The 47,109-nt window shown below is 42.9% G+C and carries 47 protein-coding genes (1 of these 47 cut by a window edge); 30 read left to right on the forward strand and 17 right to left on the reverse strand.

The features are described 5' to 3' along the window. The 8 genes in view from CWC18_RS04005 to CWC18_RS04040 are tightly spaced (at most 24 nt apart) and all read left to right on the forward strand, a layout consistent with a single transcriptional unit that may run on beyond the window. Window positions 1-1,397, forward strand: partial view of a class I adenylate-forming enzyme family protein gene (locus tag CWC18_RS04005; protein ID WP_138674765.1) — the 3' portion only. 205 nt of this gene lie to the left of the window's left edge; 1,397 of the gene's 1,602 nt are visible here — the last part of the coding sequence; its start codon lies beyond the left edge, outside the window; its stop codon occupies window positions 1,395-1,397. Next, window positions 1,394-2,110: a glutathione S-transferase family protein gene (locus CWC18_RS04010; RefSeq protein WP_138589442.1), complete on the forward strand. Its 717-nt coding sequence runs from the start codon at window positions 1,394-1,396 to the stop codon at window positions 2,108-2,110. Before CWC18_RS04005 ends, CWC18_RS04010 begins: the two co-directional genes overlap by 4 nt. After that, window positions 2,107-2,904, forward strand: a complete 798-nt coding sequence (locus CWC18_RS04015; RefSeq protein WP_138589443.1) for a hypothetical protein — start codon at window positions 2,107-2,109, stop codon at window positions 2,902-2,904. Before CWC18_RS04010 ends, CWC18_RS04015 begins: the two co-directional genes overlap by 4 nt. Beyond that, a complete protein-coding gene (locus CWC18_RS04020; protein WP_138674766.1) occupies window positions 2,901-4,001 on the forward strand; it encodes a 3-oxoacyl-ACP synthase III family protein in 1,101 nt (366 codons plus the stop codon). Before CWC18_RS04015 ends, CWC18_RS04020 begins: the two co-directional genes overlap by 4 nt. Next, window positions 3,998-5,002, forward strand: coding sequence for a 3-oxoacyl-ACP synthase III family protein (locus CWC18_RS04025; RefSeq protein ID WP_138589445.1), 1,005 nt, complete (start codon window positions 3,998-4,000; stop codon window positions 5,000-5,002). The genes CWC18_RS04020 and CWC18_RS04025 overlap by 4 nt, the downstream gene beginning before the upstream one ends. Before the next feature lie 8 nt (window positions 5,003-5,010). After that, window positions 5,011-5,955: an MBL fold metallo-hydrolase gene (locus tag CWC18_RS04030; RefSeq protein WP_138674767.1), complete on the forward strand. Its 945-nt coding sequence runs from the start codon at window positions 5,011-5,013 to the stop codon at window positions 5,953-5,955. A gap of 10 nt (window positions 5,956-5,965) precedes the next feature. Continuing rightward, a complete protein-coding gene (locus CWC18_RS04035; protein WP_138589447.1) occupies window positions 5,966-6,703 on the forward strand; it encodes an SDR family oxidoreductase in 738 nt (245 codons plus the stop codon). 24 nt (window positions 6,704-6,727) lie between these two features. Next, a complete protein-coding gene (locus CWC18_RS04040) occupies window positions 6,728-7,909 on the forward strand; it encodes a cupin domain-containing protein (RefSeq protein ID WP_138589448.1) in 1,182 nt (393 codons plus the stop codon). Between the two features lie 59 nt (window positions 7,910-7,968). Here CWC18_RS04040 and CWC18_RS04045 read toward each other — a convergent pair whose 3' ends face one another. From CWC18_RS04045 to rpmH, 7 genes are all read right to left on the reverse strand, one after another. Continuing rightward, on the reverse strand, window positions 7,969-8,760 hold the full coding sequence (locus CWC18_RS04045) for a hypothetical protein (RefSeq protein ID WP_138674768.1): 792 nt from the start codon (window positions 8,758-8,760) through the stop codon (window positions 7,969-7,971). Window positions 8,761-8,770: 10 nt separating this feature from the next. Further along, the gene (locus tag CWC18_RS04050; protein WP_138674769.1) at window positions 8,771-9,235 is read right to left on the reverse strand and encodes a TlpA family protein disulfide reductase; all 465 of its coding nucleotides are present in this window, start codon (window positions 9,233-9,235) and stop codon (window positions 8,771-8,773) included. An 11-nt stretch (window positions 9,236-9,246) separates the two neighbouring features. Then, window positions 9,247-9,981, reverse strand: a complete 735-nt coding sequence (locus CWC18_RS04055) for a cytochrome c biogenesis protein CcdA (protein ID WP_138589451.1) — start codon at window positions 9,979-9,981, stop codon at window positions 9,247-9,249. A 316-nt stretch (window positions 9,982-10,297) separates the two neighbouring features. Further along, entirely contained in the window at window positions 10,298-11,938 is a 1,641-nt protein-coding gene (yidC, locus tag CWC18_RS04060; protein WP_138589452.1) for a membrane protein insertase YidC, read from the reverse strand. Between the two features lie 8 nt (window positions 11,939-11,946). Beyond that, entirely contained in the window at window positions 11,947-12,234 is a 288-nt protein-coding gene (yidD, locus tag CWC18_RS04065) for a membrane protein insertion efficiency factor YidD (protein WP_138589480.1), read from the reverse strand. 64 nt (window positions 12,235-12,298) lie between these two features. Then, entirely contained in the window at window positions 12,299-12,748 is a 450-nt protein-coding gene (rnpA, locus tag CWC18_RS04070; protein ID WP_138589453.1) for a ribonuclease P protein component, read from the reverse strand. Window positions 12,749-12,753: 5 nt separating this feature from the next. Continuing rightward, complete coding sequence (gene rpmH / locus CWC18_RS04075) at window positions 12,754-12,888, reverse strand: 50S ribosomal protein L34 (protein WP_004335215.1); 135 nt, start codon at window positions 12,886-12,888, stop codon at window positions 12,754-12,756. Between the two features lie 578 nt (window positions 12,889-13,466). Here rpmH and dnaA point away from each other — a divergent pair. The 7 genes from dnaA (at window position 13,467) to CWC18_RS04110 (ending at window position 23,214) form a co-directional block, all read left to right on the forward strand. Then, window positions 13,467-14,861, forward strand: a complete 1,395-nt coding sequence (gene dnaA / locus CWC18_RS04080; RefSeq protein WP_138589454.1) for a chromosomal replication initiator protein DnaA — start codon at window positions 13,467-13,469, stop codon at window positions 14,859-14,861. Between the two features lie 15 nt (window positions 14,862-14,876). Further along, a complete protein-coding gene (dnaN, locus tag CWC18_RS04085; protein WP_138589455.1) occupies window positions 14,877-15,980 on the forward strand; it encodes a DNA polymerase III subunit beta in 1,104 nt (367 codons plus the stop codon). 1 nt (window position 15,981) lies between these two features. Next, entirely contained in the window at window positions 15,982-17,070 is a 1,089-nt protein-coding gene (gene recF / locus CWC18_RS04090) for a DNA replication/repair protein RecF (RefSeq protein WP_138589456.1), read from the forward strand. Between the two features lie 12 nt (window positions 17,071-17,082). Then, window positions 17,083-19,506: a DNA topoisomerase (ATP-hydrolyzing) subunit B gene (gyrB, locus tag CWC18_RS04095; protein ID WP_138674770.1), complete on the forward strand. Its 2,424-nt coding sequence runs from the start codon at window positions 17,083-17,085 to the stop codon at window positions 19,504-19,506. Window positions 19,507-19,693: 187 nt separating this feature from the next. Beyond that, window positions 19,694-20,593, forward strand: coding sequence for a glycine--tRNA ligase subunit alpha (glyQ, locus tag CWC18_RS04100; protein ID WP_138589458.1), 900 nt, complete (start codon window positions 19,694-19,696; stop codon window positions 20,591-20,593). Between the two features lie 3 nt (window positions 20,594-20,596). Beyond that, window positions 20,597-22,666, forward strand: coding sequence for a glycine--tRNA ligase subunit beta (gene glyS, locus CWC18_RS04105; RefSeq protein ID WP_138589459.1), 2,070 nt, complete (start codon window positions 20,597-20,599; stop codon window positions 22,664-22,666). Window positions 22,667-22,770: 104 nt separating this feature from the next. Next, the gene (locus CWC18_RS04110; protein WP_171041034.1) at window positions 22,771-23,214 is read left to right on the forward strand and encodes a hypothetical protein; all 444 of its coding nucleotides are present in this window, start codon (window positions 22,771-22,773) and stop codon (window positions 23,212-23,214) included. Between the two features lie 3 nt (window positions 23,215-23,217). Here CWC18_RS04110 and tusA read toward each other — a convergent pair whose 3' ends face one another. The 3 genes from tusA to fadB form a co-directional block, all read right to left on the reverse strand. Beyond that, entirely contained in the window at window positions 23,218-23,457 is a 240-nt protein-coding gene (gene tusA / locus CWC18_RS04115; protein ID WP_010366287.1) for a sulfurtransferase TusA, read from the reverse strand. A 188-nt stretch (window positions 23,458-23,645) separates the two neighbouring features. Continuing rightward, entirely contained in the window at window positions 23,646-24,812 is a 1,167-nt protein-coding gene (fadA, locus tag CWC18_RS04120; protein ID WP_138589481.1) for an acetyl-CoA C-acyltransferase FadA, read from the reverse strand. A 10-nt stretch (window positions 24,813-24,822) separates the two neighbouring features. Further along, a complete protein-coding gene (gene fadB / locus CWC18_RS04125; protein ID WP_138589461.1) occupies window positions 24,823-26,985 on the reverse strand; it encodes a fatty acid oxidation complex subunit alpha FadB in 2,163 nt (720 codons plus the stop codon). A gap of 275 nt (window positions 26,986-27,260) precedes the next feature. Between fadB and CWC18_RS04130 the strand changes: the two genes are divergently transcribed. From CWC18_RS04130 to CWC18_RS21395, 7 genes are all read left to right on the forward strand, one after another. Next, window positions 27,261-29,147, forward strand: coding sequence for a transglycosylase SLT domain-containing protein (locus CWC18_RS04130; RefSeq protein WP_138674771.1), 1,887 nt, complete (start codon window positions 27,261-27,263; stop codon window positions 29,145-29,147). Window positions 29,148-29,254: 107 nt separating this feature from the next. Further along, a complete protein-coding gene (gene pepQ, locus CWC18_RS04135) occupies window positions 29,255-30,577 on the forward strand; it encodes a Xaa-Pro dipeptidase (RefSeq protein ID WP_138674772.1) in 1,323 nt (440 codons plus the stop codon). A gap of 70 nt (window positions 30,578-30,647) precedes the next feature. Next, window positions 30,648-31,262, forward strand: coding sequence for a YigZ family protein (locus CWC18_RS04140; RefSeq protein WP_138589464.1), 615 nt, complete (start codon window positions 30,648-30,650; stop codon window positions 31,260-31,262). Window positions 31,263-31,312: 50 nt separating this feature from the next. Next, a complete protein-coding gene (locus CWC18_RS04145; RefSeq protein WP_138589465.1) occupies window positions 31,313-32,764 on the forward strand; it encodes a TrkH family potassium uptake protein in 1,452 nt (483 codons plus the stop codon). A 326-nt stretch (window positions 32,765-33,090) separates the two neighbouring features. Continuing rightward, window positions 33,091-33,228, forward strand: coding sequence for a hypothetical protein (locus tag CWC18_RS21385; protein WP_249348284.1), 138 nt, complete (start codon window positions 33,091-33,093; stop codon window positions 33,226-33,228). A 6-nt stretch (window positions 33,229-33,234) separates the two neighbouring features. Beyond that, the gene (locus tag CWC18_RS21390; protein ID WP_249348285.1) at window positions 33,235-33,444 is read left to right on the forward strand and encodes a flagellar brake domain-containing protein; all 210 of its coding nucleotides are present in this window, start codon (window positions 33,235-33,237) and stop codon (window positions 33,442-33,444) included. A gap of 128 nt (window positions 33,445-33,572) precedes the next feature. Beyond that, window positions 33,573-33,773 (forward strand): hypothetical protein, encoded by a 201-nt coding sequence (locus CWC18_RS21395; RefSeq protein WP_249348286.1) that lies wholly within the window; start codon window positions 33,573-33,575, stop codon window positions 33,771-33,773. Between the two features lie 44 nt (window positions 33,774-33,817). Here the strand turns inward: CWC18_RS21395 and trkA are convergent, their stop codons facing one another. The 4 genes from trkA to def are packed head-to-tail and all read right to left on the reverse strand — an operon-like array spanning window position 33,818 to window position 37,984. Then, window positions 33,818-35,194, reverse strand: coding sequence for a Trk system potassium transporter TrkA (gene trkA, locus CWC18_RS04155; RefSeq protein WP_138589466.1), 1,377 nt, complete (start codon window positions 35,192-35,194; stop codon window positions 33,818-33,820). 16 nt (window positions 35,195-35,210) lie between these two features. Beyond that, window positions 35,211-36,497 (reverse strand): 16S rRNA (cytosine(967)-C(5))-methyltransferase RsmB, encoded by a 1,287-nt coding sequence (gene rsmB, locus CWC18_RS04160; protein ID WP_138674773.1) that lies wholly within the window; start codon window positions 36,495-36,497, stop codon window positions 35,211-35,213. Then, window positions 36,497-37,441 (reverse strand): methionyl-tRNA formyltransferase, encoded by a 945-nt coding sequence (gene fmt, locus CWC18_RS04165; RefSeq protein ID WP_138674774.1) that lies wholly within the window; start codon window positions 37,439-37,441, stop codon window positions 36,497-36,499. Before fmt ends, rsmB begins: the two co-directional genes overlap by 1 nt. Window positions 37,442-37,474: 33 nt before the next feature. Continuing rightward, window positions 37,475-37,984 carry a peptide deformylase gene (gene def / locus CWC18_RS04170; RefSeq protein WP_138674775.1) on the reverse strand — a complete coding sequence of 170 codons (510 nt, stop codon included), beginning with the start codon at window positions 37,982-37,984 and terminating at the stop codon, window positions 37,475-37,477. A gap of 118 nt (window positions 37,985-38,102) precedes the next feature. On the opposite strand from def, the gene CWC18_RS04175 reads away from it, so the two are divergent. The 6 genes from CWC18_RS04175 to hemF all read left to right on the forward strand — a co-directional run bounded on the left by CWC18_RS04175 (window position 38,103) and on the right by hemF (window position 42,991). Then, complete coding sequence (locus tag CWC18_RS04175) at window positions 38,103-39,224, forward strand: LysM peptidoglycan-binding domain-containing protein (protein WP_138674776.1); 1,122 nt, start codon at window positions 38,103-38,105, stop codon at window positions 39,222-39,224. 24 nt (window positions 39,225-39,248) lie between these two features. Then, window positions 39,249-40,340: a DNA-processing protein DprA gene (dprA, locus tag CWC18_RS04180; protein ID WP_138589470.1), complete on the forward strand. Its 1,092-nt coding sequence runs from the start codon at window positions 39,249-39,251 to the stop codon at window positions 40,338-40,340. Window positions 40,341-40,342: 2 nt separating this feature from the next. Continuing rightward, window positions 40,343-40,816: a DUF494 family protein gene (locus CWC18_RS04185; RefSeq protein WP_138589471.1), complete on the forward strand. Its 474-nt coding sequence runs from the start codon at window positions 40,343-40,345 to the stop codon at window positions 40,814-40,816. Between the two features lie 97 nt (window positions 40,817-40,913). Next, the gene (locus tag CWC18_RS04190; RefSeq protein ID WP_138674777.1) at window positions 40,914-41,483 is read left to right on the forward strand and encodes a DNA topoisomerase family protein; all 570 of its coding nucleotides are present in this window, start codon (window positions 40,914-40,916) and stop codon (window positions 41,481-41,483) included. Continuing rightward, window positions 41,438-42,064 carry an L-threonylcarbamoyladenylate synthase gene (locus CWC18_RS04195; protein ID WP_138589473.1) on the forward strand — a complete coding sequence of 209 codons (627 nt, stop codon included), beginning with the start codon at window positions 41,438-41,440 and terminating at the stop codon, window positions 42,062-42,064. The genes CWC18_RS04190 and CWC18_RS04195 overlap by 46 nt, the downstream gene beginning before the upstream one ends. Before the next feature lie 6 nt (window positions 42,065-42,070). Then, complete coding sequence (hemF, locus tag CWC18_RS04200; RefSeq protein ID WP_138589474.1) at window positions 42,071-42,991, forward strand: oxygen-dependent coproporphyrinogen oxidase; 921 nt, start codon at window positions 42,071-42,073, stop codon at window positions 42,989-42,991. Between the two features lie 72 nt (window positions 42,992-43,063). Here the strand turns inward: hemF and CWC18_RS04205 are convergent, their stop codons facing one another. Continuing rightward, entirely contained in the window at window positions 43,064-44,671 is a 1,608-nt protein-coding gene (locus CWC18_RS04205) for a methyl-accepting chemotaxis protein (protein ID WP_138674778.1), read from the reverse strand. 105 nt (window positions 44,672-44,776) lie between these two features. After that, window positions 44,777-45,226 carry a group II truncated hemoglobin gene (locus tag CWC18_RS04210; RefSeq protein WP_138674779.1) on the reverse strand — a complete coding sequence of 150 codons (450 nt, stop codon included), beginning with the start codon at window positions 45,224-45,226 and terminating at the stop codon, window positions 44,777-44,779. A 30-nt stretch (window positions 45,227-45,256) separates the two neighbouring features. Between CWC18_RS04210 and aroE the strand changes: the two genes are divergently transcribed. Both aroE and CWC18_RS04220 read left to right on the forward strand, forming a co-directional pair. Next, window positions 45,257-46,075, forward strand: coding sequence for a shikimate dehydrogenase (gene aroE / locus CWC18_RS04215; protein WP_138674780.1), 819 nt, complete (start codon window positions 45,257-45,259; stop codon window positions 46,073-46,075). Window positions 46,076-46,077: 2 nt separating this feature from the next. After that, on the forward strand, window positions 46,078-46,320 hold the full coding sequence (locus CWC18_RS04220; protein WP_138674781.1) for a DUF1488 domain-containing protein: 243 nt from the start codon (window positions 46,078-46,080) through the stop codon (window positions 46,318-46,320). Here CWC18_RS04220 and CWC18_RS04225 read toward each other — a convergent pair. Next, on the reverse strand, window positions 46,306-46,836 hold the full coding sequence (locus tag CWC18_RS04225; RefSeq protein WP_138674782.1) for a gamma carbonic anhydrase family protein: 531 nt from the start codon (window positions 46,834-46,836) through the stop codon (window positions 46,306-46,308). The genes CWC18_RS04220 and CWC18_RS04225 overlap by 15 nt on opposite strands. Between the last annotated feature and the right edge of the window lie 273 nt (window positions 46,837-47,109).

A 47,109-nucleotide genomic window follows, 5' to 3' on the forward strand; every position in this document is an offset into this window, starting at 1 on the left:
AATATTGTGCTTTGGGCGTGTCAGAGGGGGATTTGGTTGGGTTATATTTGGATGATGGTTTAAGTTATTTTTTGCATTATTTAGCGCTCAATCGTTTAGGTGCGATCCCGGTGTGTATTAACGATAAACTGCCTGCTGATACGGTGTTGGCATTTTGTAAAAGTAACAACGTCGGCGTGTTAATTCATGATGACGACAAAGAAGCAGCACTTAAAGCCAATGCTGAAGTCGATAGTCCGTTGGTAAATATAAATAAGTTGATGGTGCTATGCTCACAATCAGTTCCACCAGCAAAGTCGTTCACTGCTGATGACGTAGTATTGCTTGCCCACACATCTGGCACAACGGGCATACCAAAAGCGGTTATATTTACCCAGCATAGTTTCTTTTTTGGTGTGAAATCTCAGTTGCATAAGCAACAAGGAAGCAAGGTGCTCAGCGCCCTTCCTCATTCACATAGTTCTGCTATATCAGTATTGATGTCGAGCTTGTTACGGGGCGCAGAGATTTATTTACTCAGTGATAAGCGCCCTGATCCCCTAATACATAGCATTAAAAAGTATCAGCATGATCTGATCATTGCTTTTCCAAAGACTTATGTCGATTTATGTAAGCAGCCGCTAGTGGCAGAAGATTTTACATCGGTGAACTATTGGATTGCGACAGGTGATGCAAACCATGAATCGCATATTCGCAAACTGATCTCATTGGGCCAACATTACCTTAATAACCAGCCACAACCCGGTTCTGTTTTTATCGATAATTTAGGGTCGTCTGAATTTGGTTTTGCGATGTTTCGTAATATTCATAGCTTACAGACAAATCGATTCAATCGGTGTATTGGCAAACCTTTTTCTTGGGTTGAAGCGGCTATATTAAGCGAGAGTGGGCAAATCCTACCTGCAGGCAAAATCGGTAAACTAGGGGTTAAGTCTGCTACGGTCACTGCTGGTTATTGGAATAATAAGCAGCTCACAGAAGAAGCGCAATTGGCAGGTTACTGGTTAACAGGTGACTTAGCCTATTTCGATAGCTCTGGGCTATTTTACCATGTTGATAGGACATCAGATCCTATTAATACCTGTGATGGGACGATTTATAGCTGTCAAACCGAGGAGCTGATATTAAGGCACTTTACAGATGTGTTTGAATGCAGCATTTACTCAGGGCCTAGTATCGACAATGATGCATATAGCGTGGCGCATATTTGTGTGGAATTAATTGCTGACGCGGAATTGATCCTCGATTTTGAGTTGTTAAATCAAATTAATCATTTGCTGCGCTCACATCATATTCCAGCGATCACAAGTTTAGAATTTCAAGCATCGAATGCGCATACCGGTGTAACCGGGAAAAAGCTGAAGCGCCGCCTTCGTCAATTGCGGGAGGTCGCATGAACAAATCACATTTATTACCTCCTAATTTAACGCTTTTTGGCTATAAAATTTGCCCATATGTATTGCGTGTTCGCTATGTTTTATCGCTAATAGAGTTAGATCATCATTATATTGAGTTAGACGTTTACGCGAACAAACCTGCGCAATTATTACGATATTCACCTATAGGACGTGTACCAACGCTCATCATCGATAATGAAGCATTGTGTGATTCAACGGTGATCTCGCTGTGGCTAGCTCAGGTGTATGCTGAGCATCAATTATTACCCGCTAATGCATGGGAAAAAGCGAAAATGATGAATGATATGGCGGCTATCGATAGTGTGCACGATGCTATCAGCCAACTCATATCAGCGGATGATAAATCGTCGTTTAACGCTGCTTTAACGCGCTTTTCAAGCGTGTTCTCTGCGGTACTTACGTTACTACGTGCACCATGTTCATCCCCAAATTCATTGGTGGATGTATGGGCCATGGTGCTTGCACATTTGATCCGTAGCGTAGATACAATTTTACAAGGGATGCTTAGTCAACACGTTCCGCAGATCAGAAGTTTGCCTGATATTTATCGCAGCCGCGCGCGTGCGTCGCTGCGTTATCAAGCGCTACTCCCTCAAGATTATGTAACACGCCTGCACAACATGATGGCACATCGCAATGCGTATTGTGCACAGCTCAATAATATTGCATTAGCAGAAGAGGAATTCGCATGATCCAGTATGTTCAAAATAATGCGCAGGTTATGGCGTTATCGGCACAATTACTCCCACCAGAGGGGAGCCGTTTAACGTGCATTGACTATTTGTCAGATGTGTTGCCTGGATTACTTGCAGAGTGCCGTATTGATCCGAATAAGATTGATTTGATCTTAACGCTATCAACAAGTACCGATCATTTGGTTGAGAAAACACAGATCCACACTCCGCGATTAGGCTATCCAGTGCAACACTACATGATGGCCAGTAATGCCTTTGTGTTGGACTTGCAAGATACCGCTTGGTCACAGGCATTGGAAGTGGCAAATGGGTATTTGGCGGGCACCGATATGCAGTACGTGTTGGTGGTAGAAGCGAACTCCTTTCCAGTCGAGCAAGCAAATAGCCGCTTTCATGGTGCGCGTGCACTCATGGTGGCTAAATCCGCAGAGGTGAGTCAAGCCTCACTTGGTATACATGAATTGGTAGATTGCTCACCGATGACATTGGTTTATGAAGGAGAAAAAATCACATTATCAGCTTACAACCCGCTGTTATTCAGTAAGTTAATAGCGGGGTTCGAGCCATTAATCGATGGTTTTACGAATATTGATAAGCCGATGTTGCTTGATTTACCCCCTGATCTGCAGCCACAAGTCAGCGCTGAATTGACGGTGCAGTATCCACATATTCGTTGGTGGGATTGGAATGCCGCTAGACGCGGTGCGGAAGATGTCATTTGGGTGAGTTATGAGCCGTTCCGTCACCGTTTGGTGGCACGCGAAACATGTATACAAGGAGATAGGTTATGACATGCGGTGTAACTATTCGTGCCATTGCGACACGAGTGCCTACGATATCGGTTAGTAACTTTGATGAAAATTGGTTTCCTGACATCGATAAACAGAGCAAATTAGCTTGGCAAGAAAAGTGGGGCATTGAGCAACGTTTTTATACTGATCATTTAAGACATAGTCCTATGACATTGGCGTGTGATGCCGCGCGCGAAGCGATGAATCTGGCTGAGGTACCGAGTCATGACATTGACTTGCTGATAACCAGTTCAACTAATGCAATGCAACTGGCTGAAAATACACAGTGTGGTTTACCAGCAAATGTCTTTTATCCGCGGAACAGTTATGCCACTAAGCGCTTATTAGGCCTTGAGAACGCAATGGCATTTGACATTCAAAATGAGTGCTCAAGCATGATGGATGCAATGCAAATAGGCCATAACGCGATTAAAACGGGTCAAGCTAAACAGGTTCTGCTGATTGTTCAAGAGTCTAGTTATGAAGTGATGGATAGAACGAATGTGAATGGTATGAACTTTGGTGACGGTTACGCCGCTATTGTTCTTAGTCATGATGATGATCCGACGCTGGGTATTCAATCACAAGCTTATCAAAGCTTTTCAAACAATTACGAGCTCTCGACGGTCAGCTGGGATAAGCATGTCAATACGCCATCTCATATGAGTTTTCAAATGGCTGAGACTGGTGCCAGTGAAATGGGTAAATTTGTTCCAAAATACCTTCCTAAATTGGTGAAGCGTGCTTTGGCAAAAGCACAGTTGAGCAATGCCGATATTGATTTTTATGTATTCCACCAGCCTGCACGTAAGCTCATTGATGCGTGGTGTGCATTATTGGATGTATCTCATGAAAAGACGCTGAAAATTATGCAGCAGTATGGGTGTGCGGTCTCGGCTGCTATGCCAATTGCATTCAATTTGGCACTACAGCAGCAGCTAATCCCTGAAAACGGCAAAATTATCATCGCTAGCCCATCTGTTGGTTGGGGTTTTGGTGCCCAAGTGTGGCAGTTGGGTGAACTGCCCAAGTGCGCGCCAGAGATCCATCAAACGGTATTAGAAATGTGTAATCACACTAAAAAGGACGTGTTATGAGCCAAAGTTATATTGTTGGAACTGGCTATTATTTGCCAGAAAATAAAGTGGATAATCATGATATTGCAAAGCGGATCAATACATCTGATGACTTTATTCGTACTCGTATTGGTGTGAAAACCCGTTTTCATGCCCAGCCCACTCAATCGTGCAGTGATTTGATGTTAGCTGCGGCAAAAATGGCGATTTCTCAGGCAAATGTACAGCTTGAAGACATCGATATGTTAATTGTAAATACGTTGAGTCCTGATATCCACGACCCATCTCAGGCCTGTGTATTGGCCGATAAGCTCGGCTTGTCAGAAGTCGCGGCCTTTGATATTCGTGCACAATGCAGTGGTCTATTGTATGGCATTAATATCGCCAAAAATTTTATTGTGGCAAAAGAGAGGCGCTGCGTGTTAGTTGTTGCGGGAGAGCTCTTATCTAAACGCATAGATACCAGCGATGCGGGGCGCAACCTAGCGGTTATGCTCGGTGATGGCAGTGGCGCTGTTGTTGTTAGTGATACCGCAGATAGTGAAAGGCAATGTGGTGAGCTGGTGGATATGGTGATAAGTGCTGACGGGCGACAGTGGCAAAGTTTAGTAACACGGGTTCCTGGTAGCGCGCAGCGGCAATTTCACCAAGCTGATGACGGGGATGACGGCCATAGTTTTATGCGTATGAATGGGCCCAATGTCTTTGAACATGGGGTCACAAAGTTTTGTGAAATTGCCCACACCATATTGATGCGGAATCAGTTGAAAGTTGCTGATATAGATAAGTTTATAGTCCACCAGCCGAACCTAAGAATGTTGGAAGAAATTCAACATAAATTAGACATAGATCCACAGAAAATGCCAATCAATGTCACTGATTATGGAAACATGGCGTCGGCATCTACAGCGGTTACGCTGGCACAAAGCTGCCAGTCTGGTGTTATTCAAAAAGGGGATTGGGTACTGATCTTGTCTTATGGTGCTGGCGCTACTTGGGCTGGCGCATTGGTAAAGTTTTAGGTGTCGTGATGAGCAAAAGTAATTTATGGCAGCAGCATATGGGTGAACATGATAATAACTTGTTCTTATTAGGCATCATTGATGTACCTATGTATCTTATTAAAGTGTCTGGTGGTTGGGCTTTATTAGAAGGATCTGTTGAGCCATTGGCTCCACGTATTTTGCAGCAATTAAAACACATTGTTGGTGATCTGGCACAGATAAAGTACTGGTTTATAACTCACTCGCACTATGATCACATTGGTACATTGGCCTTACTGTATCCCTTATTACCCTGTGTGCGGGTGTTTACTTCAAAGCTAACCAAGCGGGCATTAAGTCATGAAAAAGCCAATGAAGTAACCCGTAAGCTTACCAACAGTTTATACAAGATCATGCCGCAAGCAGAGTATGCAGATCACACATTGCAAGCAACAAAAATCGCGTTTGCTGATATTCCGGTAGAAGTCTTAGAAGATGGACAGCAGATTGATTTTGATGAGTCACACTGTATGGTCGCGATTGCAACACCTGGTCATGCGAAATGCTTATTGAGCTTTTATGAGCCCAAGTTTAAGCGTTTATATGTGTCCGATGCCTTGGGGGAAATGGTATCACCTAATCAATGGGAACCTCTTATTTTTCAAGATTATCAGATGTATATCGCATCATTAAAACGGTTACAGCAGTTAGACATTGCACAACTTGTATTAGGTCATCATGGTATTTTGTATGGTGACTTAGCGCAGCAAGCCCCTGCGCTTGCTGAGCAAGGGGTCTATCAATTTATACGTAATGCGACACAAGTATTTAAGCATTGCTCACAAGACATCGCATACACTGCGCAGCAAATTTCTGAGTCAAGCCGAGCGTCTACGGCTACATTTGTATCTAAAAAGCTTCACTACAATGGCACGCTATTTATGCTCAAGTTAACGGGCGTTGTGCCAGAGAGTGAGCAGGTTCTGTCATAAAGGAGTGAATATGAAATACCAAGAAACACAATTAATAGCTGTGATCACTGGGGGTAATAAAGGTCTGGGGTTTGCGGTTGCACAGCAGTTAGCCCAACTGGGTTATCGCGTGGTGTTGACGGCGAGAAACGAACAGGCGGGTCAAGCTGCGGTGAAGGCACTTGCTGAAAAAGGATTAGAAGTAGACTTTTTACCTTTGGATATTAGCGAGACTGCCAGTATTACCGCTTTTACGTCGGCCATGGCTACTCGATATCAACGGTGTGATGTACTCATTAATAATGCTGGGGTCTTTTTTGACTGGGAAGTCTCAGCGTCAAAAGTACAGCTTGAGGAGCTGCACACAACGTTTCAAACCAATGTGTGGGGCACTATTAATGTGACTCAACATCTGATGCCATTACTGCACAAATCGCTGCGAGGTAAAATAATAAATGTGAGCAGTGACTTGGGATCTTTGAGTTTCGCCAGTGATAAAGAGAACGAATATTACTCGGTGTCTGGTGTGGCATATCGAATGTCTAAAGCTGCGTTGAATATGTATAGCATTGCTTTATCTAAAGAATGCGAGGCAAGCAATATAGTGGTGAGTGTTGTGTCTCCAGGGTGGTGTCAAACCGATATGGGAACCGATGCTGCACCTCGTTCACCTATACAGGGGGCAAAAAGTATTGTGGAAGTGGTTCAAGCGCCGTCAACTCAGTTTCACGGAAAGTTTGTGTTAGATGGCCAAATATTGGCTTGGTAATAGTGGGTAATTAAGGAAAATATTATGAGCATGAATAAGCAAAGTACTCAGCACAGTCAGCAACGCATTGGTGAACGATTTGCCTCGTTTGTTGAAAAACACCCGATTTGGCAAAACCCTTTACTACAGGGCTGCGCTAATAATGAGCTAGAAATTGATGATTATGGGTTTGTGATCAGTCAGCATTTTTATTACTCGCGTGGTTTTACGCGCTTACTGAGTGCGTTAATGATGCAATGTGATAATGACTACTACCGTGTAGAGCTGTCTCATAACTTATGGGAAGAAGCAGGAGAGGAAGAACAAGAGAATTGTCATTCTAACTTGCTACGACGTATGATCACAGAGACTTTCGGTTTAGAAAACCCTGATCAAACTCAGTTTAGAGATTATACCGTTCAATACTTCAACGATTGCTTAGATTATTTAAAAAATTGCGATTTAGTTAGGGCCGCAGCATTTCTTGGATGGGGAACGGAAGGGGTTGTTCCGCGGATCTATAGCTACTTATTTAATGGGTTAGTGGCTAAAGGAGTACCTGAAGACGAGTTGCTTTACCTGAGCTTACATATGGAATGTGACGATGAGCATTCAGAAGTGATTGAGGCCATTGCCTTAGATGCGTGTGGCGGTGATACAGAATCGCACTGGTTGGCCATTGAAGAAGCGATAGATCACTCGCTTACACTGCGAGATAGGTATTTTAAAAAGCTATATGCAGAGCTACAAAGTCAACCGCTTAATACGCTTGTTGGTCAAGTGACGAAAGCACAGCCTTATGCGGATCTCACGCAATTAAGTGGGTTGTATACACATGTAGATAGCCAGTCAGGTGTGCCACTGTATAAAAATAGTAATGATCAACGGGTCAGCTTTGAAGTGACACGCTTTAATGTGGCCAGTGAGGTGATTGATCCACGTTTATTGGAGATCCCCGTTGGTAAGTGCAATGAAAAACACCGACATGCCCATGAGTCGATCTTTTATGTGCTATCAGGGGAAGGTGTTGTGCATGTTGGTGATAAGGAAATTACCGTAAGACCCGGAGATTTAGCCTATGTACCACGATGGTATGATCATTATACTGCGAATACAGGTGACTCAGTGCTGAAGATATTGGCATTAACCGACTATGGGCTAACACGGTGTTTTGCCAGTAATACCGAGCGAAGCTACCGACAGCAGCCCAGTAACGTCGCAGTGTAACCCTGGGCGTTACCAAAATTATACATCAATAAAAGCCTCGCATTGCGAGGCTTTTTAATTTACAAACGTTTAGGTGGCTTTGCGCCTCGAAAGGCTACTTCATCTTGGTCATTTAATACTATCCAATAAGGTAAACTCGTTACCTGATATTTCTGAAATAGTTGGTTTTTTTGATCAAGTACCACAGGGTGAGTGAGTGAGAATCGCCTTTTATAGGCTCGCACGTCATCCATAGAAATATAGAATGGCTTGATAATCGTTGTCACCGGCAATGTGGTGATATTGGCTAATTGATTGTTTGCGGCTATTTTTTTCTCACACAATGGCAGGTGTTGAAAAGGGCACAAAGCGTCGCTAAAAAACAGCACTTGGGCGGGACTATTTTGACCAAACACGTGACTGTTTCCATCACTGTCGGTGAGCGTAACCGGTTTGCTTACAGGTAAAGCATCAATAATACCGTCATGGCTAATGGTGGTGTCTGATTTGTCGGTACCAAGATAGCTAATTTTTTTGGCTTTGCCATCAAATATAAACACCTGTGAGGGGGTTTTCCATACCCCTAGAGACAGGGCGAGACGTTGGTTTTTATCAATTTCCAGGCCTTTAAATTGGGGGTTGCTTTTGACAAATTGTGACACGACGTGCGCATCAATGTTGATGTCGGGTTGCACGTAAATTCGTGTAACGTCTGCTTTTACGGCGGGTAAAGTGGTGGGTGCATAGTATTCATCCCACAAATTAATGAATACCACTTCAACGGGACCTCGTTCGGGCAGCGTCAGTGCATATGCGGGTAAATGGGTTACAAATAAGAAAAAACACAGAGGTAAATAGTGAAAGCAAGTCATCGTAGGATCCTTATTTAAGTGCTTCAAGTCTTTGTTTGAGTTCATCGGTCAGTAGGGTGCTGCGATATACTTCGTTCCCATCGCTATCCAGCAATATATGTGTCGGTGTGCCCGTGACTTTAAATTGTTGAACGAGGTGACCTTGTGCATCGAAGATAGTCGGGATCGTATAACGATGTTTATTCATGTAGCGTCTGATCAGGCCGATATTCTGATTAAATCCCACATTAACGGCAATCACTTGTAGTTTGTTGTGTGTCTCTTGATAGGTTTCTTGTAAATGTGGCATTTCTTCTAAGCAGTAGCTGCACCATGTTGCCCAAAACTTTAAATAAATAGGCGCATCTCCTTCAGGTAATTGTTGCCCGGTTATCGACGTGGCCGAAAATGTCGTTGTGTTGGATGGGGTTGCATATGCCACAGTGTTGAGACTGCTGAGTACTAAAATAGCAGCGGAAAGCGTTGTATATGTCATGATATTTCCTTTTAGATATAAATAAGTTGTCCAGCCCGTAATAAGTAGTACTGACTCATTATGAGCAGCAGCACAAACATGAACCATTGAATGGTATTTAGCCAGCGGCCAGATTTTGGTATTTTTGCAATGAACCCACTAAAAATACCGGCAAGAAATAGAAGTAAGCACATACCAACTGCAAATGAGAAGAGTATTGCAATACCCCACGTTATATTTTGTTGCTCAGCGACGAACAGTAAAATCGCGGCCAATATTGGCGAGCTACATGGGGCTGCAACAAAGCCACTGGCAACCCCCATCAGTAACGCGGAATGTGAGTGTTGCTTTTGCGAAAATGCATACAAAAAAGTAGGCAGTGGGATCCAGCCCTTTAGTACAAAAGCAAACAGCAATAGCAAATTGGCGAATATGATTTGCGTGAATGGGTGGCTGGCGATGGAGCCAAAGAATTGGCCGCTCAGTGCCGCTGTGGCTCCGAGTATTGCATAAACAGACGATAAGCCTAGACAGTATAGTAATGCCCGTAGAGTAACGCTTGAAGTACTATTCTGACTTAAGGTCGCGATGGTAATGGGTAGCAATGGATAGAGACAGGTAGAGAGACTGGTTAATAGTCCCATAAAGAACGCCAGCAATATCCAATAGAAGCTTGGGGGGCTTTGTTGTAATAACTCAATGAACACGGATTCGGTCATGATGTTCTCGATGAATGACAGTGTTAGCAAAATTAATTGAATTGACACAGAACACCATCAAGAATGGCTGAAATATATATAAAAAAATAAAAACATTATAAATCATATTGTTAATTGGTTTTTTTTTGTGTTTTTCTCGCGATATAAAATAGAGAAATGCAAATAGATAATGATGCGGTGTGAGGGGGGAACTCGAGTGGTGTGAAAAGGTGATTTGACACGGGCTATTAGGTTTAATATTTATCCACTCTATGGCGGTTAAAGCGCTTATCAGAACCGATTACGGTGGGAGGTGAAGATAACTTGAAGAAGCGTAAACAAAAACGCCCGCGATGAAGCGGGCGTTTGTTTGATCACTGAGTAATTATCTTACTTTCAGACCTTTCTTTTCCATTCCGCGGTAGATGATCAGCATCTGTGCGATGGTGATCAGGTTTGATACTAACCAGTATAAAACGAGACCTGATGGGAAAGGGAAGATTAAGAAGAATATGGTAAATACCACAGGCATATACGTCATCATCTTTTGCTGCATTGGATCTGTGACTGTCATCGGTTGCAGCTTTTGCGTTAGAAACATACTCGCACCAAATAAGATTGGTAGAACGTAGTAAGGGTCTGCTGCTGATAAGTCAGTAAGCCAGAACATGAATTCAGCGTGACGTAGTTCAGTTGACTCTAAGAATACATAGAACAATGCTAAGAAAATTGGCATCTGTAGTAATAGAGGTAAACAGCCACCCATTGGGTTCACTTTCTCTTTACGGTATAACTCCATTGTTGCTTGACCAAACTTCTGGCGGTCATCGCCGTAACGCTCTTTTAATGCCTGCATTTTTGGCTGTAGCATGCGCATTTTAGCCATTGACGTGTATTGTGCTTTGGTTAATGGGTAAAGTGCTGATTTCACCAAAATAGTAATCGCGATTATAGCAAGACCCCAGTTCCCTATCAGGCCGTATAAGAACTTAAGCAAGATGAACAGCGGTTGAGAGATAAAGAATAACCAGCCATAGTCAACTGTTAAGTCTAGGTTATGGTGAATAGCTTCAAGTGCATCACCGTCTTTTGGACCCATATAGTAGGTTGCCGAGAGATTTGCTGTACTATTTGCTTGTATGTTTACGGGTTCGCCTTTTAACCCCATAATACCTTGGCCATTACGAACTGCCGTATAAATGGTGTTATTTGAATCTTGCGCTGGTACCCATGCACTTACAAAGTAGTGCTGAATAAAGGCGACATAGCCACCAAGTGTATTTTTATTTAGGTTTGCTTCCACCATGTCATCAAAGCTATATTTTTCATAAGGCTCTTCTGCGGTACCGTATGCAGTACCCAGGTAGGTTTGATCAACCATGCTGCCTTTGGCCTGAATGGTACGCTTAACCTGAGTGTATAGCTGTACTTGCACTGGATCAGCGGTTGCGTTGTTAACGCTATATTCAAGGTTTACATCGTATTTGCCAGCTTTGAAGACATATGTTTTGGTAAACTCAACGCCTTTCGCATCAACAAACGTTAAAGGCACACGCAATTCATCACCATTTAATTGGTATTGCGTATTTGAGCTTGTATATACAGGGCGGCCATCTTGTGAGGCATCTGGGCCGTTTAAGCCAATTAAGCCACTTTGCGAGATATATTGCTTACCTTCAAACTCACCCAGAAGTAAATATGGGTCTTCACTGCCATGCGTTTCAGCATGCTTTAGAAGTTTGGCTTCAACAATATCACCACCTTTGGTATCAATTTGTACAGCTAAAACGTCAGTCGTTACTGTGATCACCGAACGGATCGCTTTAGTTGCAGCCATTGGCACATCGCCTTGACTTGATACGGGCACATCATTTTGTGACGTAGCCGATGGTGTATTTTGGGTAGTTACTTGTGTTGTGGCACTGGTATCGATTTTTGGTTGGTTATAGTCATTATTCCACTCTTGGAACAATAAATACGACACAAGCAATAAACCGATAAATAAAAACGTGCGTTGTGATTCCATAACAGCTCTTATTTCTCGTGTTGATGTTTAACTTGGGTTGATTTCTCAGGTACGGGGTCATCCCCGCCTGCACTTAAAGGGTGACATTTTAATATGCGTTTGACCGCTAACCAACTCCCTTTTAGCAAACCATGGCAATTAATTGCTTGTATGGCATAACTTGAGCAAGTTGGATTAAAACGACAATGTGGACCTAGCAGAGGACTAATAAAGTGTTGGTAACCTTTAATCAAAAATATAAAGGTGTGCTTTGGAGCACTGAGTAATACGGTGAACCAAGGCTTGAGCACTTTAATTATCATTGCCACACTATTAATGTTCAAAAGGTGAGCTAAAGATACCCTAAATCAAGGGTTAAAGCTATGAACGGGGTGTATTATCGCGCTTTTGCTGCGTGTTTGCTTTTTTTACATTCTTTACTGGGCGCTTTTTAAACGGTTTAGGCTTGGGCGCGCCAGGTTTACAACGTTCATTGAGTTTTCGCCACATCTTATTAAGCTGTTGCGTTAACTCTGCATTACTTTGTTCATCAACACCGCTTTTAACCATTAATACAATATCAATGTTATCGAGCTTGTGTTGATTTAAACGAAAACTTTCGCGAGCAAGTCGTTTAATGCGATTACGTTGGCAAGCCAGTTTACAGCGCTTTTTAGCAACAGTGAGACCGAGACGAGGACGTCCAATATCATTTGGCTTAGCTAGAAGAGTAAAATAAGGGGTTGCTGCGCGAGCAGGTTCTTGGAATATTCGAGAGTAATGCGAGGGAGTTAACAGACGTAACTCCCTGCCAAAGCTAAAGCTTTCCACCTATATTAAGCAGAAAGTACTTTACGGCCTTTAGCACGGCGACGTGCTAGTACTTTACGGCCATTTACAGTTGCCATGCGAGCACGGAAGCCGTGAGCACGTTTGCGTTTAAGAACGCTAGGTTGAAAAGTTCTTTTCATAACATTTCCGTCCGATCGGTTAAGTTTAAAACATCCTATGCAGGTCGCGATCCTGGCACAGGTGCCATTGCGAGCGCGAGATAGTAATGCCCATAGCTGAGAAAGTCAATAACAATCTCAGACGCTGGTGCTTTTTTAGCTAATAACCTAGTAGCGGGCTACATAGCTATTAGTAGTCGCTATTATATAGAGCTGCCGCATTATAAAGGTGATCTTTCGATCACACCAGCAGATCTCGATCGATCTGATCTAATTGAAGTTTTCCACAGGTCATGGGGGGAATATGGCAAAAACCTTGGGAAAACTAAAAATGATCGTAAATTAGCAGTGAGATCTTGTCGGTTTTTTGCTATGATCTAACTCTTGGATCTAAAATAAAAGCTTAATTAAAACAGTTATTTAATATTTTTTATCAACAGGATCCACCTTTTTTGAAAAGTCAATATTGAAGTTGTGGATAAGATCCATTCATAATACTCGGCTTCCATTATTAATTTAATGATAATAAACGAAAATTTCTGGGTGAATTTAGACCTTTATTGGTGCCCGGGAATATTAACTGTGTATTGGAGTTCAGCGTGTATCTGTCGGTTTGGCAAAGTTGTTTATATGTGTTGCAAGATGAACTGCCATCTCAGCAATTTAGTATGTGGGTTAGACCACTACAAGCAGAAAGTACCGATGATACCTTAACGATTTATGCGCCTAACCGGTTTGTATTGGATTGGGTGAGAGAAAAGTATTTAAATCGTATTAATGAATTACTGATTGAGATTTGTGGTGATGAAGCACCCAAATTGCATTTTGATGTGGGTAGCAAACCTATTTTGGGTCAACAGCCAAGTGCTGATAGCCAACAAGCACCGGTCGTCAGTGCACAACCTGCAGCCAGCGCGCAGAATGTTGCCGCACCAGTAATTGAAAAGGTTGAGCCTGCACCAAAGTCAGCGTATCGCCCTAATATCAAAGAGAATTATACTTTTGATAATTTTGTTGAAGGTAAGTCAAACCAATTAGCGAAAGCCGCAGCGACTCAGGTGTCTGATAATCCTGGTTCAGCATTTAATCCTGTGTTTATTTATGGCGGGACGGGCTTAGGTAAAACACATTTGTTGCATGCTGTTGGTAATGGCATTTTAGCAAAAAAGCCAGACGCGAAAATTGTCTATATGCACTCAGAACGTTTTGTGCAAGACATGGTAAAGGCATTACAAAATAATGCGATAGAAGAATTTAAACGGTATTACCGTAGTGTTGACGCGTTAATGATCGATGACATTCAATTTTTTGCTAATAAAGAGCGGTCACAAGAAGAATTCTTTCATACCTTTAATGCATTGCTTGAAGGTAATCAGCAGATTATTTTGACATCAGATCGTTACCCTAAAGAAATCGAAGGGGTAGAAGACCGTCTTAAATCTCGCTTTGGTTGGGGTTTAACGATTGCAATTGAGCCGCCTGAATTGGAAACACGCGTAGCGATTTTAATGAAGAAGGCCCAGCAAAGTAATATAAACTTGCCCCATGAAGTAGCATTTTTTATTGCGAAAAAATTACGCTCGAATGTACGTGAATTAGAAGGGGCGTTAAACCGAGTTATTGCCAATGCAAACTTTACCGGTCGACCAATTTCTATCGACTTCGTAAAAGAAGCGCTGCGTGATTTATTGGCGTTACAAGACAAACTGGTAACGATTGATAATATTCAGCGTACTGTTGCAGAATATTATCGTATCCGTGTGTCTGACTTATTATCAAAGCGCCGTAGTCGGTCAGTGGCACGTCCGCGCCAAGTAGCAATGGCGTTATCAAAAGAATTAACAAATCATAGTTTGCCAGAAATTGGCGATGCGTTTGGTGGTCGAGATCATACAACTGTGTTGCATGCATGTCGTAAAGTGAAGGCACTTCGTGATGAATCACACGAAGTAAAAGAAGATTATCAAAATTTGATCAGAACATTGTCGTCTTAAGGGCTCGTTTTTATTATGCAAATAACCATTTCAAGAGAGCAGTTTTTAAAACCGTTAACACAGGTTTCCGGTGCGATAGAACGCAAACATACTCTGCCTATTTTATCTAATGTATTACTCGAAATTAAAGACGGTACGTTAGCGATGACAGGAACCGATTTGGAAATTGAGTTGGTGGCGGCTGTAAAATTGGAAGGGGCAGTGAGTGATGCTAAAATTACACTGCCCGCGAAAAAGCTATTAGATATTTGTAAGAGTTTACCAGATAGTTCTGAAATTAAACTGGCAAGCCAAGAACATCAATTGTTGCTCACAAGCGGTAAAAGTCGCTTCTCGTTAACGACATTGGCTGCGGAAGACTTTCCTAATCTAGAGCAGTGGGAGGGTGAAGTCGAATTTCAACTAACCCGTTTGGAGTTACGCAAGCTGCTAGAAAGTACGCATTTCTCAATGGCGAATCAAGATGTACGCTATTACTTAAACGGCATGTCGTTTGAAGTGGATAACAGTGAAATTAAAACTGTGGCCACAGATGGACACCGGTTAGCGATTGCGCAGAAGAAAATATCTGAATCTGTTGATATGCAGCGTCAGCTTATTATTCCGCGCAAGGGCGTACAGGAAATAATGCGGTTATTACCGGCAGATGACGAGCTGTTAAGTATTCAGTTTGGCGCAAACCATGTTCGTATCATCGATACCGAGTTTACTTTTACCAGTAAACTGGTTGACGGTCGTTTTCCCGATTATAGACGTGTATTACCACGAGGTGGTGATAAGTTAGTGACGGCCAATCGAGAGTGGTTACGCAGTGCTTTTCAGCGTGTGTCTATTTTATCTAATGAGAAATTTCGTGGTGTACGGTTAAATTTATCTAGTGGATTATTAAAGATCAGTGCCAATAACCCAGAGCAAGAGCAAGCCGAAGAAGTGGTTGAAGTGGGTTATGAAGGAGATGATTTAGAAATTGGCTTTAATGTGTCATATGTACTGGATGTGTTAAATACACTCAAAACGGAAGACGTGCAGTTTACTTTAGCTGATTCTAATAGCAGTGCGTTAATTGAAGGTGCTGGTGATGATGAAGCGATGTATGTTGTGATGCCAATGCGTTTATAAAATGAGTCTTACCCACTTAAGCCTCGGTGACTTTCGCAACATCGAGGCGATTTCTTTAGAACCCAGCCCCGACATAAATGTCATCATTGGCGCTAACGGCAGCGGTAAAACAAGTCTGTTAGAAGCCATATATTTTCTTTCTCACGGCAAGTCCTTTCGTACTAATAAGCATAAATTGTTGATCCGTCATGAACAGACTCGGTGTGCTGTTCATGCAAAAAAACAGCATCTTAGCTTGTCTATACCAGTTGGAATCGGTAAAGACACGTCAGGCGAAACCTCTTTACGGATCCAAGGGCAGTCTAGTCGAAAGGTCTCTGAACTTGCTCAGTTGATCCCAGTTCAAGTGATCACACCAGAAAGTTATGATTTGTTTTTTGGTGGTCCCAAAGAGCGCAGAAAGTTTATGGATTTAGGTGTGTTCCACGTGGAACATGAGTTTTTTCAAGAGTGGAAAGATTTCAATAAAGTACTCAAACAGCGTAATGCGCTGTTAAAGTTACGGCCCAATAACTATGCTGAACAAATTCAATATTGGGATAAAGAGTTTGTTCGATTAGCTGAGAAAATAAATAAACACCGAGAAGAGTATATAAGTAGGTTTACCGCCCATTTTTTTGATAAAATAGTTAACAAAATACCCGTATTCTCAGGGCTTGAATTGCGCTATGATGAAGGGTGGAAAGAAAGCTTAGCTGATGCGCTGAAACACCAGTTTCAGCGTGATACAAAGCTTGGCTATACAAGTAAAGGGCCGCATAAAGCTGACTTCAGCTTTTATATACATGGCCATAGTGTTGAAAGTATTTTATCTCGGGGTCAATTGAAGCTCCTTCTGTATGCATTGAAAATTGCGCAGAATAGTTTAATTGAATCTGAAACCGATAAGCAGTCGATACTGCTTATCGACGACTTACCTTCAGAGTTAGGTGAAGAAACAATGCAGCATGTGTCTGTATTATTGTCGCAGTGTCAGTCTCAGCTGTTCATTACTGCAATTACCGCTGAAAGTATTTCTGCTGTCGTGGAACCGATGAAACGTGAACTACGAATGTTCCACGTGAAACATGGCAGTTTAATAACAAAATAATTGGAAGAAACCATGTCTGAAAATTACGATTCATCCAGTATAAAAGTACTGAAAGGATTGGACGCAGTACGAAAGCGTCCTGGAATGTATATAGGGGATACAGATGATGGCACCGGTCTGCATCATATGGTATTCGAAGTTGTTGATAACTCAATTGATGAAGCGTTAGCTGGTCATTGTGATGATATCTTTGTAACTATTCACCTTGATGGCTCTGTATCAGTACGCGATAACGGTCGTGGTATTCCAACCTCTATTCATGAAGAAGAAGGCGTCTCTGCAGCCGAAGTTATCATGACAGTATTGCATGCCGGCGGTAAGTTTGATGATAATTCATATAAAGTATCGGGTGGCTTGCACGGTGTAGGTGTTTCTGTTGTAAACGCACTTTCTGAAAAACTACAATTAACAATACGCCGTGAAGGCAAAGTGCACCAGCAAACCTATTCAATGGGTGTACCAGATGCACCACTGGCTGTAGTTGGTGAGTCTGAAACAACGGGAACTGAATTGCGTTTTTGGCCAAGTTCAGAAACCTTCACTGATATTAATTTTCACTTTGATATTCTTGCTAAACGCTTACGTGAGCTTTCATTCTTAAACTCAGGGGTTAGCATCATCTTAAGTGATGAGCGTGAAGATAATAAACGTGATCACTTTAAATATGACGGTGGTATTCAAGCGTTCGTTGAATACTTAAACCGTAAAAAAACACCCGTGCATCAAAGTGTTTTTCACTTTACAAGTGAACGTGAGGATGGCACAAGTGTTGAAGTGTCAATGCAGTGGAATGATGGTTTCCAAGAGAATATCTATTGTTTCACCAACAACATTCCACAGCGTGATGGCGGTACTCATTTGGCCGGTTTCCGTTCTGCGTTAACGCGTACGTTAAACACGTATATGGAAAAAGAAGGCTTTAACAAGAAAGCCAAAACCAATAGCAATGCGACCGGCGATGATGCGCGTGAGGGTCTTACTGCAGTTGTCAGTGTTAAAGTACCAGATCCAAAGTTCTCTTCTCAAACTAAAGATAAGTTGGTATCAAGTGAAGTGAAGACGGCAGTTGAGCAGGCTATGGGTGAAAAGCTAAGTGAATTCTTACTTGAAAATCCAGGTGATGCCAAAATTGTTGTAAGTAAAATTATTGATGCCGCGCGTGCTCGAGAAGCTGCACGTAAAGCCCGTGAAATGACACGCCGTAAAGGGGTGATGGATTTAGCTGGCTTACCAGGTAAATTAGCGGATTGCCAAGAACGAGACCCCGCACTATCTGAACTCTATATAGTGGAGGGTGACTCAGCAGGCGGATCGGCAAAGCAAGGCCGTAACCGTAAAAACCAAGCAATCTTACCGCTCAAAGGTAAGATCCTGAATGTTGAAAAAGCGCGCTTTGACAAAATGTTGTCTTCACAAGAAGTCGCAACACTGATCACTGCACTGGGCTGTGGTATTGGCCGTGATGAATATAACCCTGAAAAACTACGCTATCACCGTATCATCATCATGACCGATGCGGACGTGGATGGGTCTCACATTCGTACTTTATTACTGACGTTCTTCTATCGTCAAATGCCAGAAATCATTGAACGTGGTTATGTGTATATCGCACAGCCACCTTTATATAAAGTGAAAAAAGGTAAGCAAGAGCAGTACATTAAAGATGATGCCGCACTCACAGTTTACCTCACTGCATTAGCCTTGAACGGTGCCGCGCTTTACCCAACTGCCGGTGCAACCGCAATTGAAGGCGAAGCGTTAGCAGATATGGTGAGTGATTATCAGAGTACGGTAAAAATCATTGAACGCTTAAATCGTAAGTTCCCAGCGTCTGTAACGAATCGCTTGATCTATCAGCCTGAGATCACGGAAACAGAGTTAACTGATAAAACTAAAGTAGCCCAGTGGACAGAAACGTTCATTGCAGACTTAGTTGCACGTGATGAAGATGCGACTATATTTGAAGCCGACGTTAAATTTGATGAAGAGCGCAGCTTATATTACCCAGTTATCAAGATCCGTCAGCATGGAGTAGACAAAGCCTATACACTCGATCATAGCTTTATTACTTCTAAAGATTATGTACGCATTGCCAAGACAGGTGAGGGCATTGCAAACTTAATGGGTGACGGTGGTTATATTCAACGCGGTGAAAAAACCTTTGAAGTTGGTAGTTTTGTCGAGGGTCTAGATTGGTTGATTAATGAATCTAAACGTGGCTTGTATACACAACGTTATAAAGGATTGGGTGAGATGAACCCTAACCAATTGTGGGAAACAACCATGGATCCAAGTGCTCGCCGTATGCTACGAGTGACCATTGAAGATGCAATTGCTGCTGACCAGTTATTCGCAACACTTATGGGTGACCAAGTTGAACCGCGTCGTGAGTTTATCGAGACAAACGCGCTGCGTGTAGTTAACTTAGACGTATAAATCTAAGTCATAAATAATTCAAAAAAAGGAGGGTTTTCCCTCCTTTTTTTGTGTCTAACGCTTAAAACCATGCTGCGCTCGCGGTATACTGAGCATAATTTTAACACATTTAAAACCCTTCACTGATGTAAGCCAAAACAGTGCAATACGGGTTTAGTCATGAACTAAATATATAATTAAGCCAACTATGCAAAAATACGACGTTAAAACCTTTCAAGGTTTGATCCTGGCTTTACAGGATTACTGGGCACAGCAAGGCTGTATCATTGCTCAGCCTTTGGATATGGAAGTAGGTGCGGGTACGTTTCATCCGCTTACATTTTTAAAATCGATTGGCCCAGAGCCAATGTCGAGTGCGTATGTACAGCCATGTCGTCGCCCAACCGATGGCCGTTATGGTGAAAATCCGAATCGACTACAGCACTACTACCAGTTCCAAGTTGTGTTAAAACCATCACCTGAAAATATTCAAGAACTATATCTAGGGTCATTAGAAGCCGTGGGTATTGATACACTAACCCATGAAGTACGCTTTGTTGAAGATAACTGGGAATCTCCGACACTCGGTGCATGGGGACTGGGTTGGGAAATTTGGCTTAATGGTATGGAAGTGACGCAGTTCACTTATTTCCAGCAAGTTGGTGGCATAGAATGTGCGCCTGTAACGGGTGAAATCACTTATGGTCTAGAACGTTTAGCCATGTATATACAAGGCGTAGATAGCATTTATGACCTCGTATGGACAGATGGTCCTATGGGTAAAGTGACCTATGGTGACGTATTCCATCAAAACGAAGTAGAGCAATCTAAGTATAACTTTGAATATGCCGATGTGGATGCGTTGTTTGCACAATTCGACCATTGTGAAAAAGAAAGTCAGAAGCTGATTGAAGCAAGTTTGCCATTACCTGCATATGAGCAAGTCATGAAGGCATCACATGCTTTTAATTTATTGGATGCGCGTCATGCAATTTCTGTGACTGAACGTCAACGTTATATTTTACGAGTACGTGCTTTGTCTAAAGCCTGTGCACAAGCATATTATGATGCACGTGAAGCCCTTGGTTTCCCGCTTTGTAAGGATTAAGCAATGTCGACTGAAAACTTATTAGTAGAAATTGGTACTGAAGAGTTACCACCTAAAGCACTGCGTAAGCTTGCACAAGCATTTGCTGACAACATGTCGGCAGAGTTAACGTCATTAGAGTTAAGCTTTCAATCAGTAAATTGGTACGCATCACCTCGTCGCTTGGGTGTACAAGTTTCAGCATTAGAAACACAACAACAAGATAAAGTCGTTGAGAAACGCGGTCCTGCGACTAAGGCTGCATTTGACGCAGAAGGTAATCCAACGAAAGCAGCTCAGGGTTGGGCGCGAGGGTGTGGTATTGACGTCAGTGAAGCAGAAACATTAGAAACGGATAAAGGTGCCTGGTTATTACATCGTGCGACCGTATCCGGAAAGCAATCTGTTGAACTACTGGCAGATGCAATTGCGAAAGCATTAGCAAAACTACCGATTCCAAAGCCAATGCGCTGGGGAGCGAATAAAACACAATTTATTCGCCCAGTACATACCGTGGCCGCATTACTTGGTAGTACTCAAGTGACTGGTGAAGTGCTTGGTAAAGCTATTAGCAATGAACTGCAAGGTCACCGTTTCCATCATCCTGCGCGCGTTACTATCAAGCATGCGGATGACGCCTTTGACGTATTAAAAGGTGCCTACGTTATTGCTGATTATGATAAGCGTAAAAATTTAATTCGTGAGCAAATTGCAGCGGCAGCGAATGCCGTCAATGCACAAGTTGCGATGGATGAAGATTTACTGGATGAAGTCACTTCGTTGGTTGAGTGGCCGGTGACGTTAACGGCATCATTTGAAGAAGCCTTTTTGGATGTACCATCAGAAGCTCTGATCTACACCATGAAAGACGATCAAAAATACTTTCCGTTGTTAGATCAAGACGGCAACTTAATAAACAAGTTCTTGTTTGTGTCTAACATTGAAAGTAAAGATCCAAAAGTGGTCATTGCAGGCAATGAGAAAGTCGTTCGCCCACGTTTAGCGGATGCGCAGTTCTTCTTTGAAACAGACAAAAAGAAAACACTTGAAAGCAGGTTAACGTCTTTAGAGTCAGTATTATTTCAAAAGCAGCTTGGTACGTTAAAAGATAAGTCTGAGCGTATTGCAGCTTTGGCTGGGTACATCGCAGAGCAAGTGGGTGCGGATAAGGCACTGGCAGAGCGTGCAGGCTTACTAAGTAAAACAGATTTAATGACTGAAATGGTCATGGAGTTTACGGATGTACAGGGTGTAATGGGTATGCATTACGCACGTATTGATGGTGAAGCCGAAGAGGTTGCATTAGCACAGAACGAGCAATATATGCCACGTTTTGCCGGGGATGACTTACCATCAAATCCAATTAGCTATGCGGTGGCACTGGCAGATAAGTTCGATACACTTGTGGGTATTTTTGGTATTGGCCAAGCGCCAAAAGGTGACAAAGACCCATTTGCACTGCGTCGTGCTGCTATTGGTGCATTACGTATCATGGTTGAAAAAGAGTTAACATTAGACATTAACGACATTGTAGCGAAAGCAAAAACATTGTTTGGTGACAAGCTAAGTAACGATCAAGTTGCTGACGATGTACTTGAATTTATGCTCGGTCGTTTCCGTGCATGGTATCAAGATGAAGGCATTAGTGTTGATGTTATTCAAGCTGTATTGGTACGCAAGCCAACCGCTCCAATTGATTTTGATCGACGTGTGAAAGCGGTTAGTCACTTTAGAACGCTCGCTGAGGCGGACGCGTTGGCAGCAGCTAACAAGCGTGTGAATAACATTCTGGCGAAAAATAATGTTACCAGTGATGCGCAAGTCAATGAGGCATTGTTAGCTGAACCTGCGGAGCAAGTTTTGGCCCAGCAAGTGAGTGCGTTAACTGCCGAGCTAGCGCCTGTGTATGCGGCGGGTGATTATCAGCAAGCGCTAAGTCGCCTTGCAAGCCTACGTGAAGCCGTCGACAGCTTCTTTGATAATGTCATGGTTATGGCTGATGATGAAGCGGTTAAAAGCAATCGCTTAGCATTGTTAAGTCAGTTGAGTCGTTTATTCTTAAATACCGCAGATATCTCGGTATTACAAAAGTAAGTACTTAGTCACGTTAAAAGCCAGCCCAGAGCTGGCTTTTTTATTATTAGGTAACGATTGATATGGTTACCGATGGCGAATAATACATATAGGGTAGTTGTATAATGAAAAAGCTCAGTGCAGTTGTATTGGCGCTGCTATTATCGGCTTGCTCCAGTCAGGTACATGTTACAGACACACAGCAAACGACGACCACAGTAGCCAAAGAATTAAATCGGCCAATGTATTTACGAGGTGACTTTACCTTGTGGGATGCCGAGTCACACTATAAGCTAAAAACTTCTCAGCCGGGGGTGTACTCTGTTAAAGCAAAGTTTATGACACCGGGAAAGGTGTATGAATTTAAACTCGCAGATGAAGCATGGGCTAGAGGATTTAACTGCGGATATAAAGTGCAAGGGGTATTACGATTAAACCAACCTGAATTAGCCGATTGTGATACGGTTTACAATTATTTTAGCTTTATGCCAAAACAGAAAGGCTGGTATAAAATTACGCTCGACTATTCTGATAGCCGATCACCGAAGGTCATGGTGACTAAGGGTTAGGCTTTAAACCCCTTTCTTTACTAGGTATTTATAGGGTGCTTCGGCAGTTTCTTGTGCGATCAAGGTATGATCCATAAACGCACAAAAGCTGGGAATATCACGGGTCGTTGATGGGTCATCAGCGACAATTAACAGTGTTTCACCAGTATTCATTTTTCTGACCATGCCGCGGATCATCATCACAGGTTCAGGGCAACGCAAGCCAATGGCATCTAATGTGTGGTCTGGGTTTGAAAATGGCATGGGTTAACTCGCTTAGCGGCTGCTGAATGATTTTGTGCGCTATTCTAACTAGTGTTTTTAGACAAATAAACCACCCCTTAGAAAAAGCTGAAAATAAATGGATTTACCATGATATCAGCACGAAAAAAGGCAAAGCGATGTACTCACTTTGCCTTTGTCACCAAGTTGAAAGGGTCTGTCGGTATTGTCTACTCGACGCGCTCAAATACGGTTGCAATGCCTTGGCCTAAACCAATACACATTGTGGCTAAACCATACTTTGCGTTTTTGTCTTCCATAATATGAATAAGAGAAGTACTAATGCGTGAGCCTGAGCAGCCAAGTGGGTGGCCTAAGGCAATGGCGCCGCCATTCAGGTTAACTTTTTCGTCTGCGACGTCTAATAAACCTAAATCTTTTAATACCGGTAATGATTGCGCAGCAAATGCTTCGTTTAATTCAGCTACGTCAATATCATTAATGCTTATTCCGGCCTGCTTTAGCGCCTTTTTACTGGCAGGGACTGGACCATAACCCATGATGGATGGATCACATCCTGCCACCGCCATTGATTTTATTCGTGCGCGAATAGGTAAACCGAGTTCTTTGGCTTTTTCTTCGCTCATTACCAACATGGCGGAAGCACCATCAGATAAGGCAGATGAAGTACCCGCTGTCACAGTACCTGATGCTGGATTGAAAACAGGGCGCAATTGGCTCAAACCTTCTACCGTTGTTTCTGGGCGAATCACTTCATCATGCTCGACAAGTACAGGTACGCCATCGTCATCGTGACCTTGCATCGGTAATATTTCACGACTAAAGCGGCCTTCAACCGTCGCTGCATGCGCGCGCTGATGTGAGCGATAAGCAAAGTTATCTTGCTGTTCACGACTGATACCATGAAGTGTTGCTAAATACTCTGCAGTGAGCCCCATTGAACCTGAAGCTTGAGCGATTGAAGTAGATAAACCCGCATGAAAATCAACACCGTGCGTCATAGGGACGTGACCCATGTGTTCCACGCCACCAATCAGATAAGTATCACCAGCACCGGTCATAATTGCCCTTGCAGCATCATGTAAAGCTTGCATTGAAGAACCACATAAACGGTTTACGGTAACAGCCGGCACTGAATGAGGAATACCAGCCAGTAACGCTGCGTTACGGGCAACATTAAAGCCTTGTTCTAATGTTTGCTGTACACAGCCCCAATAAATATCATCAATAGATGCAGGGTCTACAGCAGGGTTACGTTCAAGTAGCCCTTTCATTAGATGTGCACTTAAATCTTCTGCACGACGATGTTTAAATACGCCATTTTTAGATCGACCCATAGGGGTACGCAGACAATCGACGATTACAGCTTGTTGCATTGCAGACATATTATTGACCCTCCACTGAATAGAACACTTTACCTTGTTTTGCCCACTCTCGGGTTTGTTCAGATACTTGGTAAATGGCACCTAGGTGTGCATATTTATCTGCCATAGCGACAAAGTTAGCCAGTCCAACTTGATCCAAGTAACGGAATGCACCGCCTCTAAATGGTGGGAAACCAATACCGTAAATCAGTGCCATGTCTGCTTCTTGTGCCGAGGCAATCACCTCTTCTTGTAAGCATAACAGGACTTCATTTAGCATCGGCACCATACAGCGTTCAATGATGGTTTGTTTATCAAACTCTTGGCTTGATCCACAAATACTTGCCAATAGCTCAAGGCTTGCTGCATCTTTAGATTTTTTCAGGCGACCTTTTCTGTCTGGTGCATACTGATAAAAACCGACTTTATTTTTCTGACCATAACGTTCTGCATTCGCTAATACAGCCACAGGATCTTTTTCTTGGCGTGCCATGCGTTCAGGGAACCCATCAGCCATAACACCAGTACAATGATTAGCAGTATCAATACCTACCACATCGAGCAGGTAAGCCGGGCCCATAGGCCAACCAAATACGTTTTCCATCACTTTATCTATTTTACTAAAGTCGGCGCCTTCAACTACAAGTTGGCTGAAGCCTGCAAAGTAAGGAAATAAAACTCGGTTTACAAAGAAGCCAGGGCAATCATTTACAACAATAGGAGATTTACCAAGCTTTAAGGCGTAATCAACCACCGCGTTAATGGTTGCATCAGAGGTTTTACTACCGCGAATAATTTCAACCAATGGCATCTTTGGCACGGGGTTGAAAAAGTGCATACCGCAGAAATCTTCTGGGCGCTTTAGCGCAGTTGCTAATTCATCAATACAAATTGTGGATGTATTTGATGTTAATATAGTGCCTTCTGGCAGCTGTTCTTCAAGACCTGCTAGTACCGTCTGTTTTACCTTCGGGTGTTCTACGACCGCTTCAACCACAATATCAGAATTGGCTAAATCACGATCTTCAAGCGTTGGTTTTATTTTACCAAGTGTTGCGACCATTTTATCCATGGCCATATGACCACGCTTTACTTTTTTACCAAGAATGGTGGCTGCTTCATTCATGCCTAAATCAAGCGCTGCTTGGTTGATGTCTTTCATGACAATCGGTGTGCCTTTATAAGCAGACTGATAAGCAATGCCGCCGCCCATTATGCCCGCACCGAGTACCGCTGCTTGTTTGATCTCAAGCTGTGATGCTTTAGCTTGCTTTTTAGCAACGCCTTTGATGTATTGGTCTGCTAAAAATATACCGGTTTGTGCGGCAGCTTCCGCTGTTTTCGCCAGCTTTGCAAAATTGGCATTTTCAATGGCCATTGCTTCATCACGAGTGCTATTTGCGGCTGCTTTAATCGTTCTTACTGCCATAACTGGTGCCGGGTAGTGACCTTTGGTTTTACCCATAACCATGCCTTCAGCCATCGCAAAACTCATGCCTTGCTCTACTTTATTTAGCTTCAATGGTGACAGTTTTACTTGGCGCTTTGCTTGCCAATCTAGCTTACCTTGAACAGCTTGCTCTAATACGCGGACGGCTGCGTCGAATAGTTTTTCTGGTGCCACAACACCGTCAACAGCGCCGACTTTAAGTGCATCGTTCGCGCGATTTTCTTTACCTGTGGTGATCCAGGTCATGGCATTGTCGGCACCAATAATTCTTGGTAAACGTACCGTGCCACCAAACCCTGGCATGATCCCGAGTTTAACTTCAGGTAAGCCAATTTTTGCTGAGGTACTGGCTAAGCGAAAGTCAGTAGCAAGTAACCACTCACACCCGCCACCAAGCGCTAAACCATTGATTGCTGATGCAGTCGGGAAAGGTAGATCTTCGATTGCATCAAATACGTCGGTTGCGTCTTTTATCCAGCCAATAAGTTCTTCTTCTGGGCGCTGGAAGGTCGGTAAAAATTCAAATATATCAGCACCAATGATGAAGTGATCTTTATCACTGGTGAATACCATCGCGTCAATATCGTCACGTTGGCGTAATTCGACAAATGCTTTAGCGCATTCAGATAGGGTTTGCTGAGACAGTTTATTAACCGAACCTGGCATACAAAACTTAAATTCAGCGATTTTGCCTTTGCAGAAATCAACAACAAAGGACTCACTCTTATATAACATGCTTGTTCTCCCGTGTGGTAACACTGGTACGATGAGTTGCTATTTCACCCAGTTTGGCCGCTTTAAATAAAAATTGCAATGAAAAATTTGTGCTGCATTTCTCATATTATTAAAAAGCATAAATATTGATGCTATGGTGGGGGGGTTGATTTTATTCACCTTCAGTATAGATAAGGTAAGTCACTATGCTGAGGCGTTTTCTTATATAACAACTGTAGTACACAATTGGTGTGGTGCATCCACACGTTACTTAAATAATTTGAATTAAGGTCACTATGAGAGCATGGATCTTAGGTGTCGCTGCTACCAGCATTGGGCTATTTAGCTGGTTTTCTTGTGCACAAGACACCCATAAAACATTTAAAGCGGCAGAGCGAGTCGCGTGGTCAGGGCAATATAATGCCTTTCAACACGCATTTAAGTCGCTAGATCACCCTTTAAAGCCTTATGTTGAAATGGCCTTTTACACACGAAATAGTAAATTAAAATATCAAGCTGATATTGCACGCTATTTATCGGTATATGACGGGACTCCATTAGAGTGGCCTGTACGTTCAAGCTGGCTAAAGTATCTGAAAAAGCGAGGTAAAAAAGCACTATTTATTGAATATTACCAACCGACAAAAGACGCTGAATTACACTGCAGTTACTTGCAATATCAACTTGATTTGGGTGCACCTAAAAAAGCAATTTTAGATCAGGTAACGCCTTTGTGGGTAGTGGGTAAATCTCAGCCGCGTGCATGTGATGGTTTATTTAAGCAGTGGCAAAGTGCCAACTATATGAGTGAGGCATTGGTGTGGCTACGGATCACCAAGGCGGCCCAAGGTGGGCAAACATCTTTGCTACGCTACTTAAAAAAGCTACTACCTAATAACCAAGCTTATTTGGCTGAGTTATACACCAAGGTACGCCAAGACCCGAGCGCGTCTGCGGGTCTATATCGTTACAAAAAACGCTCGGCTAAGGAAGCTGAAATTGCGGTGTATGGGGTACGTCGTTTAATTTGGCGAGATCAGAAGTTGGCGCTTCGAGCATGGGACAAACTACAAACCATGTTTGCTTTTACACAAGCACAAAAAGACAGTGTGGCTTACAGATTTGCGTTGGCGTTAGCATCAAAAGGGCACCCTCAGGCTAAATTTTGGCTTAATAAAGTACCGCCAAAACAACAAGATAGTAAGTTAAAGCAATGGATGATGAGCAATTTGCTTAAAGATCAAGATTGGGCAGGGATCACCGCGCTATTTGCCCCCATGAATGATTTAAGTAATGGACAAACCTATTGGTTGGCTTACAGCCATGCTCGTCGGGGCGATGCGGGTCAAGCCCGTGAGTTGTGGCAAAGCATTGCTGGAAAGAGAGATTACTATGGTTTTTTAGCGGCTGGACGGCTTGGCTTGCCTGTGTCGCTCAACACCAAGTCACTAGATGTACCGCCATCACTGTTAGAAAAAGTATCGCATGCACCGGGTTTTATGCGTGCTAAGGCGTTATATGAGATGAAACGATACACGCAAGCGCGTAGAGAGTGGAACTACTTAACCAATACCTCGAGTACGGCAGAAAAGCTAGCGGCCTCTATGTTAGCGGCTGACTTACAGTGGTACGACAGCACGATTTTTACGCTTGCTGAAATTGAGGCATGGGATTATACCGATTTACGTTTTCCGATGGCTTACGAGGCATTATTCACGCGCTACAGTAAGAAAAATCATATTGATATGGCGTGGAGTATTGCGGTTGCGCGTCGTGAAAGTTCGTTTGCACCGGATGCAAGGTCACACGCGGATGCGTATGGGTTGATGCAATTGCTGCCTAGTACTGCTCGTTTCGTGAGTAAGCAACGTGTGTCAAAGAAAAAGCTATTTCAGCCTGTGACCAACATTCGTTTAGGGACCGATTATTTAGAGTATTTGAAAAAGAAAAATCAGGGGAATGAAATCCTGGCGACAGCCTCTTACAATGCAGGTTACCACCGCATTAAAAAGTGGTTGCCCGATGAAGCCATACCTGCGGAGTTGTGGATTGAACTGATCCCCTATAAAGAAACTCGTGATTACGTTAAAAACGTCTTTGCATATCGCCAAGTGTACCATACTAAAATGGGTCGCGATGGCAATGTATTGGCACCAATCTTGGATATGAAAATTGGTGGATGAGTCCACTCTGCTGTTATCACAGAGTCAATCTAGCGACTTCGCTGGATTGGCTTTTAGCGCTTATGATAGACTGGATTTATTGGTAGATTAAACTTAATGGGTACACCGTGGAACAACTAGCACAATATTATGCTGAGCATATTGCAACGTTACAGCAGCGCACAAAAACTATCGTAGAACGTGAAGGGCTTGAAGGGCTTGTGATCCATTCAGGTCAGGCTAAACGGCAATTCTTAGATGATATGTATTACCCGTTCAAGGTAAACCCACAGTTTAAGGCATGGCTGCCAGTGATTGATAATCCGCATTGCTGGTTAGTAGTAAATGGCACAGATAAGCCTAAGTTAATATTTTATCGACCAATTGATTTTTGGCATAAAGTACCGGATGAACCAAGTGACTTTTGGGCTGACTATTTTGATATTCAATTATTATTAAAGCCTGATCAAGTTGAAAAGTTTCTGCCTTACGATAAAGCGGGATACGGTTATATCGGTGAATACTTAGAAGTAGGGCAAGCCCTTGGTTTTACACAAATGAACCCAGAGCCGGTGATGAATTACTTACACTTTCATCGTGCCTATAAGACACAGTATGAGTTAGTGTGTTTGCGTGAAGCAAATCGTTTGGCGGTGCTTGGTCATACTGCTGCACGTGATGCATTTTATGCTGGCGCGTCAGAGTTTGGTATTCAACAAGCTTATTTGAACGCCACATCACATATGGAAAATGATACGCCGTACGGCAATATTGTGGCATTAAATGAAAACTGCGCCATTTTACATTATACGCATTTTGAGCGTCAGGCACCGGCAAAACATCGTTCATTCTTAATTGATGCGGGTGCAAACTTTCATGGCTATGCGTCTGATATCACCCGTACTTATGACTTTGCTAAGCAAGGCCAATTTGCCGATTTAGTGTCTGTTATGAATGAGCACCAGATTGCGTTAGGTAAGGCATTACAGCCTGGTAAGCTGTATGGCGAATTGCATATTGATTGCCATAATCGTGTAGCGCAAGTGTTAGCTGATTTTAATATCGTAAAGCTACCAGCAGAAGAGATTGTTGCTAAAGGGATCACGTCAACGTTCTTCCCACACGGCTTAGGCCACCATTTGGGTCTGCAAGTACATGACATGGGTGGGTTTATGGCTGATGAGTCTGGTACACATCAAGATCCGCCAGAAGGGCACCCATTCTTACGTTGTACGCGCCGTATTGAAGCGGGACAAGTATTTACCATTGAGCCTGGGTTGTATTTCATTGACTCATTACTCGGTGATTTAGCGGAAACGGACAATAAGCAGTATATTAATTGGGGTAAAGTGGCTGAGTTTAAGCCTTACGGTGGTATTCGAATAGAGGATAACATCATTGTGCATGATGATAGGCTTGAGAATATGACACGAGATTTGAACTTAGATTAAGATACGATGAGTTTGAGTTAAAATGAGGGAGCGTGATGCTCCCTTGTGTTTTAAGGTACATAATGAGTGTATGTCAGAATATTACATCCCCAGTGAAACGCTAAAATTTCACGAAGAAATAAAAAAAAGCACCTTCATTGTGCATATTGCCCATACGCCAACGCTTGATGATGCAAAAGCCTTCATAAAAAAGATCAATGAGGATTACCCTGACGCACGTCATAACTGCTGGGCGCATGTGGCTGGGCAACCTGGTGGTAGTCATGTTTATGGGTTTTCTGATGATGGGGAACCAAACGGTACGGCAGGCAAGCCCATGTTAAATGTGCTTACCGGATCAGGGTTAGGAGAGATAACTGCGGTAACAACGCGTTACTTTGGTGGTATTAAGTTAGGCACTGGCGGGTTGGTACGTGCGTATGGCGGCTCACTCAATAATGCCTTGGCACAATTGAAGACGAGTTTAAAAATTCCTGCAGTGACACTCGAGGGCGAATCTGATTATGCCTTGCAAGGTGTGATTGAGCAGTACTTACACGCTCACTTTACGATTTTATCTATTGAGAAAGACTATGGGGTAGTGGTGAGTTGGCAAATTAGTCTTGATCACCGACAAGTACAGCAAGCACGGCAAGAAATTTTTGATTTAAGTAACGGTGTGGTTGAGTTAACTATCAAAGAATAAGACAATTGGTGCTAAATTAGTCTTAATAATCATAAAAAGCGAAAAGCAGCATGCAATTTCGTACCATCATTAAAATTCTCGGCCAACTGGTGGCATTATTTAGTATTACCATGGTACCGCCAGCATTGGTGTCATTGATCTATAAAGACGGTGGTGGTGTGCCATTCGTTTTAGCTTTCGTATTTAGCATTGCGATAGGGATGCTTGCTTATTATCCCAACCGTAAAGAAAAAGGCGACTTGAAAGCCAGAGAAGGCTTTTTAATTGTGGTGCTGTTCTGGTTAGTTCTAGGGTTTTTCGCATCGGTGCCGTTGATCTTTTTACAAACTCCAAGTCTTTCTCTTGCGGATGCCGTGTTTGAGGCTTTTTCGGGTTTGACTACCACCGGGGCCACGGTACTTACCGGCATAGAACATTTACCCAAATCAGTGCTATTCTATCGTCAGCAATTACAATGGTTTGGCGGTATGGGGATCATCGTACTGGCCGTCGCTGTATTACCTATGCTTGGCGTGGGTGGTATGCAGTTGTATCGTGCTGAAACACCTGGGCCCGTTAAAGACTCTAAAATGACCCCGCGTATAGCAGACACCGCCAAACACCTTTGGTATATCTATGTGTCACTGACGGCGGCGTGCACGGTATCTTATTGGGCTGCAGGCATGGGCTGGTTTGATGCCATTTGTCATGCTTTCTCAACCATCGCCATTGGCGGGTTCTCGACTTATGATGCGTCGATGGGGCACTTTGACAGCCCACTCATTAATATTATATGTGTGGTGTTTCTGATCATTGCGGCGGTGAATTTTTCATTACACTATGCGGCGGTGTCGAGTCGAAATATACGCGTATATTTGCGAGATCCAGAGTTTAAAGTCTTCCTATTCATTCAATTGGCATTGGTGGTGTTGTGCTTTGCTGTTTTGTCTTCAAATCAAGTGTATATGAATGGTGATGAAACTTTAGATCAGGCGCTATTCCAAGCGGTTTCTATTAGTACCACAGCCGGCTTTGCAACTGACAACTTTGCGGCATGGCCACTGTTTTTACCAATCTTACTTATTTTTTCTAGCTTTATTGGTGGATGTGCTGGCTCAACTGGCGGTGGTATGAAGGTTGTACGTGTTTTCTTACTTTACCTACAAGGTGTGAGAGAGCTTAATCGCTTGGTACATCCGCGTGCCATTTATTCGATTAAATTAGGCCGTAAAGCACTGCCAGACAAAGTTGTAGAAGCGGTATGGGGATTCTTTTCTGCCTATGCTCTTGTCTTTGTAATTATCATGATTGCGTTGTTAGGCACGGGTATGGATAACATTACGGCCTTTTCAGCGACTGCTGCATGTTTAAATAACTTGGGCCCTGGGTTGGGAGAGGTTGCAGCGCATTATGGCGATATTACTGACACGGCCAAGTGGATACTAACAATAGCGATGGTATTTGGTCGTTTAGAGATATTCACCTTATTGGTGTTATTTACTCCGACTTTTTGGCGCGGTTAAGTATAGGGGCTTGCGGTGTCTCTGCGTTAGAGGCACCGCTTCTTGTTTCGTATTTTTATTTCCTCTTTGTCGATTCATACCTTCGTCATTTCATCGACTTAACCTAAAGCATATGCAGTGAGCTACTGTTTTAAATTTCGCCAAGTAACGGATGTTATTGAACGTATAATGCCCTTTAATTTACTGTTTTTGCTGTGTGCTTACTGAATAGGCAGGCTTGCAATTATAGGTATATAGGTTTTTAATTGACAATTCATAGGTAAGTTTGCACTTGCTATTTATGACGGAGTAGCGCCGCCTAATGACTACATTATCAAGGTTTAGTGATGTTAAAGACCAGTGCCACAGGAAGCGGACACCATCTTGCTCAGATCTCCGCAGGGAGCGTAATTGATATTGAAGTGGTTATGCCAGCAGGCTCAAAGCGTTTGAAAACGGAATATGTAGGCCAACTTGATGGGTAGTTTTTAGTGTTGAAGCATCCGAGCTCTAAACGTCTTGGCGCTGCAATTGATTACATTAAGGAAGGCTGTAAGGTGATCGTTTGGGCGCTCTTAGAGCATGGCGAGGGTCAAGTCATCGCCTTTAAAACCACGATTCAATCAATCACCTCTCACCCAGCTCGGCTTATTTTTTTAACGCTGTCCGCTCAAGTACAAACTTATTGTTTACGCGCGTAAACACGTGTTCCAACACTCATACCCGTGGTCATTAATTTAGCTGAGTACTCCTGTGTTGGGGTAATTAAGGATATTTCTTTATCGGGCAATTTGATATTCATCATGAAGACAGTAGGGATACCGCGAGTATGAAAGAGCAGGACTGTAAAGTTCTACTCGAAGGGAAAAACAATCAGCAAATGACGTTATCTGGCTCGATTTGCAGCCTGCATCCACAAGATGGCACCATTGCATTGGGTATTCGGCTGACTGATGATCAGCAGGTGATGGAGAGTATCCTGAAAGAGTATTTAATTGATTTATCTATTTTACATGAACAGCACTCGTAAGATTTCTGATATAGGATTGAGTCAGTTCTATCTGGTTCAGAGCGCTACACAAATAGCGCGCTGACTTGGAATAACTTTTCAACAACACTTATCTGGCGCTTGTCGATTAAAAACATTATGACGTGATCTCCAGACATAATCATTGTATCGTCATGGGCTATAAGCACATCATCATCTCTGACAATAGCACCAATGGTGGTCCCGACAGGCAACTTAATATCTCTGATAGAGCGGCCGACGACTTTTGAGGTGATTTCATCGCCATGTGCCACGGCTTCAATGGCTTCAGCTGCGCCTTTTCGCAATGAATACACGTTTACAATATCACCGCGACGTACGTGTGTGAGCAGGGCTGAAATGGTGGCCTGCTGCGGAGAAATAGCAATATCAATTTCTCCACCTTGAACAAGGTCTACATACGCGCCACGTTGAATAAGCACCATGGTTTTTTGTGCCCCCATGCGCTTTGCAAGCATGGCCGCCATGATATTCGCTTCATCGTCATTAGTGACAGCAATGAACGCATCGACTTGTTCAATATGTTCTTCCGAGAGTAATTCTTGATCAGAGGCGTCACCACAAAATACCACCGTATTATCAAGCATTTCAGATAATTGAGCAGCACGAGTATGGTTTCTTTCAATGAGCTTAACACTGTGATTTTTTTCCAGTGAACGCGCGAGTCCCGCACCAATATTACCACCGCCCGCAATCATAATTTTACGATAAGACTGCTCAAGTTTTTGTAGCTCATTCATCACGGCACGAATGTGCTTTGTTGCCGCGATGAAGAAGATTTCATCATCGGCTTCAATAACGGTAGTACCAAGCGGTTTAATAGCTTTGCCTTGGCGGTAAATTGCTGCAACACGAGTATCTACGTTCGGAATATGCTCTTTAAGTGCAGAAAGGGCATAGCCAACTAATAACCCCCCGTAATAGGCTTTTACAGCAACCAATGACAGCATACCTTCAGCAAATTGCAGAACTTGTAGTGCGCCTGGGTAATCAATAAGACGACGAATATACTTGGTTACCAATTGCTCTGGTGCAATATAGTGATCTACTGGTAAGTCGTCATTATGAAATAGCTTCTCACGGTATTTTAAGTATTGCTCAGAACGGATCCGAGCAATTTTAGTCGGCGTATTAAAAATACTATAAGCAACCTGACAAGCAACCATGTTCACTTCATCTGAGCTGGTTACTGCGATGATCATATCAGCGTCTTCTGCGCCTGCTTGACGCAAAATATCGGGGTGCGCACTGTGACCTGTAACACCTTGCAAGTCATACTTGTCTTGTAGCTCACGTAATCTGTTACCGTCGATATCCACGACGGTGATTTCATTTTGTTCACCTACGAGGTTCTCTGCGAGTGTGCCACCAACTTGTCCGGCCCCTAAGATAATGATCTTCATATTGGTTTACTTATAATTATTGTTGTTTAGTTAGTTTGGCGTAGTAAAAGCCATCACTGAGTCCTGGTAACAATTGCAGACCAGGATGTTCAGGTGTGTCATTGTCATGAAGCGGGTGATGGATTGCATCTTGATTCTTGGCTAAGAACATAGCGACTTGCTGTGTATTTTCTTCTGGTAATACAGAGCAGGTTGCATAAATTAATGTGCCACCCGGCTTGAGTAGCGGCCAGATATTGTTGAGTATTGATGCTTGTAGCTCAGCCAGATCATCAATGTCTGTTTTTCGGCGTAGCCATTTAATATCTGGGTGACGGCGGATCACGCCTGTCGCTGAACATGGTACATCTAATAAAATACGATCATAAGGGGTGTTATCCCACCATGTGTCAGGGGTTGAGGCGTCGGCATGAATACACTCCGCGCGTAATCCGATGCGTTTTAAGTTTTGCTCTACTCTTTCTAAACGTTGGTCATCGGCATCTAATGCGTGTACGTGTGCATCGGCTAACTCAAGAATATGACATGTTTTTCCACCCGGAGCGGCACAGGCGTCTAAAATGCGATCATTCTCTTGTGGATCTAAGAATCTTGCGGCCATTTGTGCAGCTGCGTCTTGTACTGAGCAAGCACCTTCTCTGAACCCAGGTAAGGTGAACACATCACAAGGTTTATCAAGTAAAATACCATCTGGGTATGCAGATTCGACACTATGCTCTATGCCATCTTCATCAAGCATTTCGCTATATTCAGCGGTAGTGTAATGGTGCTGATTGACGCGTAACCACATTGGTGCTTGCTGTTGGTTCTCATGTAGAATATCTTGCCATGTATCTGGATACGCAGCTTGTAGCTTTTTAATAAACCAGCCTGGGTGATTAAATTGGCATACTGGAATTAAATTGGCACTGGCTTCTAACTCTTCCTGCTGACGCTGAAAAGTGCGTAAAATAGCATTGATCAGCCCCTTTAAACCTGGCGCACGCATTGATTCTACAGCCGCAACCGTTTCGGCTACTGCGGCATGTTCTGGCACGCGCATATATTGCAATTGATACATGCCCACATACAGCACAAATTGATAAACACGCCTTTTCCCTTTTAATGGCTGCTCTAACAGTTGCTGACAGTAGTGCTCTAGTGTAGGCAAGTAGCGTAATACGCCATAACAGATCTGCTGTAATAGCGCTTTGTCTTTGCCATGTACTTTGTTTGCCGCTAAGGGGAGTTGGGTCTTGAGTGATTGGCCTTTATCAACGACTTGATAAAGTACTTCTGCAGCCAGTGCGCGTACATTCGCCATTATTGACCCACCTTAGTACCAGCGATTACCCACTCAGCACGACCATTAAGAAAATCTTGCGCTGACATCGGTTTTTTACCTTGTGGTTGCAGTTGAGTAATCGCTAATGCATGTTCGCCACATGCGATAACAACGCCATGCTTGTCGCTGCGAAGTACTGTACCAGCTTCACCTTGCTCGTCGACGACGGTTGCTTGCCAAATTTTGACGGTTTGCGCTTGCATCGAAGTAAAGCAGACGGGCCACGGATTAAACGCACGAATATTCCGTTCAATTTGTGTGGCGGGCATAGTCCAATCAATATTGGCTTCTTCTTTACTGAGCTTTTTAGCATAGTTGGCTAAATCATCATTTTGCTTTTCTGGTTTGGCAGAATGAGTCAACAATAAATTAAGGGTGTCTAATAAAGCTGCTGGGCCTAACTCGGCTAATTTATCATAAAGACTCGCACTGGTATCTTGTACGGTGATAGGGCAAGTTGCAATGTGAAGCATATCGCCGGTGTCTAACCCTTCATCCATTTGCATAATTGTCACGCCCGTTTCAGCATCGCCTGCCCATAATGCGCGTTGAATCGGTGCAGCACCACGCCAGCGCGGTAAAATTGAACCGTGTACATTTAAACAACCCAGCTTAGGTGTATCTAATACTGCTTTAGGCAGTAATAAGCCATATGCGACAACAATCATCACATCGGCATTTAATGCGGCCAATTCCGCTTGAGCTTCTTCAGATTTAAATGTGCCTGGTTGAAAAACGGGTAAACTATGTTCAAGCGCCAATGTTTTTACTTCACTGGCTTTTAATTTTTTTCCGCGGCCTGCTGGGCGGTCAGGCATACTATAAACACCCACAACTTCATGTTGAGAGTTAATAAGGGCACTTAAATGGCGCGCAGCAAAATCGGGCGTACCGGCAAAAACGATGCGTAGTGGTGAGGTCACTGAATTATCCAATGCAAAAATGATTAATATGAATTAAGCGCGAGAAGCTAGTTTCGCTTCTTTTTCTAGCTTTTTACGAATACGTTGGCGCTTAAGTGGCGACAAATAATCAATAAAGAGTTTGCCAAGTAAATGGTCGAGTTCATGTTGCGTACAAATCGCCAATAGTCCATCAGCTTCATAATGAAACTCTTTGCCATTTTCATCTAGTGCTTTTACTTTAACGCTTTCAGCGCGATCAACTTTTGCATATGAATACGGAACAGATAAACAGCCTTCTTCACTCACAGTAGAGCCGCTTTTTTCAATGATTTCAGGATTGATCAATACCATTGCTTCATTGCGTTCTTCTGATACGTCAATCACGACAATACGCTGGTGAATATTAACTTGAGTGGCTGCTAAACCAATCCCATTTTCGTCATACATGGTTTCTTTCATGTCTTTTACAATCTGACGAATTTCATCGTTTACATCGGTGACAGGTTGCGCCACAGTGCGTAAGCGTTCATCTGGAAATCTAAGTACTTCTAACTTTGCCATAGTTACCTTTTACAGTTGAGCAAAAAATGCGATATTGTATGTTCTTATTTTAGCCATTCACGTTCCCCTTTAACAGGTTTTGGTTGATAATATCTAAAAATAACTAAAGGAAGCCGTAATGAAATACCCAATTGCTGCGCTACTACTGGCCATGAGTGCCCCTTTTTCGGTATTTGCAGAGTCTTTAGATTTGAAAAATAACGCTCCGGCACAGTACACGGTGAAAACAGGTGACACATTGTGGGACATTTCTAACCTGTATTTAAAAACACCTTGGGAGTGGCGTCAGTTATGGCAGTGGAATCCTCAAGTAAGCAACCCTGATAAAATTTATCCGGGGGATGTTTTGGTATTAAATTATGATCAACAAGGTCGGCCTATTTTAATGCTCGATAAAGGCATTAAAAAGTTATCTCCAAGTGGACGCGTTGTGGTACAAAAAAATATGGCAATTCCAACTCTGCCTTTAGCAATGATCGAACCATTTTTAGAGTATGAACAGGCACTCGATAAAGATGCTTTGCAAGAAAGCCCTATGGTGCTGGGCGCAAGCCATAATGTAAAAATGACTACCTTAGGGCACACCCTCTATGTTAAAGGCAATTTAATACGAGCATCAAATTATGGTATTTATCGTCAGGGTGAGCCGTATATAGACCCTGTAAGCGGAGCAATATTGGCGTATGAAACGCGGTTAGTGGGCTCGGGCCGAGTGACTCGCTCTGGAGACCTCAGTCAAGGCATCCCATCCTCTGTTGAAGTTGAGATGATCAAACAAGAAATAAAGTCTGGTGATGTACTGTTACCAATCTCTCAAGGTCAAAGCTATACAGTTCAGTTTAATATGGAGCGCCCAGAAAAAATCAGTGAAGGTACTATTATTGCGAGTACCAATAAATTAAGAGAGTTTGGCACAACGGCGGTGGTTGTACTCAATTTAGGGAGCCAATCACAGCTAAAAGAAGGACATATCCTTGATATTAAGAAGCAATCACCTACAGTTATCGAAGGTGATAGTGGCCCTCGCTATGTGGAAGATGCCAATGGTTTAGAAAAGTTCATAAAGGATGTCAGAGAACTTTTTGGTAAAGAAAACACAGAGAATAGCGTCGTTTGGACTATGCCTAAGGAAAAGGTGGGTGAACTGATGGTCTTTAAAGTATATCACGACATTAGTTATGCCATGGTAATTAAATCAATACGACCGATTCGGGTGGGGGATACTGTTAGCGCAGACTAAACTCGAATGCTCTAAGGAGGGAGCATGTCGCAACTTTCATTATCGCGCTGTATGGCGCTCTATTTATGCAAAGGCTTGGGCTTGGCCAGTATTAAAGCCTTAATGGATAAGATTGATTTGAATTCGTTGTTTGGTGCAACAACCAAAGAACTACAGAGACTCGGTCTAAACGATCCTATCGTTACGCAATTGACCAATATAAACTGGCAATATGTTGATGAGGTTATTCAGCGTTGCGCGAACTTATCTATCACCATCGTGTCATATTTTGATAATCATTATCCTGTGCAATTAAAACAGATTTCTACCGCACCGCTCTTATTGTTTTGTAAAGGGAACATAGACCTACTTATGCGGCCTCAAATTGCGATTGTCGGAAGTCGCAGTGCAACACCCACAGGATTAGAAATAGCGTCCGAATTTGCATATCAATTAATCCAGTCTGGTTTGGTGGTTACCTCTGGGTTGGCGCGTGGCATTGATGGTGCCGCTCACAAAGGGGCATTGGCAAATACCGGAGAGACCATAGCGGTGCTTGGTACTGGCGCTGATGTAATTTACCCAAAGCGTCATCATTTACTGTATCAGAAAATTGCTGAGCGGGGGTTAATTGTGAGTGAGTTTTTACCCGGTGTTTTGGCGAATGCGTGTAACTTTCCGCGCAGAAATAGAATTATCTCAGGCTTGGCATTAGGGGTGGTATTGGTTGAAGCGGAGATTAAAAGCGGGTCGCTGATCACTGCCCGGTATGCACTTGAGCAAGATAGAGAAGTATTTGCCATTCCAGGGTCTATTAAAAATCCATTATCACAAGGGTGCCATTTTTTACTGAAACAAGGCGCAAAACTCACAGAACATGTCAGTGATATTCTTGAAGAAGTGAGCTTTTTGTCTGAAAACAGTCTATATACTATAGAGAGTATGGCAGAAAATGAGGCGCCACAGGAGGATTGCCCAGTATTAGAAAGCCTTGGGTTTGAGGTAACGAGTGTCGATACCTTGACGCAAAGAACACAATGGCCAGTTGAACAAGTCGTCGCGCGTTTACTCGATCTAGAATTGGAAGATAAAGTAGAGCGTGTATTGAACGGCTATATCAAATTAGCGAGGGGCTAGTTATGTTTGATATCTTAATGTACTTATTTGAAAACTATATCCACAGCGAAGCGGATATTTTTGTTGAACAAAACGAGTTAACTGACGAATTGTTACGGGCAGGGTTTAATCAAGACGAAATTTATAAAGCATTGGATTGGTTAGAGCAGCTTGCTGACTTACAACACAGCGACGAGGTCCCTTATCTAAACGCTACTGCAGATAAAGCCATCCGAATATACACTGAGAAAGAATGCCAGATGTTAGACATAGAATGTCGAGGTTTTATTATGTTTGTAGAACAAGTTGGTGTGATTGATAGTGTGACACGAGAAATGATCATCGACAGACTGTTTGCGTTAGAAAAAGCGTATATTGGTTTAGATGATTTAAAGTGGGTTATTTTAATGGTGTTGTTTAACGTACCAGGAAAAGAACACGCTTATGCACAAATGGAAGACCTTATTTTTGATGAACCAACCGAGTATTTGCATTGATACAGGTTGGGTTTATTGGTTGAATGAAGATAACTCCTTGACCCAAGATGTGATGGAGTTATATTAGGCGCAAATATGTGCAGCCTCAGTAGATACTATGACCAAAATTGACTCTTCATTATTCAATGCACAACAACACGCGTTAGACAAAGAGCATGAAGCGTGCCCTGAATGTGGCTCAGCATTAGTGATGAAGCACAGTAAAAATGGTCCGTTCTTAGGTTGCACAAGTTACCCAACTTGTGAACATATCACTCCGTTAGTTCAGCGCGATAATCATGACATTAAAGTTTTAGAAGAGTCTCCTTGCCCAGAGTGTGGCAACCCTTTGGTGATCCGTAATGGCCGTTATGGCATGTTTATCGGGTGCACAGGGTATCCTCAATGTGATTATATTGTGCATGAAGAACAAGGCGAGCAGTCAGAAGACGTTGCCTGTCCCAAATGCAAAAAAGGCCAGTTAGCGAAACGTAAAAACAAATTTGGTAAGTTTTTTTACTCTTGTGATTGCTACCCCAAATGCAAATATAGCGTGAATCAGCAACCGGTTGCACACCCTTGCCCTGAGTGTGGTTGGGGCGTGATGTTAGAAAAGCAAAGAGCAGGAAAAGCTGTGTTACAATGTCCACAAAAATCCTGCCAGCACAAAATAGAGAAACCGCAGTGAGTAATACATCTGAAAGTGCCACATTGATAGAGCCTGTCAGTGCCGTACACGCTTTACAGCAAGGCCAAGTGATCTGCTATCCAACTGAAGCCGTGTATGGTTTAGGTTGTGATCCTGATAACCAAGACGCGGTGGAAGCGTTGTTAGCCATTAAGCAAAGAGATGTTGCTAAGGGGCTTATTTTAATTGCAGATAATTATAGCCAATGTTTGCCTTATGTTGACGATGCGCAGATCCCCACTGATAAACGCGAAGATATTTTTTCTTCTTGGCCTGGTGGTGTGACGTGGGTATTACCAGCCAAACAGAGCACACCTAAATGGTTAACTGGTGCACATAGTACGATTGCCGTACGTGTCACTGCGCATCCAACAGTTAAAGCGTTATGTCAGCAATTTGGTAAACCGCTGGTGTCAACCAGTGCCAACCTGTCAGGCCAAGACCCTGTGGCAAGTTTAGACGAAGCGAAGCGCGTCTTTACTAAACAAGTCGGTTATTACGTTGATGCACCGTTAGGTGGAGCCAACGCGCCGAGTCAAATAAAGCACGCACTGACTGGTGCAGTATTGAGAGGGAATTAATCGTTTATGGCCAATGTTAATTTAGAGACGGTAAAGGCTTTCTTATTGTCATTACAAGATCGTATTTGTGCCGGCTTAGAACAAGCTGATGGGCAAGCCACATTTGTTGAAGATGAGTGGCAGCGCACAGAAGGTGGTGGCGGAAGAACGCGGGTCATTCGGGATGGTGCGGTAATAGAGCAAGGTGGGGTCAATTACTCCCATGTGTTTGGTAAATCCATGCCTGCATCTGCCACTGCACACCGACCTGAACTTGCTGGTAGAAGCTTTCATGCGTGTGGGGTGTCTTTGGTTATTCATCCAAAAAACCCACATATACCGACTAGTCATGCCAACGTGCGGTTTTTTATCGCCGAAAAAGAAGGCGAAGCGCCTATTTGGTGGTTTGGTGGTGGGTTTGATTTAACGCCTTTTTACCCAGTACTGGATGATGTAAAGCATTGGCACCAAGTTGCTAAAGATTTATGCCAACCGTTTGGTGACACAATTTATGATGACTATAAAAAGTGGTGTGATGATTATTTTTATTTAAAGCACCGCCAAGAAACCCGAGGTGTGGGTGGGCTATTTTTTGATGATTTAAATAAGTGGGGCTTTGATAAAAGCTTTGCCTTTATGCAGGCTGTGGGGAATGGCTTCTTAGATGCATATTTACCACTAATAGAACGTCGTAAAGAGACTCCGTATGGCGAGCATGAACGCCAGTTTCAACTATATCGTCGTGGTCGTTATGTTGAATTTAACTTAGTGTGGGATAGAGGCACTTTATTCGGCTTGCAAACTGGGGGGCGAACAGAATCTATATTAATGTCTATGCCACCTTTGGCGCGTTGGGAGTATAACTTTACCCCAGAACCAGGTAGTGCAGAGTTTGCGTTGTACGATCATTTCTTAAAACCACAAGATTGGTTGGGTCAACAAAATTAAACTCAATTGCACCAAGATATAAAAAAGGCACCTGTGATGGTGCCTTTTTGCTTAACATCGATCAGAATCGAGTTAATCGAGCTTAAAGCTTCGAACTTGCTCATCAAGTGAACGAGCTAGGTTTAGCAGCTCTTCACTGACATTTTTGCTGGCATGCGCATCAACCAATGATTGCTCAGCGTTATCCCGAATAGCAACAGCACTTTGGTTTATCTCTTCGGCTGCTAAGTTTTGCTGCTCTGTGGCATCTGCAATTTGTACATTAAGATCATTAATCTCATGCATTTGTGCAGAGATATCTTTGAGTGCGTGCGCAACCTGTTTGACTTGCTGTGCACGGTCCTCGGCTTCTTCACATGATGCATTCATTGCTTTTACAGTATGTGTGGCTTCACTTTGTAATTTTTCGATGGTGCGTTTTATTTCATCGGTAGAATCATGAGTACGAGTTGCAAGGGTTCTGACCTCATCGGCCACTACGGCAAACCCGCGACCGGCTTCGCCAGCTCGTGCGGCTTCAATTGCAGCATTGAGCGCAAGCAGGTTAGTTTGCTCAGCAATACTGCTGATCACTTCTAGTACTTTACCGACTTCCAGTGTTTGTGACTGTAGCTGACTCACTTGTTCACCCGCTTGGCGAACATCCATGGCAAGTTGATTAATACTTTGCTCAGTATGGTTAGCGATTGCCATACTTTGTTCGGCAAGGTGATTACTGCTCTCTGATTTTTCTGAGGCAAAATGCGTGGTATTTTTCACTTCACTCGATGAACTTTCGAGTTCATTAATAGCAGCCGCTACTGAGTCAGTGCCTTGCTTTTGTTCTAAGATAGCGCGTTCAGTGGTATCAGCAGAGGTATAAATGGTTTCAGCAGATTGGATGAGGATTTTAGCTGAGTGGGAGACTTGAGCAATGTTATCAGTAAACGATGTCATCATTTTATTAAAATTACAGGCCAAGCGGCCTAGCTCATCATCGACAGTATCGTTAATTCGCAGGCTTAAATCTTTATTTTGGGTCGCTAAGCGCATGGTTTTACCTAAGGCTTTTAACCTGATAATAAATAGCTTTCTGAATAAACCGCCCAGAATGATAAAGGTAAACAAGAAAATAGTAGAGAGTAAACCGGTACTAAGTAGCGTGTTTTGGTGAACCGTGTTGTCTATATCTGTTAAGGAGTAACTAATGCGTACCACGCCTAACACATCACCTTCGTTAGCCTGATGGCAGCCAAGGCAATTTGTGCCCTTGTAATCACTGCTTGCGATCATCGGCTTTAAATAGGTCATGATCCGGTCATCATTACGCTGTTCGATAACTAATGTTTCAGTGCCATTGAGCGCCGCAATTTCAGCATCATTCGCTGGTGATTGATTTTGACTACCCTGTCCATACAGTTTATTGACTTTTGTAGAGCGGATAATATGGGCATCTTCAATATTGGGGTGATCGCGTAATTTGTTACTGAGTATTTCCCGGTTTGCCATGGTGCCAGTGAGCATCATGGTATTGATAGAGTCGAAATAATTGTCTGCTAATAACCTAATATTGTTCTCAACAGTATCTTGAGCAAGGGTTTGTTGCTGGTGGCTATTACTTAATATACTCGCGATCAGAACCAACAGACCGGTAATTGCCAGCAAAGCATAAATTTTATGTTGAATAGATTTCACACGCACCGCTCATTCGAGAAAAACAGACGTGTATTATGCGCGTTTTATATCAGGCTAAATTTGACTTAGCGCAATAAGTATTGCGCTAATTTTCAGATTAATAATGTATTTTTACTGCTGATTGATCATATGACCGGCAAGTTGGTCGAGCGAGTTACGCAATCCTTCTCGTAATAGAGGGTTATCTATTTCTATATCTAAACTTTTATTCATGCAGTACATCCATTGAACTTTGAGTGCCGTATCAATAGGGAAGGGCATATGCCTTTGACGTAATCTCGGGTGACCATATTTCTCAGTAAACAAATCTGGCCCACCTAGCCAACCAGAAAGAAACTCAAAAAATACCTGTCGGATCCTATCTAAAGGTTGCGGGTGCATATCATAAAGCGGTTTGGCGTAAGGGTCTGATGCCATTATGTCGTAAAAACGATTGGCTAAAGCGCGCGCGCCTTGTTCACCACCAATTATTTCATAAGGGGTTTTCTCTGGGGTTGGAGCGGGTTGCGCTGCAACTTTACTTGCATCTTTATTAAAGATACGTTTAATTAACTGCTTCATGATTGTTGCTAACTTCTAGGCTAAAAATAAATGGATAAATACGCGGTGTTTGGGCACCCCATAAAACATTCGAAATCACCGGCTATTCATCAGCAATTTGCAAAGCAATGTGGTGATACGCTGAGTTATGAAGCGATTTTAGCACCATTAGATGGCTTTCAATCAAGTGTGGAAGCATTTTTTTCTAGTGGAGGGTGTGGCGCTAATATAACCTTACCATTTAAAGAGCAGGCTTATGCGTTAGCTGATACGCTCACACAGCGGGCGAAATTAGCTGGTGCTGTAAATACGTTGAAACGCTTAGAGGATGGCCGATTGTTGGGCGACAATACCGATGGCGCTGGGTTAGTTAAAGATTTAATTGACCAAGGGGCACAGTTAAATGGCGCTCGGTTATTATTATTGGGGGCGGGTGGCGCGGCACGAGGCTGTATTTACCCTTTACTTTGCGCGGGTGTAAAGGAAATAGTAATTGCCAATCGCTCTGTTGAGAAAGCCTTTATTTTAGCCAAAGAGTTTCACTCTTACGGCGCCGTTAGTAGTTATGCACTTGATGACATTCCGAATGAGCGCTTTGACGTCGTGATTAACAGCACATCGTTGAGTGTGTCAGGGCAAGTGCCAAACATCGATGCTCACCTGATTGCGCAGTGTCAATTTGCGTATGATATGTTTTATGCCGATGAGACTACGAGCTTTTTAAAGTGGGTATCGCAATATAATACGCAGTGTAAGTTAGTTGATGGTCTAGGGATGTTGGTCGGGCAAGCGGCTGAGGCCTACCTGTTATGGCGAGATACACTGCCAGATACAGAAATAGTGTACCAAGTTATGAGAGAAGCGAGTTAATAATGAATCAAGGTATTTTGTTTAATGATCAAATAGAGTTTGATGGGGTGTCATATACGCTAACTTTTAATGCGATGGTCTCAGGTATGATAGTGCCTTGCATTATTACTACACCTATAAATGAGCAAAGTAAGGCATTGGCCCATTTTGCTCAGCATCAATTTGACTATGAAATTCAAGCTGAGCAACTAATCGAGGATGATGCGTATCAACCCGATGGCAGTATTAAATTAGCTTTCTTGTAAGTATTCATTTTTAAGTTGTACATAGTTTTGTGCTGAGACTTTTAAAAAGGCAAGTTCCTCAGAGTTCAACGGTCGAGCTTGCTTTACAGGGCTACCAACATAGAGAAAGCCAGCTTCTAGGGTTTTGTTTGGTGGCACTAACGAACCTCCACCAATGATCACATCATCTTCTACGGTGACATTATCCATAACAATTGCACCCATTCCCACCAGAATTCTATTTCCTAATGTGCACCCGTGTAACATAACTTTATGACCAACAGTGACGTCATTACCAATGATTAACGGGTAGCCACTTGGGTTATTGGTTGTTGCGCGGGTTAAGTGTAATACCGAACCATCTTGTACGTTAGTTCTTTCACCTATCTTTATATAGTTAACATCACCCCTTGCGACAACAAGAGGCCAAACGCTGCTGTCTTTACCAATGCTGATGTCACCGACAAGTACCGCGGACTCATCTATATAAGTAGATTCATGAAGTGTGGGTGTGATCCCTTTATAGCTTCTTAGCATTTTAATACCCCAATTTGAGAGAGTGTTCTAATGGGGTTAGTGTAAAACTAACTGCGCTGTTAGGCCACCGGTGATTTAAACAGCGTATATCGTGCATAAAAGTAGCAAAAATGAAGCTTTCGTTGTAATTTTGCTCGAACGCGTTGTTTTTATCACTTTTCTTCAAATAAACGCTTGCGCTTTTTTCTTAGTGCCCTATAATGCGACCCCACTGACACGGAGCGCTACGCTCACTTAGCAAGGCAAAACGAGTCAGCGTCAAGTAAAACTTAG

It is taken from the genome of Pseudoalteromonas aurantia, from assembly GCF_005886875.1.
Classification (GTDB): Bacteria; Pseudomonadota; Gammaproteobacteria; order Enterobacterales; family Alteromonadaceae; genus Pseudoalteromonas; species Pseudoalteromonas aurantia_A.

What these genes read in the sequence shown, in the direction of transcription:
- rpmH (WP_004335215.1), bottom strand. Translation starts at nt 12,888, where the DNA reads ATGAAAAGAACTTTTCAACCTAGCGTTCTTAAACGCAAACGTGCTCAC.
- trkA (WP_138589466.1), bottom strand. Translation starts at nt 35,194, where the DNA reads ATGAAGATCATTATCTTAGGGGCCGGACAAGTTGGTGGCACACTCGCA.
- glyS (WP_138589459.1), top strand. Translation starts at nt 20,597, where the DNA reads ATGTCGACTGAAAACTTATTAGTAGAAATTGGTACTGAAGAGTTACCA.
- CWC18_RS04015 (WP_138589443.1), top strand. Translation starts at nt 2,107, where the DNA reads ATGATCCAGTATGTTCAAAATAATGCGCAGGTTATGGCGTTATCGGCA.
- CWC18_RS04185 (WP_138589471.1), top strand. Translation starts at nt 40,343, where the DNA reads ATGTTTGATATCTTAATGTACTTATTTGAAAACTATATCCACAGCGAA.
- CWC18_RS04045 (WP_138674768.1), bottom strand. Translation starts at nt 8,760, where the DNA reads ATGACTTGCTTTCACTATTTACCTCTGTGTTTTTTCTTATTTGTAACC.
- recF (WP_138589456.1), top strand. Translation starts at nt 15,982, where the DNA reads ATGAGTCTTACCCACTTAAGCCTCGGTGACTTTCGCAACATCGAGGCG.
- hemF (WP_138589474.1), top strand. Translation starts at nt 42,071, where the DNA reads ATGGCCAATGTTAATTTAGAGACGGTAAAGGCTTTCTTATTGTCATTA.
- CWC18_RS04195 (WP_138589473.1), top strand. Translation starts at nt 41,438, where the DNA reads ATGTCCACAAAAATCCTGCCAGCACAAAATAGAGAAACCGCAGTGAGT.
- dprA (WP_138589470.1), top strand. Translation starts at nt 39,249, where the DNA reads ATGTCGCAACTTTCATTATCGCGCTGTATGGCGCTCTATTTATGCAAA.
- CWC18_RS04030 (WP_138674767.1), top strand. Translation starts at nt 5,011, where the DNA reads ATGAGCAAAAGTAATTTATGGCAGCAGCATATGGGTGAACATGATAAT.
- CWC18_RS04020 (WP_138674766.1), top strand. Translation starts at nt 2,901, where the DNA reads ATGACATGCGGTGTAACTATTCGTGCCATTGCGACACGAGTGCCTACG.
- CWC18_RS04220 (WP_138674781.1), top strand. Translation starts at nt 46,078, where the DNA reads ATGAATCAAGGTATTTTGTTTAATGATCAAATAGAGTTTGATGGGGTG.
- tusA (WP_010366287.1), bottom strand. Translation starts at nt 23,457, where the DNA reads ATGCCATTTTCAAACCCAGACCACACATTAGATGCCATTGGCTTGCGT.
- CWC18_RS04225 (WP_138674782.1), bottom strand. Translation starts at nt 46,836, where the DNA reads ATGCTAAGAAGCTATAAAGGGATCACACCCACACTTCATGAATCTACT.
- CWC18_RS04175 (WP_138674776.1), top strand. Translation starts at nt 38,103, where the DNA reads ATGAAATACCCAATTGCTGCGCTACTACTGGCCATGAGTGCCCCTTTT.
- def (WP_138674775.1), bottom strand. Translation starts at nt 37,984, where the DNA reads ATGGCAAAGTTAGAAGTACTTAGATTTCCAGATGAACGCTTACGCACT.
- CWC18_RS21385 (WP_249348284.1), top strand. Translation starts at nt 33,091, where the DNA reads ATGTTAAAGACCAGTGCCACAGGAAGCGGACACCATCTTGCTCAGATC.
- CWC18_RS21395 (WP_249348286.1), top strand. Translation starts at nt 33,573, where the DNA reads ATGAAAGAGCAGGACTGTAAAGTTCTACTCGAAGGGAAAAACAATCAG.
- CWC18_RS04130 (WP_138674771.1), top strand. Translation starts at nt 27,261, where the DNA reads ATGAGAGCATGGATCTTAGGTGTCGCTGCTACCAGCATTGGGCTATTT.
- CWC18_RS04035 (WP_138589447.1), top strand. Translation starts at nt 5,966, where the DNA reads ATGAAATACCAAGAAACACAATTAATAGCTGTGATCACTGGGGGTAAT.
- fadB (WP_138589461.1), bottom strand. Translation starts at nt 26,985, where the DNA reads ATGTTATATAAGAGTGAGTCCTTTGTTGTTGATTTCTGCAAAGGCAAA.
- yidC (WP_138589452.1), bottom strand. Translation starts at nt 11,938, where the DNA reads ATGGAATCACAACGCACGTTTTTATTTATCGGTTTATTGCTTGTGTCG.
- glyQ (WP_138589458.1), top strand. Translation starts at nt 19,694, where the DNA reads ATGCAAAAATACGACGTTAAAACCTTTCAAGGTTTGATCCTGGCTTTA.
- CWC18_RS04010 (WP_138589442.1), top strand. Translation starts at nt 1,394, where the DNA reads ATGAACAAATCACATTTATTACCTCCTAATTTAACGCTTTTTGGCTAT.
- CWC18_RS04110 (WP_171041034.1), top strand. Translation starts at nt 22,771, where the DNA reads ATGAAAAAGCTCAGTGCAGTTGTATTGGCGCTGCTATTATCGGCTTGC.
- CWC18_RS04145 (WP_138589465.1), top strand. Translation starts at nt 31,313, where the DNA reads ATGCAATTTCGTACCATCATTAAAATTCTCGGCCAACTGGTGGCATTA.
- fadA (WP_138589481.1), bottom strand. Translation starts at nt 24,812, where the DNA reads ATGCAACAAGCTGTAATCGTCGATTGTCTGCGTACCCCTATGGGTCGA.
- gyrB (WP_138674770.1), top strand. Translation starts at nt 17,083, where the DNA reads ATGTCTGAAAATTACGATTCATCCAGTATAAAAGTACTGAAAGGATTG.
- rsmB (WP_138674773.1), bottom strand. Translation starts at nt 36,497, where the DNA reads ATGGCGAATGTACGCGCACTGGCTGCAGAAGTACTTTATCAAGTCGTT.
- CWC18_RS04140 (WP_138589464.1), top strand. Translation starts at nt 30,648, where the DNA reads ATGTCAGAATATTACATCCCCAGTGAAACGCTAAAATTTCACGAAGAA.
- CWC18_RS04190 (WP_138674777.1), top strand. Translation starts at nt 40,914, where the DNA reads ATGACCAAAATTGACTCTTCATTATTCAATGCACAACAACACGCGTTA.
- CWC18_RS04050 (WP_138674769.1), bottom strand. Translation starts at nt 9,235, where the DNA reads ATGACATATACAACGCTTTCCGCTGCTATTTTAGTACTCAGCAGTCTC.
- dnaN (WP_138589455.1), top strand. Translation starts at nt 14,877, where the DNA reads ATGCAAATAACCATTTCAAGAGAGCAGTTTTTAAAACCGTTAACACAG.
- CWC18_RS04210 (WP_138674779.1), bottom strand. Translation starts at nt 45,226, where the DNA reads ATGAAGCAGTTAATTAAACGTATCTTTAATAAAGATGCAAGTAAAGTT.
- CWC18_RS04025 (WP_138589445.1), top strand. Translation starts at nt 3,998, where the DNA reads ATGAGCCAAAGTTATATTGTTGGAACTGGCTATTATTTGCCAGAAAAT.
- CWC18_RS04040 (WP_138589448.1), top strand. Translation starts at nt 6,728, where the DNA reads ATGAGCATGAATAAGCAAAGTACTCAGCACAGTCAGCAACGCATTGGT.
- aroE (WP_138674780.1), top strand. Translation starts at nt 45,257, where the DNA reads ATGGATAAATACGCGGTGTTTGGGCACCCCATAAAACATTCGAAATCA.